The organism is Actinocorallia populi (assembly GCF_002995495.1).
GTDB lineage: Bacteria > Actinomycetota > Actinomycetes > Streptosporangiales > Streptosporangiaceae > Actinocorallia > Actinocorallia populi.
This window is the reverse complement of record NZ_PVZV01000010.1, coordinates 111,229-166,998: the sequence shown is the minus strand read 5'-3', so window position 1 is coordinate 166,998 and position 55,770 is coordinate 111,229. Positions and strand designations below refer to the sequence as shown.

The following is a 55,770-nucleotide window of genomic DNA, read 5'->3' as shown; positions in this document are numbered from 1 at the left end:
GGGCGCGGGCCTGGACGACCTCATCTACCTGCACGGCGACGTCGGCATCGGCGGCGGCGTCATCGTCGGCGGCAGGCTGCTGGGTGGCGAGGGCGGCTACGGCGGCGAGGTCGGCCACATGGTCGTCAACCCCGGAGGGCGGCTCTGCGGCTGCGGCTCCCGCGGCTGCCTGGAGGCCGAGGCGGGGGAGCTGGCGCTGCTGGACGCGGCGGGCCGCCGGGGTCCGGGCGGCCGCGAGGCCGTCGCCGCCATCGTGGACGCCGCCGACCGCGGCGACGTGGCGGCCCGGGACGCGCTGCACCGGGTCGGCGACTGGCTCGGCCACGGCGTGGCCAACCTGGTGAACATCTTCAACCCCGCCATGGTGGTCTTCGGCGGGGTGCTGCGGGACATCTACCTGGGCGCCGCCGCCCAGGTCCGCAGCCGGCTCGCCCTGGCCGGGCTGGGCGCGGCCCGGGAGCGGGTCCGGCTGCGCACCTCGGAGCTGGGCGAGGAGGCCACCCTCATGGGCGCCGCCGAACTCGCCTTCTCCGACGTCCTCGCCGACCCCCTGGAGACCCTCGTCCGCGGCAAAAACCCGTTGCCGTGAACCCCCGGTGATCGGCACCCTTCCCTCAGGGCCCCGCGACGGGGTCCCGAGGGAAGGGGGTGTACACGATGGCGCGCGTCCTGGTGCTCAACGCCTCGTACGAGCCTTTACAGCGCGTGGATCTGAGGCACGCGATCCGGATGCTGGTGCGCGGCGTCGCGGTCATCGAGGAGGCCGTGGACGGCCGGAGCTTCGGGGTGTTCCCGGAGCCGAAGGTCCTGCGGCTGGTGCGGTACGTGACGATGAGGTGGCGGCACTCGCGGCGGCCCGGCTGGAGCAAGGCCGGGGTCTACAAGCGGGACCGGGGCCGGTGCGGCTACTGCGGGCGGTCCGGGAACTCCATCGACCACGTCGTCCCGGTGTCCCGGGGCGGGGAGTCGAGCTGGGAGAACACCGTCCTGGCCTGCACCCGCTGCAACCACCGCAAGGCCGACTCGCTGCTGCAGGAGTGCGGGATGCGCCTGGCCGTCACCCCGTACGTCCCCACCTGGGACCAGCTCATGGCCTGACGACGCGAGGTCCCGGCCCCTCCCGGGGCCGGGACCCGGCCGGCGCCGCTCGCGGAAGACCCGCCCGGCGTCGGCGTGAGCCGGGGACTCCCGCCTTCAGGCGGGGAGGGGTCACTCGAAGAGGTCGGGCTGCTCCCGGATGACCTGGTCGGCGATGGGCTGGTAGTTCACCCAGGCCACCAGGTCGTTGCCGAGCTGGCCGCGGGTGACCACGGCGTTGTCGTGCTCGATCGGCACCGGGGTGCCGGCGGCCTGGGCCAGCAGCTGGACCTGGCACGAGCGCTCCATGGTGACGAACCACCAGGCGGCCGCGTCCACGCTGTCGCCGACGGTCAGCAGCCCGTGGTTGCGCAGGATGACGGCCTTGGACCCGCCGAGGGCCGCGGCGATGCGCTTGCCCTCCTCCAGGTCGGTGACGACGCCGGTGTAGTCGTCGAACAGGCCGTGGTCCTCGTAGAACGCGCAGGCGTCCTGGGTGATGGGTGCCAGCTTCTGGCCGAGCGCGGACAGCGCGCGCCCGTAGGTGGAGTGGCTGTGCGCGGCGGCCACCACGTCGGGGCGGGCCTGGTGGAGCTGGGAGTGGATCGCGAAGGCCGCCTCGTTGACCGGGTGGCGGCCCTGGACGACCTGTCCGGCGTGGTTGACCAGGATGAGGTCGCTGACCCTGATGTGCTTGAAGGACATCCCGAACGGGTTCACCCAGAAGTGGTCGGTGTGCTCGGGGTCGCGGGCGGTGATGTGCCCGGCCACGCCCTCCTCGAACCCGAACTTCCCGAACACCCGCAGGGCGACGGCCAGGCGTTCCTTGCGGTGCCGCCGCTCGTCCTCGACGTCGTCGAAGTTCGGCGGGAACCGGTAGATCAGGTCCGTCGCCAGCTTGTTCAGGAACTCCTCTTCCTGCGACATCTCCTGGGCTCCTTTGTCCGAGGGCGTCAATCTATGCTTCTACTGAAGCCGATTCCGTCCCGCCTGCCTAGGGTACGGGCGCCCAATCAGGGACGGGCCGGTTGTCCACAGGGGACAAGAGGAGCGCGATGGAACGTTTCCTGGGGCTGCTGGGCGAGGACGGGCCGGACCCGGAGGTGGTCGAGACGGCCGTCCGGGCGGCCAGGGCGCGCTCGCCGCTGGTAGCCGCGCTGCCCGAGGACGAGGTCCGGCGGCACGTGCGGGCGCTCGTCGAGGCGGCGCTCGCGGCCCTGGCGGCGGGGGACCCGGGCCTGACGGACCTGCGGGCCGCCGAGGCGCTGGGCGCCGCCAGGGCGCGCCAGGGCGTGCCGGTGGCGGCGCTGCTCGACGGCTTCCAGGCGGGCCGCTCCCTGCTGGTGCGGACGGTCGTGGACCGCGGGCGGGCGCGGGGGATCCCGGCGGACGAGCTGCTGGAGGCCGTCACCCGGATCGACGCCATCGCCACCGGCCTGGAGCACCGGATGGTGCACGCCCACCGGATCGCCGAACTGGAGCTGGCCGGGACCGCCCGCGACATCCAGGTCCAGCGGCTGCGCGGTCTGCTGCACGGCGAGCTGGCCGAGGGCGGGCCCCGGCGCGTGGTGGTCACCGGCGTCAGCGACCCGGCGGCGGCCCGCCGCCTGGAGCCGGTGCTGGCCGGGCCGTCCGGCCTGGCCGGCATGGTCGACGGGCGGCTGGCGGCGCTGGTCGCCGCCCCTCCCGCCGTGCCCGGCCTGAGCGGGGTGGTCTCGCCGCTGGTGCCACCCGAGCGCATACCGGCGATGTACCGGCTGTGCGCCAGGGCCCTGCGGCCGGACGAACCGGCCCTGCGCCCGCTGGCGGAGCTCGCCCTGCCCACCGCCCTGGCCGCGGAGCCGGAACTGGGCGAGCTCCTGGCCGGGGAACTGCTGGCGGGCCTGGACCCGGCCGACCCCTTCCACCGCGCGCTGGCGGGCACGGCGCTGGCCTACCTCGACCACGCCTGCCGGATCGACCCGGCCGCCGCCGCCCTGCACGTCCATCCCAACACGGTGAAGTACCGGCTGCGCCGCCTCCAGCAGCTCACCGGCCGGAGCCTGGACCGCCTGCCCGTGCCGCAGGCCGCGCACTGCTGGTGGGCCCTGCGGACCTTCCTGTCCCGCTGAGGAGCCTTCAGGCGCCCCGGAACATTTCCGCGTCGTCGGGCGGTGAATTCCCCGATCGGGAAGACGCCCCTGCCGTTCCGGCCTCATTGATTCGCGATGGCCTACCGGAATCACGTGGGGAGCAGCGGGCCGACTTTTCGGCGCGGAATTGCGGTGCGAGGAATGCCGGGGTGTGAATCTCATTCTTCTTCCGGCGTGCCGGGGCCGGGCGCGGCCGGTGAGGCGCGCCGCTGGACGGCGGCCGCGACGGCGGCGATCCCCAGCGAGAGCGCGAGTCCGAGGGCGACGGCGTACGCGGGATCATCGCTGACCGCGCCGCCGAAGTAGCCCACGCCCACCGAGTAGGCGGCCCAGATCGCCTCCGCGATCGCCGCGCCGACGGCGAACCGCCGCACGGAGAGCCCGGCGGCGCCGGCCGCGACCGAGCCGACCAGCCGCCCGCTGGGCAGGAACCGCACGCCGATGACGAACGGGATGCCGCGCCTGCGGACTCCCCGCGAGGCCCATTCGAACAGTTCGCCGCGCCGCCCGCGCGCCGAACGGCGCACCCTGCCGCCCGCCGAACGGCCGAACCGGTGCATCAGCAGGTCGCCGAGGAGCGCGCTGCCGGCCACCGACAGCAGGACGAGGGTCAGGGACATCTCGCCGCGCGAGGCCAGCATGCCGCCGGTGACGAGCAGCAGGGTGTTCGGGAGCAGGGGCGGCAGCGTGGTGAGCGCCAGGATCGCGTAGGCCCAGCAGGCCAGCTCTCCGAGCAGGGGGGCCAGGCCCGCTGTGGGGTCGATCCAGGACAGGAGCGACGAGAGATCCACCATTCCCCCCGTTCGGTCGGTCGGCCCCGCGGGGCCGCACGCACCGGTAGGTTAACTATCGATACTTCTACTATCGATAGTACTGGAGGCGGTCATGGCCGCGATGGCGTTGTTCTTCCGGGAGTTCGTCCGGACCCGCCGGGACACCGGGGCGATCGCGCCCAGCGGTCCCTCGCTCGCGAGCGCCCTGACCCGCTACGTCGTCCCCGGCTCGGGCCGTCCGCGCGCGGTGCTCGAGGTGGGCCCGGGCACCGGCGCGGTGACCCGCCGCGTACGGGCGTCGATGGGCTCCCTGGACACGCTCGACCTGGCCGAGGCGAACCCCCGCTTCGCCGCGCTGCTGCAGCGGACGCACGGGCGCGACGCACGGGTGCGGCTGCTGGAGGGGCCGGTGCAGGAGCACGAACTCGGCGCGTACGACACCATCGTGTGCGGGCTGCCGTTCGCGAACTTCGACGAGGGGACCGTGGAGGACCTTTTCGGCAGGCTGCTCGGCGCGCTGAGGCCGGGAGGAACCCTGTCCTTCTTCGCGTACGCGGGACTGCCCGTGCTGCGCCGGACGTTCGCCGGGGACGAGGAGCGCCGACGCGCCCGGCGCACCCAGGCGGTCATCGCGCGGACGCTCCAGCGCCACCGCTTCCGCGCCGAGACCGTGCTGGGCAACCTGCCGCCGGCCCGCGTCCACCACCTGGCGGCGGTGGCGCCCGCGCCCGCCTACTCCGGGTGACCCGCGGATCCCGCGAGCCTTGACGAGACGGACTCCTGGGCGACGCGGCGCAGCGCCGACATCGCCGCGTCCCCCAGGACCGTGCCCAGGACCACGGCCTCGACCTTGCCGTCCACGGTCGGCACCCGCGCGACGATGGCCAGTTCCGCCTCGGCGAGCCGGCCGGCCGCCGCGGCGTACTCGTCGAGCAGCACCAGCAGGTCGTCCCGGTCCAGATCGCGGTAGGCGACGATGAGCTGGACGAGCGCGGCCCAGCCGGGGTTCTCCGGTTTGACCGCCCAGCCGTGCCGGCGCGCCAGCGCGGCCGCGTCCTGCTCGGCCCGCTCCCGCTCCTCCTCGGTGCCGCGCTCGGCGGCGGTCCTGCTGACGGCGGCCTGGGCGACGCCGAGCATTCCGTGGACCGTCCTGCTCGGGGAGTCGACCTGCGCGAGCACGTCCCGGACCGCGGAGACGGACATGCCGCCGACCTCCAGCATCGCCCGGATCAGCTTGAGCCTGCGGGCGTGCGACTCGGCGTAGCGCACCTGGTTGGGGCAGGTGCGCTTACCGGGCGGGAGCAGGCCCTCGCGCGTGTAGTACTTGATCGTGGGAACCGGGACTCCCGTACGCCGCGCCAGCTCTCCGATACGCATTCCCCGAGGATACTGCGCTCCCTCTGCGGCAGAAATCGACCATCCGGAAGCCCGGACCGCTGCGACCGGATTCACATTCGCGCCGCGTTTCATCGCATGGGAATGACGGCGCATTCGTGAATTCGCGGCTGTTCGCCGGAGCCGTTCGGCACTGTCGATTCCTCCGGCGGCCCGAGGCGGATCCTCCTGGCAGGATGAGTCCATGAACGTGGGCGTGGTGATGTGGCCGATCTCCCCCTGGCCGCAGATGGGGGAACTGTGGAAGCGGGCGGAGGCATGGGGCTTCCATACCGGCTGGCTGTACGACCATCTGGCCTGGAGGGGGCACACCCCCTGGGACGACGCCTACACCTCCCTGGCGGCGGCCGCGGCCGTGACGTCGACGATGCGGCTGGGCACCCTGGTGACGTCGCCGAACTTCCGCCATCCCGTCCCCACCGCGCAGGCGGTCAAGACGATCGACCGGATCAGCGGGGGGCGGCTCACCCTGGGGATCGGCGCGGGCGGCTCGTCCCACGGCTCCGACGGCGACGTGCTCGGCGCCGAGTGGACGCCGCGGCGGCGCGCCGACCGCTTCGCCGAGTGGACGGCCCAGCTCGACGCCCTGCTCACCGGCACGGACGTCTCCGCGGAGGGGGAGTACTGGTCGGCCCGCGGGGTCACCGTCTCCCCGGGCCTGGTGCAGCGGCCGCGGCCGCCGTTCCTCATCGCGGCGGAGGGCCCCCGCGGCATGCGCCTGGCCGCCCGCCTCGGCCAGGGCTGGATCGCGAACCCGCAGAGCCCCGACGCCCCCGCCCTGCCGCTCCTGAAGTCGCGGCTCGCCCGCTTCGAGGAGATCTGCCTGCAGGAGGGACGCGACCCGGCGTCCGTCCCCAAGCTCCTGCTCACCGGCTTCACCCCCGACCCCTGGCTCGCCTCCCCGGCGGCCTTCGAGGACCTGCACGGCCGCTACGCCGAGGCGGGCGTCACCGACCTCGCCCTGCACTGGCCCCGCCCGGACTCCCCCTGGGACGCCGACATGTCCGTCTTCGAAGCCGTCGCCGCCCTCTGCCGCGGCCTCCGCTGAGGCCGTCGGGAGGGGACGGCCCGGACGGCGGCCGCGGGGCGGCCGCCGCGGTCAGGAGGGCTGGGCGTAGGGGTCGTAGGAGGTGAACGTCCAGCGGTGGCCCGCCGGGTCCAGGGCGCTGTAGTCGCGCGAGCCGTGCCGGGTCTCGTGGAGCTCGTCGACGATGCGGGCGCCGGCCCGCACGGCCCGGGCGTGGTGGGCGTCGAGGTCGTCGACGTGGACGCACAACCACATCGCGGCAGGGTCGTTCCCGCGCGTCGGCATGATGATGCCGCCGTCGCCGAGGGCGAGCTCGACGTGCTCGATGGCGCCGCCGGAGTCCTCGATCAGGAGGTGGGTGGTGAACCCGAAGGCGTCGCACAGGAAGGTCAGGGCGCCGCGCAGGTCCCGATAGGGCACTATCGGGTAGATCGCGGGTCTGCTCATGGACCGGCCTCCTTTCGTTCATCCGCGAGGGTAGGGGACGCCGGTCTGTTCGTCCTGGATTACTCGAAAATCTGTCCGCACACGATCAGCCGGCTCAGCTCGAGCCAGCTGATCTCGGTCAGGTCGCGGACGGGCGAGTGGTCCGGCGAGCCGGGGCGCGGCAACCGCGCCCCGTCGTCGCGGTGCCAGCCGCCGAAGGCGCCCGCGACCGCGCACTCGCAGTAGGAGGCGGGGTCGAAGTTGCGCCACACGGCGGGGGTGGGGCGGGCGCCCGACCCGGGCGGGCGCGGCGCCTGGACGCCGGTCCCGGCCGCGGACTGCGGGTGGGTGACGAAGTCCTCCAGGTCGGCGATCTGGGCGAGCAGCACCCGCTCCCAGTCCGCGTAGCCAGCCGGGTCGCCGGTCAGGTCGAGGTCCTTGCCGCTCCAGGCCGGGTCGAAGGGCGGCGGGGGAGTGCTGCCGGCCGCCGAGAACAGCGCGCCGACCTCGTCGGGGGTCGGCGCGGAACTCCCGCGAAGCCCTGCGCTGACCTTCCACAACGAGCGGAGGAAGGCCGAGAGCGACCAGGACGCCGCGCGGGCGTCCCGGCCGGTCCTCAGAACGTGCAGGTACAGGTCGCGGTTGGTGGTGAGCTCCGGCTCCCCGGGCCCTTCGACCAGGTAGTGCTGCTGCGCGGAGGCACTCTGCAGCGTCAGCATCTGGGCGAGTGCGGAGATCCGCGTCGGATGGCCGGCGACCTTCACGCGGCCACCGTCATCCTGCAACATAACGTCCCACATAGGGACAGAACTTACCCCTTGGCCTGGTGCCGCACCTGCACCTCGGTGAAGCCCTCCACCCCCCAGTGCCCGTTCTCGGTGCCCACGCCGCTCCACTTGAAGCCGCCGAAGGGCTGGCCGGGGCCCAGCGCCAGGTGGGTGTTGACCCAGACGGAGCCGCACTCCAGCTCGTCGGCCACCGCGGCGGCGCGCTCGGCGTCGCCGCCCCAGACCGAGCCGCCCAGGCCGAAGAGGGTGCCGTTGGCCCGCTCGACGGCCTCCTCCACCGTGCGGTACTTCACGATCGGCAGGGCGGGGCCGAACTGCTCCTCGTCCACGATGCGGAAGCCGTCCTCGACGCCGGCCAGGATGGTCGGCTCGTGGAAGTAGCCGGGGCCGTCGACGGCCTTGCCGCCGGAGACCGCCCGCGCGCCGCGGGAGAGGGCGTCGGAGACCAGCTCCGAGACCCGCTCCAGCTGCGGCCTGTTGTTGAGCGGGCCGAGCTGCACGCCCTCCTCCAGGCCGTTGCCGACCTTGGCCGAGCGGGCGATCTCGGCGATGGCCTCGACGAGGTCGTCGTGCAGCGACTCGGGCACGTAGACGCGCTTGATGGCCGAGCAGATCTGACCGTTGTTCTGGAACGCCGACCCGTACAGCTTCGGCGCGACCGCGGCGACGTCGGCGTCGTCCAGGACGATCGCCGGGTCGTTGCCGCCCAGCTCCAGGGTGACGCGCTTGAGGTCGTCGGCCGCCGCGGCGGCGACCCGCTTGCCGGTGGCCACGCTGCCGGTGAAGCTGATCTTGCGGGGGACGGGGTGGGAGGTCATGTGCGCGCCCAGCGGGTCGCGGCCGCTGACCACGTTCAGCACGCCGGCGGGCAGCACCTCCTGCAGCAGCCGCCCGGCCGCCAGCGTGGTGACGGGGGTGTAGGGGGAGGGCTTGAGCACCATCGTGTTGCCCGCCAGCAGCGCGGGGGCGATCTTCCAGCAGGCCAGGAGCCACGGGAAGTTCCACGGGGTGATGGCGGCGACCACGCCCATCGGGCGGCGCACCACCTCGACGAAGGCCCTGTCGTCGTCCTGGAGCACCTCGCGCGGCATCTCCAGGTCGGCGAAGTGCTTCAGCCACATGCCGGAGCCGATGATCTCGAACATGGCCTCCTGCAGCGGCTTGCCCTGCTCGGAGGTGAGCACCGGGGCCAGCTCGCCGGCCTTGGCCATGAGCAGGTCCCCGGCGGCGTGCAGCGCCTGGCGGCGGGCCGCCTCGTCGCGCCTCCACGACCTGTAGGCCTGCTGGGCGGCGTCGAAGGCGGCGTCGAGCTGCTCGACGGAGGCGTCCGGCGCCTGGGCGTAGACCTCACCGGTGGCGGGGTTGACAACGTCGAACGTGTCCTTGGCGTCGACGCTCTCGCCGCCGATCGTCATACCGTACTGGCTCATGCGCGCCCTTCTCTCGGATTACCGAATGGGATTCTAGTCTCCTCGGTTTCCCGATCGAAGGGAAGGCGGCGGGACCGGGTTTACCCGACGGAATCGTCCGGATCGCCGCCACCGGCCGGCTCGGGCGGGAAGGCGGGCGGGTAGTCGTCCCGGAAGTCCGGGTGGTCCTCGCCGAGCCAGCACACGTCCCTGGCGAACTCCCCGGTCTCGAACTCCGGGTCCGGTGTCCTCGGTGTCACGGGTACGCTCCTTCCGTCCGGTTCCCGACCACGTTAACCGCGGTGGAACGCCCGCGGTGAGCTGGGCGGAAAGTATTTGCCCGCGGGGTGGTGGATCCGGCAAGGTGTCACGGAATGGAGGGAACCGGATTTCTCGTCCGCGACTCGAAGCCTGAGAGGGGGAGATCGACATGACCGCACAGGAACGCCAGGACGCGCCGCGTCCCGTGCCCGCCGACACCCCGCCCCCGCCGTCCCGTCCGGCCCCGTGGGTGCTGCTCACCCCGCGACGGCCCGAGGACGCCCACCACGACCGCACCGGAGCCGACGGCTGAGCCGTCCGCGACATTCCGCGCCGCTGTCTCCTTGGATCTGGCATTCCGGATGTTCCGGGCCTGGAAGGATACCGGGATCGCAGGACGCCGCTCAGCGGGAGCGGCGCGCGAGCACGGGCTCCGCGAGGCGGGGCCCGTCCGGTGTCTGGAGGATGGCGTGGAAGGGTTCAAGAAGTTCCTCTTCAGAGGGAACCTCGTGCAGCTGGCGGTCGCCGTGGTGATCGGCGCCCAGTTCAGCGCGCTGGTGAACCAGTTCGTGAAGTCGTTCGTCGACCCGCTGCTGGCCCTGGTGGGCGGCAACCAGAACCTGAGCCACCTCAAGGGCACGATCGGGGACACCGTCTTCCCCTACGGCGACTTCATCTCGGCGTCCCTGACCTTCCTGATCTCGGCGGTCGTCGTCTACTTCGTGCTGGTCGCCCCGATGGCGAAGGTCATCTCCTACCTCGACCGGGACCAGGCCGCCACCGAGAAGGACTGCCCGCACTGCCTGAGCCAGATCCCGCTCAAGGCGAGCCGCTGCGCCCACTGCACCCAGCCGGTGCCGGTGACCGCCTGAATATGCACTTTAAGTAATGTTTTAGGTGCCCGGCGTAGCCTGGATCCATGGAGAAATGGAAGCGTCACTACCTGATGGCGATGGGGGCGAGCCTGGTGCTCTTCCTGGTCGCCCTGCTGGTGGTCCGCCCCTGGTCCGGCCTGCTGATGTTCATCATGCTCGTGGTGGCGGCGGCCCTTCCCCTGGTGGCCGTGATCATGGCCAACAAGCCGGGGGAGGAGTACAACGCCGAGCTGGACGCCGAGGAGGAGGAACAGGCGCGCCGGCGCCAGCGGAATGTCTGAAATATCGGGGAAACCATGGCCTTAAGGTGATCGACCTGTTATGAAGTTGCGGCGGTGCAGTCGCACCTCGGACAGGGACGGTGGTTCTCCTTGCGGCACGCCTTCGGGTTTCTGCTCGGCATCCTGCTCACGCCGGCGCTCGCCTACGGAATGGCCTGGGGCTTCGCCCGCTCCCGGGCGTCGGTCAACGCGATGGACCTGACGGTCACCGACGAGACCCAGTTCTACGGCGCGTACGCGGCGATGGGCGCCGTGGGGCTGGTCATCGGCATCCTCGTGGTGGCCCGCTGGATCTCGCCGTGCGTCTCCATGATCCCGGCGCTGGGCCTGCTGGGATGGAGCGGCTGGTACCTCGCCGAGCCCGCGCGCGCCGCGGGGCTGGCCGCCGACCTCCCGCCCTCCGGCGAGCTCGATACCGCCCTGCAGATGCTGCTCTCGACCGGCCTGCTGGCGCTCGTGGGGTTCATCCTGTTCGTCACGGCCTGGGCGCCCTACCGCTGGCCCCACCCCCACGACGGCCTCGAGGACGACTACGACTACCGCCCCCCGCCCCGCACCCGCCGCTGATCCTCACGCCGGCGCGGGCGAACCCCGGTACAGCCGGGTGACGACGTCCTCGATGTCCGGCTCGCGCAGCGCGATGTCGGCGACGTCGCACGCCCGCGCCACGTCCGCGACGACCGAGGCGGCGCTGACGTCCGGGGGGACGGCCAGCCACGACCGGGGGCCCTCCCGCCGCACCAGCCGCACCCCGTCCGGCAGCCCGGCGAGCACGCCGTCCCCGGCGAGGTCGACGATGAGGGTGCGGTCGGCGGGGGCCGTCGCGCGCAGTTCGTCCAGGGTGCCGTCGAACGCCACGCGCCCGTGGTCGATGACCATGACCCGGCGGCACAGCCGTTCGATGTCCCCCAGGTCGTGGGTGGTGAGCAGGACCGTGGTGCCCTCCTCGGCGTTGATCCGGGCCAGGAACTCGCGCACGGTCGCCTTGCTCACCACGTCCAGGCCGATCGTCGGCTCGTCCAGGACGAGCAGGGCGGGGGAGTGCAGCAGCGCGGCGGTGAGGTCGCCGCGCATGCGCTGGCCCAGGCTGAGCTGCCGCACGGGCGTGCCGAGGAACGGGCCGAGGTCCAGCAGCTCGGTGAGCTCGGCGAGCCGCGCCGCGAACCGCCTCTGGTCTACTTTGTAAAGGTGCCGGATCAGTGCGAAGCTGTCGCGCAGCGGCAGGTCCCACCACAGAGTGGTGCGCTGCCCGAACACCACGCCGAGGCGCAGCGCCAGCTCGGTGCGCCTGCGCGAGGGGTCCAGGCCCGCCACCCGCACCCGCCCCGAGGACGGCGAGAGGATGCCGGTCAGCATCTTGATCGTGGTGGACTTCCCGGCGCCGTTGGGGCCCAGGTAGCCGACGAACTCGCCGGGGGAGACCTCGAAGCCGATCTTGTCGACGGCCGTGACCAGGGTCCGGCCGCGGCGCAGCCGCCCGGTCTTCTGCCGGACCGGGAAGGTCTTGCTCACCTCGGACAGCTGGATCACGGTCAACTCCCCGTCGAACGGTAGTGGCGAAGGCCCGTACGCCAGGCGGCGGCCGCGACCAGGCACAGCAGCGCGGTCGCCACGGGCCCGAGGAACCTGACGAACCCGGGCAGCCCGAGCGGGTCGGGGACGCCCAGGACGTACAGGGACGGCTGCCAGTTCACGAACGCCAGCGGCACCACGAACGTCACGGCGTAGAGGAACTCCCTGGCGTACAGCGACATCGGGTACTGGACGGTGAACTCGCCGCCCCAGGTGATCACATGGGTGGCCTGGGCGGCGTCGAGCAGGACGAACTGGGCGGCGGCGGCCAGCACCCACAACGCGCAGAACAGCACGGTCCCGTTCACGATCATGAGGGCGGTCAGCAGCAGGTCGCCGGGGGAGAGGTCCAGGCGGGAGATCCCCCAGCCCAGCACGAGGCACGAGGGCACCAGCCGGGCGACCTTGCGCGGGCTGAAGTCCTCGGTCGCGAGCTGGACGAGCGGGTGCACCGGGCGGATGAGCATCGTGTCGAAGTTGCCGGTCCTGATGTGCTCGCCGAGCCGGTCGGCCGAGCCGATCAGCACGTTGCTGAGCGCGAACGCGATGTGCGCGCCGCCGTAGAGGTACATCACCCCGGCGGGCTCGAAGCCGCCGAAGCGCGGCACGTGCAGGAAGACGATGACGATGGTGAGCAGGTCGAGCGACGTGCTGATCACCACGCCGGCCGACAGCATCGCCAGCGTGGCGGGGTACTGGAGCGCCGCGCGCGTCCACGTCCGCGCCAGCAGGAGCCAGGTGCTAACCACCCTGGATCACCAGCCTCCGGTGGGCCGCCCGGGTGAGCGCCCGGCCCAGCAGGAGCAGCGCCAGCGCCCAGCCGGCCTGGAAGGCGTACGCCGCCAGGAGGTCCCAGCCCTGGCGCTTGCCGAGGTAGACGTCCGCGGGCACCTGGATGAGGGCCGCCCACGGCAGGGCCTGGACGACGGCGCCGACCGCGCCGGGGAAGGCCACCAGCGGCATGAGCATGCCGGAGAGGAACAGGGCGCAGGACCTGATAATGGCCTCCACGCCGCGCGCGTCGTGGATCCAGAACACCGCGAGGGCCACCAGGTAGCGCATCCCGAAGCCGACCAGGACGGCGAGCAGCAGGGAGAGCAGGAACGCCGCCCCCTGCGCGGGGCCCGGCAGGACGATCCCGAACACCAGCCATCCGGCGGCCAGGGGGGCGAACCCCCGGGAGAGGAACGCGTGCGCGGCGCGTCCGAGGTCGTCGGCGAGCCACCACGCCTGGAGGTCGGCGGGCCGGTGCAGGTCGATGGCGACGTCGCCGGTGCGCACGCGCTGCGCCAGGTCGAGCCCGCCGAAGATCTGGACGGGGCCGATGAGCGCCTGGGTCAGGAAGGAGAACGTGATCGCGTCGAGGACGTCGTAGCCGCCGAGGTCCGGCTTGTACTTCCAGACGGCGATGAGGATGTAGGCGCGCAGGAACCCGAAGAACGTGTTGCTGACGGTCGCGCCGATCGAGGCCGCCAGGTAGGCGGAGTGGCGTCGGAACGACAACCATCCGACCAGCGCGTAGACCATGGACCTCCGCCCGCGAGACGGCAAGATCACTCAGCGTAGGCGAAAGACCCTCCCCGCCGCAGTGGCCGGGAGGGTCTTTCAAGGGGACCGCGCGGTATGAGGGGAGTCACCGCGCCGATCAGGTCCGGCACGCCGTCAGACGGGTGCCTTCGGTGGTTCGTTCAGCACGCCGCCAGGCGGGCGTCTTCTAGTGGAACTGCTCGTCCTCGGTGGAGCCCTTGTAGGCGGTGGTCGAGGAGTTCGGGTTGATGGCGGTGGAGACGGCGTCGAAGTAGCCGGTGCCGACCTCGCGCTGGTGCTTGGTGGCGGTGTAGCCGCGGGACTCGCTGGCGAACTCGCGCTCCTGCAGGTCGACGTAGGCGGTCATGCCCTCGCGGGCGTAGCCGTGGGCCAGGTCGAACATGGAGTAGTTGAGCGCGTGGAAACCGGCCAGGGTGATGAACTGGAACTTGAAGCCCATGTGGCCGAGCTCGCGCTGGAACTTGGCGATGGTCGCGTCGTCCAGGTGCTTCTTCCAGTTGAAGGAAGGCGAGCAGTTGTAGGCCAGCATCTGGTCCGGGTACTCGGCCTTGACGGCCTCGGCGAACTTGCGGGCCAGCTCGAGGTCCGGGGTGCCGGTCTCCATCCAGATGAGGTCGGAGTACGGCGCGTAGGCCAGGGCGCGGGCGATGCAGGGCTCGACGCCGTTGCGGACCCGGTAGAAGCCCTCGGCGGTGCGCTCGCCGGTGATGAACGGGCGGTCGCGCTCGTCCACGTCGGTGGTGATGAGGGTCGCGGCCTCGGCGTCGGTCCGCGCGATCACCAGGGTCGGCACGTTGGAGACGTCGGCGGCCAGGCGCGCGGCGTTGAGGGTCTTGATGTGCTGGCCGGTCGGGATGAGGACCTTGCCGCCCAGGTGGCCGCACTTCTTCTCGGAGGCCAGCTGGTCCTCCCAGTGCACGCCCGCGGCGCCGGCCTCGATCATGCCCTTCATCAGCTCGTAGGCGTTGAGCACGCCGCCGAAGCCGGCCTCGGCGTCCGCGACGATCGGCGCGAACCAGTGCGGGGCGTCCTCCTGGCCCTCGGACCAGGTGATCTGGTCGGCGCGGGTCAGCGCGTTGTTGATGCGCTTGACGACGGCCGGCACGGAGTTGGCCGGGTAGATCGACTGGTCGGGGTAGGTCTGGCCCGCGAGGTTGGCGTCGCCGGCGACCTGCCAGCCCGACAGGTAGATGGCCTTGAGGCCGGCCTTGATCTGCTGGACGGCCTGGTTGCCGGTCAGGGCGCCGAGGGCGTGGACGTAGTCCTCGGTGTGCAGCAGGTTCCACAGGCGCTCGGCGCCCTGGCGGGCCAGGGTGTGCTCCACCTGGACCGAGCCGCGCAGCTTGACGACGTCCTCGGCGGTGTAGGTCCGCTCGATGCCCTTCCAGCGCGGGTCGGTGTTCCACTGGTTCTGCAGCGCTTCGGCTGCGCCCTTGAGGCGACCGTCAGTCATTGTCTTGCTCCCTCGTTATGTCGTCCCCTGGGTGCTTGTCTCTGAGTCTGCATATCTTGACGTCAAGGTTCTACCACCCAGTAACAGAAACTTCTGCCGTTTTTGCGCTACTATCAACCCGTGGCGACCTTGCGAAGTGAAGAAACGCTGAACTTGTCGAGTGGTGTAGACCTTTCCGTCTTCGGCCAGCGCCTGCGACACCTCCGCCGTCAACGTGGTCTTACCCTCTCTGAGCTGGGAGAACGTGTCGGCCGAGCGCCCTCCCAGCTGTCCCTGCTGGAGAACGGCAAACGCGAGCCGAAGCTGTCACTGCTGCAATCGCTGGCGAACGCCCTCGGCGTGCCGGTCGAGGAACTTCTGCAGCGGGAGGCGCCCTCGCGGCGCGCGCAGCTGGAGATCGCCCTGGAGGAGGCCCAGCGCGACCCCATCTACAAGAGCCTCGGGCTGCCCTACCTGAAGGCCTCCAAGCGGCTGCCCAACGACGTCCTGGAGCACCTGCTCGGGCTGTACGACGAGCTCAAGCGCTCGCGGACCAAGCCCACGGCCTCGCCGGAGGAGGCACGGCTCGCCAACGCCGAGCTGCGGCGCAAGATGCACGACCGCGGCAACTACTTCGGCGAGATCGAGCAGGTGGCGCGCAAGACGCTCGACAACGTCGGCTACCGCTCGGGCGCGCTGTCACAGGGCATGCTCATGGCGCTGGTCAACCACTTCGGCTACACCCTGCGCTACGTCCAGGACCTGCCGCGCTCCGTCCGGTCGATCACCGACCAGCGCAACCGGCGCATCTATCTCGAGCGCGAGCAGCTGGGCATGCACACGCCCCGCACGATCCTGCTGCAGACCCTCGGCCACATCGCGCTGGGCCACTCGGTGCCCCGCGACTTCGCCGACTTCCTGCGCCAGCGGGTGGAGGCCAACTACTTCGCGGCGGCGACGCTGATCCCCGAGGCCGCGGTCGTGCCCTACCTGCGCGACGCCAAGGCCGACCGGGAGCTGTCGGTGGAGGACCTCGCGGACGTCTTCTCGGTCTCCTACGAGATGGCCGCGCACCGCTTCACCAACATCGCGACCCACCACCTGGATCTGCGCTGCCACTTCACCAAGAACGACGAGAGCGGCACGATCTACAAGGCGTACGCCAACGACGGGCTGCTCTTCCCCGCGGACGAGGACGGCGCGATCGAGGGCCAGCGCATGTGCCGGCAGTGGGCCGGGCGCCGGGTGTTCCACAGCAACGACCGCTTCTCGGTCTTCTACCAGTACACCGACACGCCCAAGGGCACGTACTGGTGCCTGTCGCACATCGACCCCAGCCACGAGCGGGACTTCGCGATCACGCTGGGCGTGCGGTTCGAGGACTCCCGCTGGTTCCGCGGCCGGGAGACCGCCAACCGGGTCAGGTCCGCCTGCCCCGAGGGCGAGTGCTGCCAGCTGCCGCCGGCCGACCTCGCCGCCCGCTGGGAGGGCCAGTCCTGGCCGTCGGCCCGCGCCCATTCGCACGTGCTGTCGGTGCTGCCCCCCGGCGCGTTCCCCGGCGTGGACGAGGCCGACGTCTACACCTTCCTGGACAAGCACAGCGTCGAACCGGCGTGAGGGCCTGCGGGCCCTTTGGTCCCGGGTGCGATGAGCGGTGCGGTCTGCGCACCGCTCATCGGCGTTTCACGGCTCAGTCGCCGGACTTCCGGAGGAAGTACCAGTAGGTGAGCGCGATCACCACGACCGCGACGGCGGCCAGGACAAAGATGATCATCAGTGGTCCTCGGGCGGGGGATTTCCGGTACCGGGATCCTCTCAAAGAAGCGTCGTCGTTCGCAGGGTTTCGCCGCCGTTCCACTGGTTCTGAGAGTCTCAAACAGAAAAATCATTCGTCCGGGCCCCGGCGGGTAGAGGGTTCGGTGCGATATGTCTTCTGTGGTGTGGTTTGCGAGGATGAACTGGGCAGGTGAACGGGGTGTTACGGCTGGTTAAGTTCCTGGGTCGGTCTGCCGCTCTCCGGATAGGTGGGTGAATGATCGGGGATGCCCGCGATGTTCCTTTCTAGGAGAGGAGGGTGCTGTGCTCGCTGAAGCCGCGGACTGGCTCCGCCGCCGGTCCAGCTCGGCCGCGGACTGGCCGGCCGAGCCGCTGCTGGGTCTGAAGGGTTCCACCCGGGTGAGCGTCGTGCTGCCCGCGCGGGACGAGCAGGACACCGTCGGGGGCATCGTCGCGGCGATCAGGCGGGACCTGGTCGAACGCACGCCGCTGGTGGACGAGATCGTCGTGATCGACTCGAGGTCGGTGGACGAGACCGCCGCCGTCGCCGCCGCGGCGGGGGCCAAGGTCTTCGGGCAGGACACGATCCTGCCGCGCCTGCCGTGCCTTTCGGGCAAGGGGGAGGCGTTGTGGAAGTCCCTGGCGGTGACGTCGGGGGACATCGTGGTGTTCGTGGACGCCGACCTGGTGAACTTCTCCCCGTCCTTCGTGACGGGGCTGCTGGGCCCGCTGCTGTCGTGTCCGGACGTGTCGTACGTGAAGGCCTGTTACGACCGGCCCTACAACGGCCCCGAGGCTTCCTTCGCCGGGGGAGGGCGGGTCACCGAGCTGGTGGCGCGGCCGCTGCTGAACCTCCACTGGCCGCTGCTCGCCGGGATCGTCCAGCCGCTGGGCGGCGAGTACGCCGGGCGGCGCTCGCTGCTGGAGCGCCTGCCGTTCATGACCGGCTACGGCGTCGAGCTGGGCCTGCTCCTGGACGCGCTGGAGGCCGTGGGGCTCGACGGGCTGGCCCAGGTCGACCTGGGGGCGCGCGAGCACTCCCACCAGTCCACCGAGGCCCTGGCCGTCATGGCCGCCCAGATCCTGCAGACCGCCTGGTCCCGGCTGGACCGGCACGGCCTGGTGATGCCGCTGTCCTCGCCGTCCCCGGTGCTCACCCAGTTCCACCGCGGGGCGTCCGGGCACGAGCCGGCCGACCGCGACGCCAGGGTGGACGAGCGGCCGCCCATGATCGAGGTCCCCGAGTACGCGCTGACCGCGGGAGCGCGGGGGCGGCGGGCGGGCCGGAGCCACTCACGCGACTGAGTACTTTGCCCGGGGCTCTGTGGCCGGGGAGAGTAGACCCGTCCCGCCTGTGAGCTGTGATACTCCCCACGGGCCTCTGGATCATTCCAACGAGGGCTACTCCGCGGTAACCCCCTGGTGCTACCGTGGGTAACACGTTATTCGCCGGTATTTCCGTAAGGGGTCTACACACCATGTCCGACGCAGCCAAGAGCTTCTCCCTGGAGCTCACGGAGGATCTTCGGGAAGCCCAGGCCTGGACCCGCGAGTTCGCCCGGGACGTGATCCGGCCTGCGGCCGAGGAGTGGGACGAACGGGAGGAGACCCCCTGGCCGATCATCCAGGAGGCGGCCAAGATCGGCCTGTACTCGCTGGACTTCTTCGCCACCCAGTCGTTCGAGGAGACCGGCCTCGGCATCCCGGTCACCTTCGAGGAGCTGTACTGGGGCGACGCCGGCATCGCGCTGGCCATCACCGGCACCGGCCTGGCCGCCGCCTCGCTGGCCGCCACCGGCACCCCCGAGCAGATCGCCGAGTGGGCCCCGCAGATGTTCGGCACCCCCGACGACGTCAAGCTCGGCGCGTTCTGCGCCTCCGAGCCGGGCGCCGGCTCGGACGTCGGCTCGATCCGCTGCCGCGCCGTCTACGACGAGGCCAAGGACGAGTGGGTGCTCAACGGCACCAAGACCTGGGCGACCAACGGCGGCATCGCCCACGTGCACATCGTCGTCGCCTCGGTGTACCCCGAGCTCGGCTCGCGCGGCCAGGCGTCGTTCATCATCCCGCCGAACACCCCGGGCTTCTCCCAGGGCCAGAAGTTCAAGAAGCACGGCATCCGCGCCAGCCACACCGCCGAGGTCATCCTCGACAACGTGCGCATCCCCGGCCGCCTCCTCATCGGCGGCAAGGAGAAGTTCGACGCCCGCATCGCCCGCGTCCGCGAGGGCAAGCGCGCCGCCGGCCAGGCCGCGATGAAGACCTTCGAGACCACCCGCCCCACCGTGGGCGCGATGGCCCTCGGCGTCGCCCGCGCCGCCTACGACTACGCCCTCGAGTACTCCCGCGAGCGCGAGCAGTTCGGCCAGAAGATCGGCAACTTCCAGGCCATCGCCTTCAAGCTCGCCGACATGAAGATGCGCGTCGACGCCAGCCGCCTCCTCATCTGGCGCGCCTCCTGGATGGCCCGCCAGGGCAAGCCCTTCGAGAACGCCGAAGGCTCCATGGCCAAACTCCACGCCTCCGAGACCGCCGTCCGCGTGACGGAGGAGGCCATCCAGATCCTCGGCGGCAACGGCTACACCCGCGAATACCCCGTGGAACGCATGCACCGCGACTCCAAGATCTTCACCATCTTCGAAGGCACCTCCGAAATCCAGCGCCTGGTCATCGGCCGAGCCGTCACGGGCCTCCCCGTCCGCTAGCCCGACCGGCAAGAACGTGCCCCTGCCACTCCCCCCATGGCAGGGGCACTCTTTTTCCTCCGGACGCCGGCGTCACCCGAAGGAGCTACGACGAGCAAGACGAGCCCATACGGGTGCTCATGACGGTGCCGCCGAGTGAGGAGCACGTCATCATCTACGACTTGACGCGGCCGGAGCCGTAGACGCCGGAAAACAAGCGACACTGCTTCTCATGATCGAATCAGAGCTTTCAGAGCTCGACTACTTGCGGGAGATCGAGAGACTCGCCAAGGCGGTCACCTCCGCAGCGGCTGGCGAGGACTGGTACGCCGACGACGATGTTGCCGAAGGGCCGCTTCAACGCAGCGTCAACGCCCTGGGGCGTGCCTTGCTCCAGTACCACTTCCCGCTGGACGGGTGCGTGGAAGAGGAGGACCTCCCGCTGGTCGAACTCGCGGGCGTGTCCATCATCCGCCCCGAAGCCATGCCGATGGGGATGACCGGTACCTACGAACAAGCCTGCGCACGGCTCGGAGTGGAAGCACGGCCAGAGGGCTGGTCTTTGTGGAACACCTGGGGCGAGGGCAACCTGAGGGTCACGATGGTCGTGTCGGCCGTCGACACCACCGAGGGCCTGCTCATGAACTGGGCCAAGGGCAGGAAGCTGCTTCCAGTGATGCCGCTGCCCTCCCAAATCGCTCAAGTCCACGAAGGCTGGAGCGGCTCTCCCACCTTCTCGCCTCACGGCAAGAAGAAGCTGGGCCTCGACGGGCACGCCCTCTAGAAGAGGGACGGCAGAGAGCCCTGTTCCAGCGCTGACCTCCAGGCGCTCGCCGAGGAAATCCCGCACCGTCACAGCGTTTTACCGTTCGCCCGGACGAGCACACCGGAGCGGGTTGAGCGCTGTTTTTCCGGTCTTGGAAATCGGGGCGGCGGCTGACAGGAGGGCGAAAAATATGATCCAAGACACAGTGCGCGGCTCTGCCTGGGGAAATGGAACTTTATAAGGATGGGTTGGGTGCGCCGAAAGTTGAGTATTGCGAATGAAACGGTTCAATGGAAATTTTTCTCATTTTGGCTCCTTGTAGAGAAGGCGGGAAGAGTCGTCGCCTGAATGCCTGGCGGCTATGAGGCGACGGCCATGATTCGCGTGGAGCCAGCTTGAGGGTATCGTCATCTGATCTACTCCTGGCAACGACGGCTGCATTCGGCCTGGTCATGATGCTCGTCGCGCTGGGAATTCCCACCGATGTGCACCAGGCCATCGGGGATTTCGGCGTGATCACAATGCTGTACCTCTTGCATGTGAACGGCCGCTTGCCGGCTGCATGAGGCCTATCGACCATCGGTATGGTGGTTCGGGGCCAATCTTGAAGGGCCGGCTGGGGCCATGGCATGCGCGGGTCTCAACATGGTGTGGTTGTGCGGACGATGCGGCACCGTTGAGAACGGTTCTGATCCATGAGGTCCGGAAAGGCGTTGGAAAGCGGCTGCGGATAAGAAAATCTCTTCCCGCAGATCAGAGGGCCGATACGAGGTTCTTATGCAGGCTGCGTTCCATCCAGGAGAAGGCCTACGTCATTTTCGAGGTGCTGGCGGGATCTGGTGCTCGGTTATCGGCCGTGCCGCCACGAACCGCCCCGTCCGGTAGTTATGACCGGCACGAACGTGCCCCTGATGCACCCCTGCGGCAGGGGCGCTCCTGGTCGTCGGAACGTTCGAAGCCGGGGATCCGGCTCCGTTTCGTGGTCATTCCGGATACTCCGTCCGGAATCCGCATCAGAACGGTTTGCCTGCAGAGGGCGCCGAATATTGTTTCCAGGTTTTCTGGCTTTTCTGTTTCAGGTTCGCCATCCCTTGGATCATGGACGATGTGTCGCAGTGGGACAGCGATCTTGATCGGGTCCGGGGCGAGAGGGAGGCACGGGAAGCCTCGTTCCGCCAATCGGTCTGCCTTCCGGAGGGATAACGTCCGGCAGGCGGTAGGAAGACTTACCCCCGTTTGCAGGCGGCGGTGACTTTCTGGCGGAGGATGATAATTCCCTGGGAGCCGTCACGAGGTGATCGTCGGTGACGAGGAGTGGAAGGCCGAAACCGGAGGCAAACGGCTCAAGGTCAAGGTCGCCTTCCGCCCCGTTCGCCTCGTGCTGTTCATCGCCGTCTTCCTCGTCCTTGACCCTTTCTCCTCCTAAGGCGCTCGATGCCAAGAGGTCGGTGACCCTAGGCGGTGAACGCGCGCAGGATGGCCGGGCCATATGCGGACCGTATGCGGTGCCGGGGATATTGGGCGGATGTTGCGGGTCGCGGGGTGGCACGGCTGGGTCGGGACGTTCACCGGCGTGGTGCTCATCACGGTGGCCGTGCTGCCGCTGGTGGTGTGGGTGCTGGCGCGCCGTCGGAGTGCCGGGGGCGTCGCGTCGGCGTGGCGGAGGTCGGTGGCCGAGGTCGACATCGTCTATGGGACGGTGCCGTGGGTGTGGATGATCCTGTTGCCGGGCGGTGGTGACGTTCCTCGTCCCGTTGCGGTTCGAGGTGTCGGCGTCGGTGCCGCGGATTCTGGTGCTCGCGGCGGGATGTTCGGTTCTGGTCGAGGTCGCGCAGTACATCCTGGGAATGGGCCGGGTGTCCTCTGTGGACGACGTGCTGCTCAACGCCGCCGGTGCCGGGCTGGCCGCGCCGGCGTCGCACCGCTGGTGGCGTGCTAAGGCCCGAACGTCAGACCGGCCTCGACCGGCCCCGGCACCGGGACACTGAGCCGCCGGAACCGACAGCAGGCTCGGCCATGTGGTCGGGAGGGCGCTTGACAGGGCTTGGTGTTTCCAGGGTTTGATCTCAGGGGCCCGTCGACGCGGGTCGGAGGGAGACCACGATGGTGCAGGTGAGGTGTGCGCGCTGCGGTGCGGCCGCCGCGCGGGTCGAGGTCTACGGGCCCGGTGAGACTCCGAGAGGAGGGGAAGCCGCGCTGGGCGCCGGGAAGTGGTGGCTGATCTTCGAGGGCATCGTCGGTTACAACGGCAACGGCGACGCGATCGATGAAGTGAGAGCGCGGCGGATTTTGCGGGCGTTCGAACCTCCGCTCTCCTACCGGAAGGTTCACGAGGCCGGTTTCTATGATGACGCCGGCTTCTGCGCCGGGTGCGACGCCGCCTATTGCCACGGCTGCTGGAATCCGAGCAGCAGCGGCTACGGGCGCTGCCCGAACGGCCACGGCAAAAGCCTCGATCCGCATGGGTGGCGGGACTGAGTCCGTCCGCCTCGTCGCCGGGCGGGAGCGCGGTCGGGCACGGGTGCGGAACGCGCATTCTAACCTTGCGGCTCTGGGCCTGGATCGGGGTGATCCTTCGGCAACACCATGGGGGCCCTGCTCGTCCCGGTGTGTTCGAGTTCACACCTGCCGAGGAAGCCATGATCACCCCATTGCCCAGTGCGAGGAGGCCCGCTGTGTCGAGGTCGAGAACGAAGCGGAAGAGAACGGGGGCGGCGGCCGTCGCGGTGGTCGCCGCGCTGGCGCTCGCCGGCTGTTCCGGAGGTTCGGACTCCGGCTCCTCGGGGAGCGCGTCGGACACGCTCGCCGTGAACTGGGGCGGCTTCCCCGAGAGCTGGGCGCCCGGTGCCGAGATGGAGGCCGGGTACATGCGCGTCCCGTACGAGAACTTGGTCGCGCTGGACCGGAAGGGCGAGATCCAGCCCGTGCTCGCCACCGAGTGGGAGCAGGACGGCACCGAGCTCACCCTCAAGCTGCGCCAGAACGTCACCTTCCACGACGGGACGGCGTTCGACGCCGCGGCGGTCAAGGCCAACATCGAGGCGATCCAGCAGAGCACCGGGCCCTACGCCGGACCGATGAAGGTCATCAAGGAGGTCGAGGCCGTCGACGCGCACACCGTCCGCTTCACCCTCACGGAGCCGAGCCCGTCGCTGCTGACGATGCTCTCGACCCGCGCCGCGCCGATGGCCAGCCCGAAGGCGATCGCCGCCGGGACCGTCGCCCGGCACCCCGTCGGCACCGGCCCGTGGGCCTACGACCCGGCCTCCTCCACGCAGGGCACGCGCATGGCGTTCAAGTCCTACCCGCGGTACTGGGGCGGCGCGGACGGCGTCGGCTTCAAGAACATCGAGCTCTACGCCATCCCCGACGACAACGCGGCGGCGGGCGCCCTCCTGAGCGGCGAGATCGACGTCACCGACACCGAGGTCCCCATGCTCGACCAGTTCAAGGGCACCCCCGTCAAGACGTTCACCTACCCGGCGATCCGCAACAACCCGATGTTCTTCGACCGCAAGCCGGGCGGCGCGTTCGCGGACGTCAACGTGCGCCGCGCCGCCTGCTACGCGATCAACACCCAGGAGCTCGCCCAGGTCGAGCCCGACTGGAAGCCGCGCACGCAGCACTTCGCCGAGGGGGAGAGCGGCTACAACGCCTCGATCCCGGGCTACCCGCACGACCTCGCCAAGGCCAAGGAGCTGATGGCCCAGGCCGGGAACCCGTCCGTCAGCGTCGAGGTGGTGGCCGCGCCGTTCAACCAGCGGCAGCTGCAGATCTACGGCGCCCAGCTCGAGAAGATCGGCATCAAGGTGAAGGTTCAGGTCGCCCCGCCGCCGCAGTACTTCTCGACGTGGAACAGCGGGAGGTTCCCGCTCGGCCTGGGCGGCAACGACGAGCTGACCGCCTACGACTGGTACCACGCGTGGTTCGCCGCCGACGCGCCCGGCAACCCCTCCGGCGTGGAGAGCGCGGAGCTCAAGGCCGCCGCGGACGAGGCGATCGAGGCGGGCACCTCCGACGAGGCCGGCGAGCTGTGGGGCGAGGTCACCCGCATCGTCTCCGACGAGGCGCTGACCTGCGGCCACGTCGCGGGGGAGGAGATCGTGGCCTGGCACTCCGACCGGGTGGACGGCGCCGCGGCGCCGACACAGCCCTGGGAGACCAACCTGATCGACTACAAGTCCCTGAAGCCCAGGGGAGCGTAGCCGGTGGCGATCGCACGTCGAGCGGCGATCGCCCCGCGGCGGGCGGCGAGGCGGGTGGCGCGATGAAGAAGCTCATCGCCTACCGCCTCGTCCTCGCCCTGCCGCAGCTGGCGCTCGTCTCACTCCTGGTCTTCTCCCTCACCTACCTCATCCCGGGCAGCCCCGCGGCGGCCATCCTCGGCGTCAGGGCGACGCCGGAGGCCATCGCGCAGGTCGAGGAGCGGCTCGGCCTCGACCAGCCGGCCCTCCAGCGGCTGGGCGAGTGGTTCGCGAACGCGCTCGGGGGCGACCTGGGCGTCTCCTTCGCGTCGTCCCTGCCGGTCACCGACGTGATCCTGGACCGGATGCCCGCGACGTTGTCGCTGGTCCTCGGCGGGATCGTCGTCGCCCTGGTCTTCGGTGTCGCGATGGGCGTCCTGGCCGCGACGCGGCCGGGCGCGACGGACCGCGCCATCGCGGGCGCGACCTCCGTCGGCCTGGCCGTCCCCGAGTTCTGGTTCGGCCTGGTCCTGTCGCTGCTGTTCGCCGTGCAGCTGGGCTGGGCGCCCATCGTCGCCTACACGCCGTTCACCGAGGACCCCGCGGGCTGGCTGCAGGGCATGATCCTGCCGTCGCTCTCGCTGGGCATCGGGGCGGGCGCGCTGATCGCCCGCCAGACGCGCGCGGCGATGACGGAGGCGCTCGCCGCCCCCTACATCGACACGCTGACGGCGGCCGGTGTGCCGCACCGGCGGATCGTCCTGCGCTACGCCCTCAAGAACGCGATGGTGCCGGTCCTGGCGTCGACGGGACTCACCCTGCGCATCCTGATCGGCAGCAGCTTCGTCGTGGAGCAGATCTTCGCCTTCCCCGGCCTGGGGCACCTGCTGCTGACGAGCGTGATCGGCAAGGACTTCCCGGTCATCCAGGGCGGTGTTCTCCTGATCGCCTGCCTGGTCATCGCGATGAACCTCCTCATCGACGTGAGCTATGGCCTGCTCAACCCCAAGGTGCGTCCGCAATGAGCGAAACCGTCAGCAAGACCCGGAAGGCCGCGGTGCCCGCGGCCGAGAGGCCCGCCGGCGGCTCCGGCGCGGCGCGCGCGTTCGGGCGGGTCAGGCGCCGGCCCGTGGCCCTGGCCGCCGTGGTGTTCCTGCTGCTGCTGTTGGCCGCGGCGGTCTTCGCGCCGCTGCTCGCCCCCTACGACCCCCGGGAGCAGAACTACTCCTCGGTCCTGTCCGGCCCGTCGGCCGAGCACCTGCTGGGCACCGACGAGCTCGGCAGGGACACGCTCAGCCGGCTGGTCCACGGCATCCGGATCGCCCTCCTCGTGGCGTTCGGCTCGGTCGGCGTCGCGATGGTGATCGGCGTGCCGATCGGGTTGCTGCTGGGGTACCGGGGCGGCTGGTGGGACCGCCTCGGGTCGCGCGCGCTGGACATCTCCGACGCGCTGCCCGGACTGCTCGTGGGCTTCGCCGTCATCGCCATCCTGGGGCGCGGCCTGCTCGAGCTGATGCTGGCGATCGGCTTCATCTTCTGCATGAGCTTCGCCCGCATGACGCGCGCCGTGGCGCTCGCCGAACGCGAGAAGGTCTACCTCGACGCCGCGAAGGTCGCCGGCCTGCGCACCCCCGAGATCCTCTTCAGGCAGGTGCTGCCCAACCTCACCGGCCCGCTCGTGGTGCAGGCCGCGGTGTTCATGGGCTCGGCGATCGGGGTGGAGGCGGCGCTGAGCTTCCTCGGCCTCGGCCTGGACGCCGAGGAGCCGACCTGGGGCGGGATGCTCAGCGTCGCCGCCGACGAGCAGGCGCGCCAGCCGTTCCTGGCGTTCCCGCCCGGCCTGGCGATCATCCTGAGCGTGCTGGCGTTCAACCTCGTCAGCGACGGGATCAGCGACGCGCTGGGCGGCGCCCGCCGCAAGCCCGCCAAGCGGCGCGCCCGCCTCGGTGCGAAGAGGACGGCCGAGGCCGCGGTCGTTCCGGCCGAGCCGGACGCCCTCCTGGAGGTCCGCGGCGTGACCGTCGAGCTGGAGCCGCCCGGCGGCGGCCGCGTCCCCCTGGTGCAGGACGTCTCCCTCACGATCGGCCGCGGCGAGGTGGTCGGGCTGCTGGGCGAGTCCGGCTCGGGCAAGTCCATGCTGGCCCGCGCCGTGCTCGGCCTGCTGCCGCCCGCCACGCGGCTCGCGTCCGGCACCGTCCTGCTCGACGGCCGGGAGATCACCGGCCTGTCCGAGCGGGAGCTGCGCGCGGTCCGCGGTCGCGGGATCTCCGTCGTCTTCCAGGACCCGATGACCGCCCTGTCGCCCGTGCACACGATCGGGCGGCAGTTGTCGGAGCCGCTGCGCGCGCACTTCGGGATGTCCAAGGCCGCCGCGCGCAAGCGCGCCGCCGAGCTCCTGCGCCGCGTCGGCGTGGAGAACCCCGAAAGCCGCCTCGACGACTACCCGCACCAGTTCTCCGGCGGCATGGCCCAGCGGGTGGCGATCGCGCTGGCGCTGGCGGCCGAGCCGCGCCTGCTCATCGCCGACGAGGCGACGTCGGCGCTCGACGTCACGACCCAGAGCCAGGTGCTGGACCTGCTGCTGGAGCTGCGCGACGAGTTCGACATGGCCGTGCTCCTGATCACCCACGACCTCGGCGTGGTGGCCGAGACCTGCGACCGGACCGCGGTGATGTACGCGGGCCAGATCGTGGAGGTGAGCGACGTCCGCGCGCTGTTCGACCGGCCGCGGCACCCCTACACCGCCGCGCTGCTGGCCGCGGACCCGTCCGGCGAGGTCACGGACGGCCGCCTGCCGACGATCCCCGGCGGCGTCCCGCTCGCGGGCGAGTGGCCGTCCGGCTGCCATTTCGCCAACCGCTGCGCGTTCTCCCAGGAGGGCTGCGTGGCACATCCGATTCCCCTCGCCGACCAGGTGCGCTGCCTGCGTTCGGCGGATCTCACCCTGGGGGTGGTGAAGTGAGCGTCTCGCAGGAGCGGCTCCTGAGCGTCCGCGATCTGACGGTGACCTACGAGTCAGGCCGGGCGATGCAGTGGCGCCGGAGCCCGGTCAAGGCGATCGACGGCGTCAGCTTCGACGTCCGGCCGGGCGAGACGCTGGGCCTGGTCGGCGAGTCCGGTTCGGGCAAGAGCACCATCGGGCGCTCCATCCTGCGGCTCGCCGACGTCTCCGGCGGCACGATCGACTTCGACGGCCTCGACGTGACGGCGCTGGGCCGCCGGACGCCGCTGTCCTACCGGCGCGCGGTCCAGGCGGTGTTCCAGGACCCGGCGTCGTCCCTCAACCCGCGCCATGTCGTCTCCACGGCGGTGACGACCCCGCTGCGCCGCCACGGCGTGGGTGACGCGGCGGCACGCGAGGAGGCGGCAGCCGCCGCCTTCGAGCGCGTCGGCCTGTCCCGCGCCCATCTGAGCCGCCTCCCCTCGGAGCTGTCCGGCGGGCAGCGGCAGCGGGTCGCCATCGCCCGCGCGCTGGCCCTGGAGCCCCGGCTGATCGTGTGCGACGAGGCGGTGAGCGCGCTCGACGTGTCGACGCAGAGCCAGATCATCAACCTGCTCGCCGACCTGCAGGAGTCGACGGGCATGAGCTACCTGTTCGTCACCCACGACCTGCGCATCGTCCGCCACATCTCCCACCGCGTCGCCGTCATGCACGCCGGACGGCTCGTCGAGCTCGCCCCCGTGGAGCAGCTGTTCGACTCCCCGAGGCACCCGTACACGCGCTCCCTGCTGGCGGCCAGCCCCGCCACCCACCCCACCGGCAGGGAGCGCCGCCGCTCGCACCGGGCGAACTACCGGCCGAACCACCACGGCCCGGAGATCGTCCGGGGCGAGGAGGGCTGCCCCTTCCGCAACCGCTGCGCCAGCGTGATGGAGGTCTGCCGCACCAAGACGCCCCCGCTCCGCGAACTCGCCGACGGCGGCCGCGTGGCCTGCCACCTGTACGGGGAGGAGGGGCGCACCGTCGAGGGAGGCCCGCACCGCGGCAAGGGGCGGGGCAAGGGCGGTGGCCGCGGGAGTACCGGCGAGGGTTAACGCGCTTCGGCCTCCAGGACCTCCAGGTGGGTGCGGCAGCGGACGAGGAGCATGGCGGTGTCGTCCTGGAGGGGGCCGCTGAGGTGGTCGAGGAGGTCGCGGCGGAGGTTCTCCAGGGCCTGTTCGGGGTCGTCGGCCTTGAGGAGTGAGACGCGCTCGTCCAGGGGGTAGAAGCCGCCGGACGGGTCGCGGGCCTCGATGACGCCGTCGGTGTAGAGCAGGAGCTGGTCGCCGGGGGTGAAGGGGAGGCTGTAGGGCAGGGGCGGGTCCGGTTCCAGGTCGGCCAGGCCCAGCGGGGGAGCGGCCGCCTCGGGGAGGGCGAAGAGGGAGCTGCCGTCCGCCCGCAGGACGAGCGGTGCGGGGTGGCCGTAGTTGAGGAGGACCACCTCGTCGGCGCGGATCTCCACGAGGATCGCGGTCACGAAGTCCTCGCCGGTCAGGCGGCGGTTCAGCGCGCGTTCCAGCCGCGCACCGACCGCCCTGATGTCGCACTCGTCCGGTGCGGCCTCGCGGAAGGCGCCGAGCACCACCGCGGCGGTCTCCACCGCCTCGAGCCCCTTGCCCTGCACGTCCCCGACGATGACGCGCACCCCGCCGGGGAACGCCACCACCTCGTAGAGGTCGCCGCCGATCAGCGCCTCGGCCACCGCGGAGGTGTAGGAGACCGCGATCCGCAGGTGCCCGGCCTGCCGGGGCACCGGTTTCAGCAGGACGCGCTGCGCCGCCTGGGCGATCGAGCGGACGTTGGCCAGCTCCCGCTCCCGGCGCTGCCGCACGACACTCGCCAGGATGCTCGCCCCGGTCACGCCGATGAGCGTCCCCCACGTCACGTAGTTCTGGCGCGTCCACAACACGTCGTTGTAGACGGCCAGGCCCGCGCACAGCACCACCGCGAGCACACCGATCGACAACGCCCGCCGCATCCCGCCGCTCAGGCTGGCGAACGCAGGCCCCAGCGACAGCAGGGGCAGGAATCCGTACTCGGGCCCGGTCACCGCGTCCGCCACCGCGACGAGCCCCATCATCGCGTAGGGCAGCAGCCCCAGCAGCACCCTGTTCCGGTTGGAGACCGGCCGCACGCCCACCCCCGCCTGCTTCTGGCCGTTTCGCGTCACGCTAGCGTCACCGACCGTTCCCGGCCACCTGTTTCACCAGGTATGTCACATGGCGGGAATCCCCGAGCACCCTGCCCGGCGGAGCGGGGCCGGCGTCTCCCGGACGGGTCGCGGGGGCCGCGGCCCGCAGGTCTGATCGACGCTTGCAAACACACCGATGTGATGGCGCTCCCGCCGTGCGCGTCACCACCGCCGACGGCCCGGAGAACCCCAGGTGGGCATTGCGTTCGACGCATTCTTGCGAAATGATGCGATAGATACTGACCTATCGAATAATTCGTGACCGGGTGCCACACCGGGCGGGTTCGGAGCGGCTGATGAGACTTGCACTGCACATCAACGACTACGCGAGCTTCGGCGAGCCCCGCCGGACGGCGCAGGCGCTGGGCCGTGTGGCGCGCACCGCCGAGGATACGGGCTTCACGCGGCTGAGCCTGACCGACCACGTATGGCAGATCAGCCTCATCGGCGAGGAGGACGCGCCGATGCTCGAGGCCTACACCGCCCTGGGGTACCTGGCCGGGCTGACCCGCACGATCGAGCTGCAGACCCTCGTCACCGCCGCGACCTACCGGGCACCCGGCCTGCTCGCCAAGATCGTGACGACGCTGGACGTGCTCTCCGAGGGCCGCGCCTGGCTCGGGATCGGCGCGGGCTGGAACGACGAGGAGGCCCAGGGGCTCGGCCTCCCCTTCGCCGCGCAGCGCGAGCGCTTCGCCCGGCTGGAGGAGACCCTGCGCATCTGCCTGCAGATGTGGAGCGGCAGCAGGGAGCCCTTCGCCGGCGAGCACTACCGGCTCGCGAGCACGCTCAACTCCCCGCGGCCCGTCGCCGAGCCGCGTCCGCGCATCCTCGTCGGCGGCGGCGGAGAGCGCACGACGCTGCGCATCGCGGCGAAGTACGCCGACGCCTTCAACGTCTTCGGCGGCGCGGACGCCGGGCAGAAGATCGTGCGCCTGCGCGAGCACTGCGAGCGGATCGGCCGCGATGCCGACGAGATCGAGAAGACCGCCGTCCTCCCGGCGGCGGTGCAGGAGCCCGGCGGTACGGACTCCCTGCTGGAGGAGCTGCGCAGGCTGCACGGGCTGGGCTTCACCACCGTCTACTGCACGGTCCCCGACGTGGCCTCCCTCACCCCGCTGGAGACGCTCGGCACGAAGGTCGTCCCCGAGATCTCCCGGTGGTGACGGCGGCCGGAGCGCGGCACGCCCCCACGACATCACGACCCGAAACGAGAGAGGAACCCCGTTGAACACCGAAGACATGATCCTGGTCAGCATCGACGACCACGTCGTCGAACCGCGCGACATGTTCGACGCCCACGTGCCGGAGAGGTACAGGGACCAGGCGCCCAAGTCCATCATGGACGAGAACGGCTACGAGAAGTGGTGGTTCCAGGGCGTCGCCAGCGCCTCCAGCAGCCTCAACTGCGTGGTGGGCTGGCCGAACGAGGAGTGGGGCATGAACCCCTCCACCTTCTCGGAGATGCGGCCCGGCAGCTACGACATCCACGAGCGGGTGCGGGACATGAACCGCAACGGGATCCTCTCGTCCATGTGCTTCCCGTCGTTCGCCGGGTTCAGCGCCCGCTTCTTCCAGGAGGCGGCGGACAAGGACCTCTCGCTCATCATGCTCAAGGCCTACAACGACTGGCACGTCGACGAGTGGGCCGCGGCCTACCCGGGCCGGTTCATCCCGATCGGGCTCGTGCCCGTCTGGCACCCCGAGGAGCTGGCCAAGGAGGTGCGGCGCCTGGCGGCCAAGGGCGTCAAGGCGGTCACCATGCCCGAGCTGCCCCACCTCCAGGGCCTGCCGAGCTACCACGACCTGGAGTACTGGGACCCGTTCTTCCGCGCGGTCTGCGAGACCGGCGTGGTGATGTGCCTGCACATCGGCATGGGCTTCGCCGCGATCAGCATGGCGCCGGACTCCCCGGTCGACAACAAGATCATCCTGGCCACCCAGGTGTCCACGTTCGCCGCCCAGGACCTGCTGTGGGGCGGCGCGATGACGAAGTACCCCGACCTGAAGATCGCCTGGTCGGAGGCGGGCATCGGCTGGATCCCGTTCTACCTGGACCGCTGCGACCGGCACTACACCAACCAGCGCTGGCTCGGCCACGACCTCGGCGGCAGGCTGCCCAGCGAGATCTTCCGCGAGCACTCCCTGGCCTGCTACGTCACCGACCCGACCGCGCTCAAGGTCCGGCACGACATCGGCATCGACATCATCGCCTGGGAGTGCGACTACCCGCACTCCGACTCCATCTGGCCGGACGCCCCCGAGTTCGTCCTGGCCGAGATGAACGGCGCGGGCGTGCCCGACGACGAGATCAACAAGATCACCTGGCAGAACACCTGCCGGTTCTTCGACATCGACCCGTTCCAGCACATCCCGCAGGAGCAGGCCACCGTCGGCGCGCTGCGGGCCCTGTCGCCCGACGTCGACACCAGCGTGCGCTCCAAGCACGAGTGGCGCCGGATGTACGAGGCCCGGCACGCGGGCGCCGGAGCCTGACCGCGACGGCGCGCGGCCACCGGGCCGCGCGCCGGTTCGCACGGATCCCGCGGGGATCGCGCCCCTTTCAATGCGAAATTTCTATATCTATCCATCTGTACAGTACGATCGACCCGATCTACTGGATCCACCCCCGTGGGCGCCGGGGTGGAAAGGCGAAGGGAACCAGGGCACATGAGCGGACTCGGCCTCATCCGGCCGGACATGCTGGAGATCGTCGGCAGGCCCTACCGGCAGGCGACCTCCTACCCGATCGGCGCGTCCGACATCCGGCGCTGGGCGGCCGCGGTCCACTTCCCGGCCCCGCCCCCGGCCCGCTACCTCGACCGGGACGCGGCCGAGGACGGCAGCCTGGCCGCCCCGCTGGACTTCAACCCCTTCGCCTGGGGGGCCGCCGAGACCAGGGGCACCGGCGTGGAGATCGACCTCGACCCCGCCTACCGCAGTTCCGGCGCGATGGAGCACAACCTCGGAGTCATCCCGCCGGAGTTGAAGCGGGCCCTCAACGGCGGGGTCGCGGCCACCTACACGGGCGTGCCCATGCGCGTCGGCGACGTCATCACCACGGCCTCCTCGGTCGCCGGGTACTCCGAGCGCGAGGGACGCCTCGGCGCGATGTTGATGACCGACGTCGTCACCGTCTGGACCAACCAGGACGGCGACGAGGTCAAGAGCCACCGCATGACCCTCATCCGCTACTGAGCCGCTGGAGCAACCGATGACCGAAACCGCGACCCGGCCCGCCGACGCCGACCTCGCCGTGGGCGCTTCCGTCCCGGCCTACGTGCGCCCCGCCGGCCTGGAGGCGTGGAACCGCTACGCCGCCGTCAACGACGAGTACGTCGGCATCCACATGGACGACGAGGCCGGCAAGGCCGCCGGATACCCCGGCGCCATCGGCATGGGCAACCTCATCTGGGGCTGGCTGCACTGCGCGGTCGACGGCTGGATCGGCGACCGGGGCCGTCTGGAGCACCTGGAATGCCGCTTCCGCGCACCCGCCCTCAAGGGTGACGAGATCACCTGCGGCGGGGTCGTCACCGCCCGCGAGACCGCCGCAGACGGCGCCGCGGTCCTGCTCCTCGACCTGTGGGCAGACCGCCAGAACGGCGACCGGCTGGTGACCGCGCAGGCCCGCGTCCTCCTGGCCGGCTGAGCCCGGAACCCGCCGCGAAGGCCCCCGGAACGGAGAGGAGACTCCGTTCCGGGGGCCTTCGCCCGTCCCGGGACCGGACCGGGAACGTGCGAAGGGGCGGGCCGACCCCGCAGTCGGCCCGCCCCTTCACGGAGGGCGGGGGAGCGGCTCAGGACACGACGTCGAGATCCTCGCTGCTGAAGTACAGCGGAGCCCCGTAGGAGTCCTCGACGTCGGTGACGAGGATCTCCTCGCGCAGCCGGGTGGTGCGCACACCGTTCTTGTTCAGCCACGCCTCGGCCGCGTCCACGTCGGTGACCTTGAACCGCAGGCTGTAGATCATGTTCCCCCACCGGGCGACGTGCCGGCCGAGGTCGGAGTCCTCGTCCGCCGGCTCGACGAGCTGGAGCAGGCAGTCGCCCAGGCGCAGGATCTCCGACCTGGCCTTCAGGTCGTCGTCCACGCCCGAGCTGACCGGCACGGCCTGCATGGTGTCGGCGTAGATCTTGACGGCCGACTCCAGGTCCTTCACCCCGAGGGTGACGCACGAGAAGCGCTCGAGGGTCAGGGGGTGGAAGCCCCACATCTTCTCCAGCGACGACCACGTGTCGAGGTTGCGCGGGTCGTTGCGCATCTCCTTGCGGCACAGCTCGACCATCAGGCCCGCGGTGTCGCGCGGGCTGGGGAAGACGTAGGCGGTCTCGGGGTCGAACTCCTCGACCCGCCCGCCGCCGGGCTTGCCGATGTACACGCCCGACTCCAGCAGGCGGTTGGCCAGGCCCACGAGGTCGTCGACCTTGTAGCCGACCGAGTGCAGGTGCCGCCCGTACTTCGTGTAGAACTTGCCGACGGGCAACTTCGGATTGACCGGCTTGTTCGGCGCCATCGTCTCGATGCACAGGTCGCCCACGAGGAGCAGGCACGCGTGCCGGTCCTCCCAGGGCAGGTAGTTCGGCTCCTCGACACCGAAGTAGACGAACCCGCCGAAGACCCGCTCGTAGAACTCGCGGAGCTCCTGGGCGTCGTCGGACATGTGCACGATGTGCACCATCTGACCGATGCCGTAGTCACCGGTCTGCTTCGGCTGCTGCTTCATGTTTCTTCCTCAGCTCTCGGACTCGGCGACGGCCCACTGGATGACCGGCGGACGCCCGGCGAGGTCCATCGCCGGGGAGGTCTCCATGCGGCCCGACCTCAACGCGTCGGTGAGCTGGGCGGACGCGGTCTCCACGTCGCCGTCCGGCAGCTCGTAGACGGTCAGGAAGCGCGGGCTCTCCGCCGTTCCGGGGTTCTCCGCGATCCGGTACCGCACGACCCGGTCGATCGCCGGGATCGCGGCACGGACATCAGGGATGTGCACCTCGTCGTACCACTCCACCAGTTCGTCGGTCCGGCCCTCGACCGGGCTGCTGAACGCCAGCAACGCGACTCTGCCCACGGCGGGCTCCTCCTTGTCGTTCGATGATGGTCAAGACGTCACCGCGGCCGCGGTGACCGCGTCGGGCCGCCCGTCCCGGGTGCCGGGGCGGACGCGGGCGAGCGACTCGGCGACCGCGGCGCGGACCGCCGCGACGTCCTCCGGCAGGACGGCGTCGACCACGCCGAGACGCAGTAGTTCGTGCGGGGTCATCCGCAGGTCGCGGGTCAGTTCGGGGGCGCGGCCCGCGTCCCGGTACAGCACCGCGGCACCGGCCTCGGGGCCGATCACGGAGAACACCGAGCCGTCCAGGGCCAGCAGCCGGTCGGCGTGCGCCAGAGCCATCGCCCCGCCGCTGCCGCCCTCGCCGACCACGACGCACACGCTGGGAGACGACAGTTCCGACAGGGCGAGCAGGGTGCGGGCGATCTCCCGCGCGACGCCGTCCGCCTCGGACTCCGGGCAGGGGTCCGCGCCGGGGGTGTCGACGAGGGTGAGCACCGGCAGGCCCAGCCGGTCGGCGAGGCGCACCGCGCGCCGGGCGAGGCGGAACGCCCCGGGTCCGGGGGCGCCGGGGCGCGTCCGGCCGGCGAACCGGTCCATCGCCACGACGACCAGGCGCCGTCCCGCGAGCGAGGCGAGCCCCGCCCGGACGGCCGGGTCGCCGCCGCCGATCTCCACCCAGGAGTCGGTCAGCCACGCCGCCCACTCCAGGCCGGAGGGGCGTGCGGCTCCGCGGGCGCGCAGCAGGTGCGCGTAGGGGTCCTCGGGCCTGGGGGTGGCGTCCGGGGCGCCGGGCCGCCCCGCGGGCGGCACGAGCGGCCCCGCGTCGGCGGCGCCGACGGCGGCGGCCAGCCAGGCCCAGCATTCGTCCGGTGCGACGATCGCGTCGATCAGGCCGTGCCGCAGCGCCGACTCGGCGGTGTGCGACGTCGGCGGCGGGTAGGCGCCGGTCACCTCCGCGACGACACGGGGGCCGCCGAAGCCGATCGTCGCGTCCGGCTGGGCCGCGCGCAGGTCCGCCAGGGACGCGAACGAGGCGAAGACGCCTCCGGTCGTGGGGGAGCGCAGGTAGGCGGCCGACCTCAGCCCGGCGGCCCGGTGCCGGGCGGCGGCGGACACGGTGCGCGGCATCTGCAGGAGGGAGATCATCCCTTCCTGGAGGCGCGCGCCGCCCGTGGAGACGGTCTGCACCACCGGCAGTCCGGCCTCCGTCGCGCGGTCGAAGGCCCGGACTATCCGGATGCCCGCCACCGCGCCCATCGTGCCGCCGTGCCGCCGGAAGTCGCAGTCGATCCAGACGGCCCGGGTGCCGCGCAGGTCGATCAGCGCGGTGCCGACCGACTCCTCGGTCGGCGGCGGGGCGGTGTAGCCGGGGAACTCCAGCACGTCGGCGGAGCGGAGGCCGTCGTCCCAGGGCTCCAGGACCTCCACGCCGCCCGGCCGGAGGAGGGGGTCAATCGTCATAGGTGTAGAAGCCCCGCCCGGTCTTGCGGCCCAGCCAGCCGAGCCGCACGTACTGCTTGAGCAGCGGCGGCGGGAAGTAGCGCTGGTCGCGGTACTCCTCGTACATCGAGGCGGCCATGTCGTGCACGATGTCCAGGCCGATGAGGTCGCAGAGCCGGAACGGTCCCATCTTGTGGTTGAAGCCGAGGGAGATCACCGCGTCGATCGACTCCATGTCGGCCACGCCCCGCTCGTAGGCGCGGATCGCGTCGAGCAGGTAGGGCACGATCAGGAGGTTGCCCACGAAGCCGGGCACGTCGTTGACCAGGACGGGCGACTTGCCGAGGGCGGCGGCGAACCCGGTCACGCTGTCGATGCAGTGCCGCTCGGTCACCGGGGTCCTGATCACCTCGACCAGGCGCATCGCGGGCACCGGGTTGAAGAAGTGCATGCCGACGACCTGCTCCGGCCGCGACGTCGCGCCGGCGAGGATCACCAGCGGGATCGTCGAGGTGTTGGAGGCGATGAGGGTGCCGGGGCCGACGAGGCGGTCGATCTCGCCGAGCAGGCGCTTCTTCAGCTCGACGTCCTCATAGACCGCCTCGACGACGAGGTCGGCCTCGGTGATCTCGCCGAGGTCGGTGGTGAGGGTGAAGGCCGAGCGGGCGCGCTCGGCCTGCTCCGCGGTGATCTTGCCGCGTGCGGCGGTCGACTCCAGGCCGGAGAGGATGCGGGCGCGGGCGCCGTCGAGCGCGGGCTCGGACGCCTCGACGCCGACGACCTCCAGGCCGTTCTGCGCGGCGAGCTGGATGATGCCGCCGCCCATCGTGCCGCAGCCGACGACTGCGATTCTGCTGATGTCCATGGGGGTCCTCGTCGAGAGAGCGGGCAGGGAGGGGGGCCGCCCGTGCTCGCCGGGCGGCTCGTGGATCAGTGGACCTCGACGACGACGGCGCCGCCCTGGCCGCCGCCCGCGCACATCGTCGCCAGGCCGAGGCCGCCTCCCCGGCGGCGCAGCTCGTGGACGAGCGTGGTGACCATGCGGGCGCCGGACGCGGCGATCGGGTGGCCGAGGCTGCACCCGCTGCCGTGGACGTTCACCTTCGCCTCGTCGAGGCCGAGCACCTTGCACGCGGCGACGGGGACGGAGGCGAACGCCTCGTTGATCTCCCACAGGTCGATGTCGGCGGCGGTGAGACCCGCCTTGCCGAGCACCCTGGTCGCGGCGTCGATCGCGCCGACCCCGGTGTACTTCGGGTCGACGCCGACCGAGGCCCAGGCGCGGACGGTGGCCAGGGCGGTGATGCCCTCTTCGCGGGCGAGGTCGTCGGCCAGGACGGCCAGGGCGGCCGCGGCGTCGTTGCTGCCGCAGGCGTTGCCCGCGGTGATGGAGTAGCCCTCGATCTCGGGGCGCAGCGGCTTCAGGGCCGCCATCTTCTCGATCGTGGTGGTCGCGCGCGGGTGTTCGTCGGCGGCGAACTCCACGACGGAGCCGTCGGCGCGGGTCACCCTGATCGGGGCGATCTCGTCGTCGAACAGGCCGACGGCGGTCGCGGTCACCGCGCGCTGGTGCGAGCGCAGCGCCCAGGCGTCCATCTCCGCACGGGTGAGGCCGTACTTCTGCGCCACGTTCCAGCCGACGGTGAGGTCGGTGAAGTCGTTGGCGTCCTCGGTGTGCGGGAAGGTGGGGGGCGAGCGGCGCTCGGGCGGATGCGGCGGAGCCCAGGAGAGCGACGGGGACAACGAGGAGGAGTTGGCACCGCCCGCCACGACGGCGCGCTCGGAGCCCGCGCGGATGCCCGCGGCGGCCATGCCGAGGGCGGTGAGGCTGCTCGCGCAGTGCCGGTTCACCGCCACTCCCGGCACGTGCGTCATCCCCGCGGCGACCGCGGCGTGGCGGGCGAGGTCGCCCCCGCCGTAGAGGGTCTCGCCGAAGACGACGTCGTCGAACCGCTCGGGGGCCAGCCCCGAGCGGCGGACCGCCTCACGCAGGACGTGGACGGCCAGGTCCTCGGCGGGCGTCGCGGCGAGCGTGCCCTTCCTCGCGGTTCCGATGGGGGTGCGGACCGCACTGACGATCACGGCTTCGGGCACGGGGCCACCTCACTGGTGCTTGCGGGGGCAGAAGTCCGTCGCCGGGCGCGGCGCCGCCCGACGACGATTCGCACGATAACCTATATTTCTAAATCCGTAAATCTATCAAGGTCGAGACGGCCGCCGACCCGCGCCGCGGATGCGCGGGGAAAACGGGGTCTGTCGTACGGTGGAGGACACGGTTTCGGTCGCCGGCCGTGCGGGCGCCGCGCCGTTTCGAGGTCAACGGGAGACGATGTGTCCAGGCAGTCGACGGATGAGGAGCCCGCGGTTTCCCCGCGGCTGCGCCCGGCCACCAGCGTCGACGTCGCCCGGCTCGCCGGCGTCTCCCGCGCCACGGTCAGCCATGTGCTGAACAACCAGGTGGAGCGCTTCAGCGCCGAGACCGTCGCCCGCGTCCGCGACGCCGCGGACGCGCTCGGCTACGTCCGCTCGGCCGCGGGCCGCACCCTGGTGAAGGGCCGCAGCGACTTCGTCGTGCTGGTCGTGCCGCACACGACCCTCACCAACATCCAGGACGTCATCGAGACCCTCTCGGCCGAGATCGAGCGGCTCGGGCTCAACCCCGTCGTGCACTTCAGCGTGCCGCAGGCCATGAACGCCACCTCCAGACGGCTCCAGCACCTGGTGGAGACGCTGCGCCCGGCGGGCGTCATCGACCTGGGCGGCCTGTCCGCGCGTGACGTCGAGTTCCTCACCGAGAACGGGGTCTCCTCGCTCACCGAGCGGGAGCCGCCGCGCTTCAACGCCGTGATCGGCGATCTCCAGGCCGCGCACCTGCACGCCCGCGGCTACGACACGCTCGCCTACGCGTTCCTGTCCGACGCCCGTGACGACCCCTACGGCCGGATGCGCGCCGACGCCGTCACGGCCTACTGCGCGCGCCTGGGTCTGGCGGCCCCGCCGTACATGCGGGTCCCGATCGAGCGGGACGGCGCCCAGCGCGCCGTGGAGGAGCTGCTCGCGCGCACCGGCCGCCCGGTCGGCGTGGCCTGCTACAACGACCTCGTCGCGATCGCGCTCGTGCAGGCCGCCGGAGGGCTCGGTGTCGCGGTGCCCGGCGAGCTGGCGGCCATCGGGGTGGAACGCGCCCCCGTCGGCCAGGTGATGTCGCCGCGGCTGACCACCGTCGTCGCGGACGTCCCCGTGTCGCTCTCCCACATCCTGAACGCGCTCGCCGAGGACTTCGGGGGGGAGAGCCGCCGCCGGCCGACACCGGACGAGGCCTTCTCCATCGTCCAGGGCGAGACGACCTGATCCTTGGCGGTCCGTCGCCGCCGCGCCCCACCGGCCGCATCCGCCCGGACCTCCTCGTTGTGACCATTGACACGTGTCACCCGGGTTCATAAGGTGACACGTGTCAACGAACGAGCGGCACGCGGGAGCCCCCCACCTGCGAGCCGGTGCTGGCGAGGAGGCTGGCCGATGGCGCTGGACGATCGAGTGGATGTGGTGGTCGTCGGGTTCGGCATGGCGGGCGCCGCCGCGGCTCTGGCCGCGGCCGGCTCCGGAGCGAGCGTGCTCGTGCTCGACCAGAGCCCGCTGTCCTGGGGCGGCGCCGGATTCACCCGGGCCGCGCGGCACCGGGCGCTGCTCAGGGCGGGCCTGCGCGCCGCCGCCCGCGAGGCGGGGGCGAAGGTCGTTGCGCAGTGCCGCGCGCACGAGCTGATGACCGTCGGCGGACGGGTCTGCGGCGTCGGCTACGCCGAGCTGCCGCGGCGCGGGGCCGCCGCGGCGGGGGACCGGTGGCTGCGCCGGCTCGGGCGCCTGCTCCCCGCGCGGCCGGCCGCGGTCGTCGACCGGGTCGGCGAGGCGGTGTGGGATTCGGGTTTTCGCGTCGGCGAGGTGGAGGCCTCGGCCGTCATCCTGGCGATGGACTCCCGGCACTGGGAGTTCGTCGGCCCCGCGGCGTGGACGGCGGCACGGGAGCACCGCGCCCAGCCCGGGTCCGCGCGGCCCCGCTGGCCCGAGCGGCTGCCGGACGGGCCAACGCCGGAGCTGGCGGTCCGCGAGTGGTGCGCCTCCCGGGAGGCCGGTGAACCGGTCGCCTACCAGGCGGAGCTGCGGGTGGACGAAGGGACCGGCGCCGTGCTCGTCGGCGGGGCGGGGCCCGTCCCCGGGCTTTACGCGGCGCCGGGCCGCGCGCACGCCGGCGGCGTGCGCAGGTCGATGATGGCGGGGCTGCGCGCGGGAGACGCCGTGGTGAGCGCGCTCGCGGAGAGCCGCCAGGGGCGGCTGCGTGCCGTGGTCTGAGGTCTCAGCGGCCCTGGAAGCGGGGCGCCCGGTTCTCCCGGAAGGCGGCGATGCCCTCGTGCAGGTCGGAGGTGGTCATCGTGACGGGCTGGGCGAGCGCCTCCCACTGCAGTGCCGCCTCCAGACCCGCCGCGGACTGCTCCAGGCCCTGCTTGGTCAGCCGCAGCGCGATGGGCGCGGCCTCGGCGACGCGGGCGGCGACCTCCAGGGAGTGCGCGAGCGCGTCGTCGGCGACGCCGGTCACCAGGCCCCAGTCCAGCGCCTGGTCGGGGCCGACCTCGCGGCCGGTGTAGAGCATGTCGCGGGCCCGGGTGACGCCGATCGCCTCGGGCAGCAGCCAGGCGGAGGCCATGCCGCCGTGGGTGCCGCGGTAGACGAAGGGGGTGCTGAACCGCGCGGTGCGGCCGGCGAAGCGCAGGTCGCAGGCGAGGCTCAGGCAGACGCCCGCGCCGACGGTCGGCCCGTTCACCGCGGCGATCACCGGGAACGGCAGGGAGCGGGGGCGCAGCCAGCTCCGGTAGAAGGGCAGCATGCGGTCGCGCAGGCGGTCGATGGTGACGTCCTCGGCCGAGCCCTGGTCCAGCCAGGAGAGGTCGGCGCCCGAGCAGAAGGAGCTGCCGGCTCCGGTGACCACCAGGACCCGGGTCTCCCGGTCGGCGGAGACCGCGTCGACGGCCTGGTCCCAGGCCCGGGTCATCTCCTCGGTCATGGCGTTGCGCACGCCGGGCCGGTTCAGCGTCACCAGCCGCACGCCCGGACCGGGCTCGCTGAGCACGACCGCGTCGGTGGAGGTGGCCGCCATGAACAGATCCCTTCTGTCGTCAGGCCGCAAACGCTACAGCAGACCTGGAGGACGTCCGGGGACTACCAGGTGAGCAGGCCGGCCTGGGGGTCGGAGTCGCCCGAGGCGGCCGCGAGCCGGGGCCGCTGTTCGGCGCGCTCGGCGCGGCGGGTCTCGGCGGGGCTCTCGACCAGACGGGGGCCGGGGGAGAGCTGCCACAGCTCGTCGATCACCGTGCGCAGCACCTCGCGGCGCAGCGAGTAGAAGTAGTTGCGGCCCCGCTTGTGCACCTCGATCAGACCGGCCTGGGTCAGGATCTTGGTGTGGTAGGAGATCGTGGTCTTGGAGACGGGCAGCGTGTCCTCGAGGACGCTGCACGCGAACTCCTCCTCCTGCGCGATCTGCTGGACGATGCTCCACCGGATCGGGTCGCTCAGCGCCTTGAGCACCTCGGTCGTGGCGACGGCTTCACGCGGCATGACGGCCCTCCTTCCTGGCCATGGTTCGAGCGTTCGGCGAATATGAACCTATCTCAACGGAGAGCGTAGGACCTCTCCCCTGAGCGTGACTCCCCCCACAGAGATGATCTCCGCGTGGAAACGCTCACGTCCTGACAGATTCCGGGCCGGCGCGGCCGCCGTCAAGGGTGCCGCCTCCACGCCGGGCAAATACTTCGATACATTGACAAGTGTTGTCCTCTCGTGTTCAGTAAGGGACGTCCCAGCGGGTGCCCGGCCGCGCACGGCACCGCGCGGCCGGCCCGCCTCCCCGAACCCAGGAGAGGAGTCCTGATGGAGCTGGAGCTCTCGTCGGACCAGAAGCTCTTCCAGACCTCGGCCAGGAGGCTCCTCGAGAAGGAGTACCCCCTCGACCGCGTCCGCGGCATGAAGGACGACGAGCCCCGCTGGAGCCGCGCGTGGTGGCGGCAGGGAGCCGAGCTCGGCTGGGCGGCCGCGATCGTGCCCGAGGATCTCGGCGGCGGAAGCGTGTCCGGCGAGGGGGTGCGCGACCTCGCCCTCCTCGCCGAGGAGCTGGGCGCGGGCGTGGGTCCCGGCCCGCTCCTGCCGGTGAACGTCGTGCTGGCCGGGCTGGTCGAGTCGCACGGCACCGGGCCGGACCACGGGGCGGCGGTCGAGGCGCTCGCCGCGGGCGAGAGCGTCGCGACCTGGGCGGTGTACGAGCCGGGCGCCGGATGGGCGCCGCTGGCCCCCGCGCTCACCGCGACCCCCGACGGCGGGGGATGGGTCCTGGACGGGGTGAAGGACCGGGTCCAGGAGGCCGACCAGGCCGACCTCCTTCTGGTCACCGCCGCGACACCCGAGGGCGTGGCCCAGTTCCTCGTCCCCGCCGCGGCCGACGGCCTGACGATCTCCCCCCAGTGGTCCCTCGACCTGTCCCGCTCCTTCTCCGAGGCCCGCTTCGACGGCGTCCGGGTCGGCGCGGACGCGCTGGTGGGAGAGCCCGGCGCGGCCGGGGCCATCGAGCGGCAGGCGCAGATCGCCGCCGTCATCCAGTGCGCCGAGGTGTGCGCCGTGCTCGACCGCGCCTTCGACAGGACGGTCCAGTGGGGGTTCGACCGCTACTCCTTCGGCCGCCCGCTCGCCTCCTACCAGGCGCTCAAGCACCGGTTCGCCGACATGCGCACCTGGCTCGAGGCCTGCCACGCCACCACCCAGGCCGCGGCCGCGGCCGTCCAGGACCGCTCGCCCGACGCCCCGGAGCTGGTGAGCGTCGCCAAGACGTTCGTGGGGGAGAGATCTCTGGCGATCCTCCAGGACTGCGTCCAGATCCACGGCGGCATCGGCGTCACCTGGGAGCACGACCTCCACCTGTACCTGCGGCGCGCGACGCTCGACCAGGCCCTCTACGGGACCCCGGAGGACCACGCCCTCCACCTCGCCGACCTCGCCGCCTCCGACCTGTCGAAGGGCTGATCCGGATGACCGAGACCACGATGGAGGACGTCGAGTCCTTCCGCCTGCGCGCGCGGGCCTGGCTCGCCGACAACATGCCGCTCCTGGCGGACGCCGCCCCGCTGACCCCGGGCGAGGACGACGACCACGAGTGGGAGCGGGCCCGGGAGCTGCAGAAGCTCCTGTACGACGGGGGCTTCGCGGGGATCTGCTTCCCGCGCGAGTACGGCGGCCTCGGGCTGACCCTCGCCCACCAGAAGGCGTTCACCCAGGAGAGCCTCGACTACGAGATGCCGCTGCTGCTCAACAAGCCGACCTTCGCGATCTGCGCGCCGACCATCCTGGACGCGGGCAGCGAGGAGCAGAAGCGCGAGTACATCGGCGGCGCCATCCGCGGCGAGCGCGTCATCTGCCAGTTCCTGTCCGAGCCCAGCGGCGGATCCGACCTCGCCGGCCTCATCACCCGGGCGGACCGTGACGGCGACAACTGGGTGCTGAACGGCGCCAAGACGTGGAGCACCTCGGCCTACGCCGCCGACTACGGGCTGTGCCTCGCCCGGACCGACTGGGACGTGCCCAAGCACAAGGGCCTCACCATGTTCCTCGTGCCCACCAAGGCGCCCGGCATCACGATGAACCGCGTCCGCATGGTCAACGGTTCGATGGAGTTCTGCGAGGAGTTCTTCGACGACGTCGTTCTGCCCGCCTCCGCGGTCGTGGGCGAGGTGGGCGACGGCTGGACGGTGGCGTCCCGGCAGCTCTTCCACGAGCGCAACGCCATGGGCGGGGGCTCGCCCTACATCAGCGGCAGGAGCATCAGCCGGGGCATGGGCCACATCTCCCCGCTGGAGGCGGCGCTGGCGACCGGCCGGATGGACGACCCGAGGGCACGCGAGCTGGTGGGCCGCGGCCTCGCCTTCGGCAGGGTCCAGCAGCAGACGGCGGTGCGGGTGACCCGCGCGATCGCCTCCGGGGCCCTTCCGCCGATCGCGTCGTCGCTGCTGCGGCTGCTGCACGCGGAGTACGCGCAGACCGACCGCGACCTCACCCTGCGGATCGCGGGCGCGAGCGCCGGGTTCGGAACCGGCGCGGCCCAGGGCGCGACCGGCCGGGTCGGCGTCGACTACCTCATGCGCCAGAGCGGCAGCCTCGGCGGCGGCAGCACCGAGATGGCGCGCAACGTCATCAGCGAGCGGCTGCTCGGCATGCCCCGCGAGGCCGCGCTGGACCGCGACGTCCCGTTCAGCCAGGTCAAGCGCGGCCGCTGACCCCCCACTCTGGAGCACCGATGAATCTCGCCATCATCCTGGACATGGTCGCCGACGGCATGGGCGACCGCGTCCTCGTCGGCGACCCCGACACCGGCCTGACCGGCCGCGGCCTGCGTGAACGTGCGCGGGCCGGGGCGCAGCGGATCGCGGCCTCCGGCGCGCGCCGCCTGGTCTACCTGGGCCCGAACGGCCCGGCCTTCCCCGCGGCGCTGTTCGCCGCGGCGCTCGCGGGCGTGCCTTTCCTGCCGGTCAACTACCGGCTCGGCGCCGAGCAGCTCGCCGACGTGATGGGCCGCCAGGAGTCACCGCTGGTCGTCACCGACACGCCCGAGCGGGTGCCGGGCGCCGAGACGGTCGGCGTCGCGGAGTTCCTCGCGCTGCCCGCCGCGACGTCCGTGTTCGACGCGGCCCTGATGACCGACCCCGTGTCGGTGGCGGTGCTGCTCATGACCAGCGGCACCACCGCCGCGCCCAAGAGCGCGGTGCTGCGGCACGAGAACCTCACCGCCTACCTCTTCGGCTCGGTGGAGTTCGCCTCGGTGCCCGAGGGCGACGCGACGCTCGTCAGCGTGCCGCCCTACCACATCGCCGCCGTCGCGAACGTGCTGTCGAACCTCTACAGCGGGCGCCGCATCGTCTACCTCGAGCGGTTCACCCCAGCCGGCTGGCTGGAGACCGTCGAGGGCCAGAGGGTCACCCACGCCATGGTCGTGCCGACGATGCTGGCCCGCATCGTCGCCGAGCTGCGCTCCCGCGACGCCCGGGGCCCGGCGTGCCTGCGCTCCCTGTCCTACGGCGGTGCGAAGATCGCCGCGGAGGTGGTGGAGGAGGCGCTGGCGCGCTTCCCCGGGACCGGGTTCGTCAACGCCTACGGGCTCACCGAGACCGCGTCGTCGATCGCGGTCCTGGGGCCCGACGACCACCGCGCCGCCGTCTGCGCGGACGACCCGGAGGTGCGGGCCCGGCTCGGGTCGGTCGGCCGCGCGCTGCCGTCGGTCGAGATCGAGGTGCAGGACGACGACGGCGCTCCGTGCGCGCCGGGCGTCGTCGGCGACATCGTGGTGCGCGGCCCGCAGGTGGCCGGGGAGTACCTGGAGGCCGGCAGCAAGGTCCGCCCGGACGGCTGGTTCCCCACCCGCGACCGCGGCTACCTCGACGCCGAGGGCTACCTGTTCGTCCGGGGCCGCGCCGACGACACCATCATCCGGGGCGGCGAGAACATCGCGCCCGCCGAGATCGAGGACGTGCTGTGCGGCCACCCGGCCGTGCAGGAAGCCGTGGTCGCGGGCGTTCCGGACCTGGAGTGGGGCCAGCAGATCGGCGCGTTCGTCATCGTACGGCCCGGCGCGTCGGTGGAGGCCGACGAGCTGCGCGCCTGGGTGCGCGAGCGACTGCGCGGCTCCAAGACACCGCGGTACGTGGAGTTCGTCGAGGAGTTCCCGGTGAACCCGACGGGCAAGGTGCTGCGCCGCGACCTCGTGGCCCTGGTGCGCGCGGACGCACCGGGAGACGCGGTCTCCGCGTGATCCGCAACGGAACCGGGGCCGCCGCGCCCCGGCCGTTCTCCGGTGTCCCCACGGGACGCCGCCATCTCCCGGGCACGTCCCGTGGTCTTAGGAGGATGCGATGAATCTGGAAGGCGCGTCGGCGCTGGTCGTCGGCGGAGCCGGCGGTTTCGGCGAGGCGACGGTGCGGCGGCTGGTCCAGGCGGGTGCGGCGGTTCTCGTCGCCGACCTGTCCGAGGACAAGGGCAGGGCGCTGGAGGCCGAGCTGGGAGACGGGGTGCGCTTCCTGGCGACCGACGTCACCAGCGAGGAGTCGGTGGCCGCCGCCGTCGCCGCGGCGCAGGAGCTCGGCACGCTGCGGGTCGCCGTCGTCGTGCACGGCGGTCCGGCGGCCGGGCGGCGGATGGTGAACCGGAACGGGGAGTTCTACCCGCTGGAGACGTTCAAGCGCACCACCGACATCTTCCTCGGCGGCACCTACAACGTGCTCGCCCAGGCGGCCGCGGCGATGACGAGGAACGAGCCGCTGGAGTCGGGGCAGCGGGGCGTGGTCATCATGACCGCCTCGATCGCGGGCTTCGAGTCCCAGGTCGGGCAGACCGACTACGCGGCGGCCAAGGGCGGCGTGATCAGCCTGACCCTCGCGGCGGCCCGCGACCTCGCGCCGACCGGCGTGCGCGTGATGACGATCGCGCCCGGCACCTTCTTCACCCCGGCGTTCCGCATGAAGGAGGAGGACGCCCAGGCCAAGTGGGGGCCCGGCGTCCCCAACCCCAAGCGCATGGGCCATGTCGACGAGTACGCGCGGCTCGCCCTGCACATCGTCGACAACGACTACCTGAACGGCGAGGTGATCCGCGTCGACGGCGCGGTCCGCTTCAACGTGTAGGCCGGCGGTCCGCAGGCCGCCCGCCGGGGTCGCGACACCCGCTCGGGGCATCCGCACGGATGCCCCGAGCGGGTGTCCGTGCTTTCGGGGCGCCAACAGTTCGACTCCCTTCGAAACATTCTTCAAACTTGCCGGGATGAGGCCTTGCTCACTAAATAGTTCGATGGATATGGTTCTATCGAACCGATGGAGGGGTTCGAGCGGCCCGCCGACGGGCCCCGCCCTCCCGCAGTCGCCGTCCGGCCTCCCGCCGGACGTGAGCAGAACCGAGGTCTCCTTCCAGTGTTCCTACCGATGCAGGGCGTCCGGGTCGTCGAGGTCGCCCAGTTCACCTTCGTACCGTCCGCGGGGGCGGTCCTGGCGGACTGGGGCGCCGACGTCATCAAGATCGAGCACGCCGAGAGGGGAGACGCGCAGCGCGGCCTGATCAAGGTGTACGGCCGTGCGACCGCGTCGGACGACACGACCTTCGCCCCGATCATGGACGGCCCCAACCGCGGCAAGCGCAGCCTGGGCCTGTCCCTGGAGAAGCCCGAGGCCGTCCCGATCCTGCACGAGCTGATCCGCGGCGCCGACGTCTTCCTGACCAACTTCCTGCCGGGCGCCCGCAAACGGCTCGGCATCGACCTGGACGACGTGCGCGCGATCAACCCCGAGATCATCTACGCCTCCGGCACGAGCTTCGCGCACAGCGGCCCCGAGGCCGACAGCGGCGGCTACGACGGCACCGCCTTCTGGGCGCGCGGCGGCAGCGCCGACAGCATCACGCCCCCCGGCGAGGACCACATCATCCAGCAGCCGGTCGGCGCGTTCGGCGACAACATCGGCGGCATGACGATCGCCGGAGGCATCGCCGCCGCGCTGCTCGCCCGCTCCCGCGGCCTGGGCGCCCCGTCCGTGGACATCTCCCTGCTGGGCGTCGCCGCCTGGGCCAACCAGCTCAACGTCAACATGGCGCTCATGGCCGGCGGCCCGCTGCCCAAGCACGACCCGCGCGCCGGCACCCGCACCAACCCGCTGTCGAACATGTACCGCACCTCCGACGACCGCTGGCTGTCCCTCGTCATGCTCCAGCCGGGCCGCTACTGGCCGGAGTTCACCGAGCGCATCGGCCGCCCCGAGCTGGCCGCCGACCCGCGCTTCGACTCCGCCGCGAACCTCATGGCCAACGCGGCCGAGGCGATCGCGATCCTCCAGGAGGAGATCGGGCGGCGCACCAAGGACGAGTGGGTCAAGGCCTTCGACGGCATGGAAGGCCAGTGGGCCGTCGCCCAGACCACCTACGAGGTCGGCCACGACCCGGCGCTGCGCGCCATCGGCCAGATCGCCGAGGTCACCGACGCCGAGGGCAACGCCCGCAGGCTCGTCGCCAACCCCGTGCAGTTCGACCGCACCCCGGCCGAGCTGAGGCGCGGGCCGCTGTTCGCCGAGCACACCGACGACATCCTTCGCGAACTGGGCCTGTCCGACGAGGAGCTGCTCAACCTCAAGATCGCGGGTGCGATCACATGAGCGCGGTGACGAAGGTCGGCTTCATCGGACTGGGCAGCCAGGGCGCCCCCATGGCCCGCCGGATCATCGAGGCGGGCATCCCCACCACCCTGTGGGCGCGCCGCGCCGAGACCCTGGAGTCCTTCGCGGGCACCGGCGCCCGCTTCGCGGCCTCGCCCGCCGAGGTCGGCGCGGCCAGCGACCTGGCCTGCGTCTGCGTGGTGGACGACGCGGGCGTCGAGGAGGTGGTGTCCGGCCCGAACGGCCTGCTGGAGGGCATGCGCCTGGGCTCGGTCATCGCGGTGCACAGCACCGTGCACCCCGACACCTGCGCCAGGCTCGCCGAGCGCGCCGCCGAGCGCGGCGTCGGCCTGGTGGACGCGCCGGTCAGCGGAGGCGGACCCGCGGCCGAAGCGGGCACCCTCCTGGTGATGGCCGGCGGATCCCCGGAGGACGTGGAGCGCTGCGCCCCGGTCTTCCGGACCTACGGCGACCCCGTCGTGCACCTCGGTCCGCTCGGCGCGGGCCAGCGGGCCAAACTCATCAACAACCTGCTGCTGGCGGCCAACCTCGGCGTCGCCGAAGGCGCGTTCGCGCTCGCCCGCGCGTTCGGCGTCGACCCGGAGCAGCTCTCGGTCGTCCTGGAACGCGGCTCCGGATCGAGCTTCGCCACCGGGATGATGGGCCGCTCCGCGCGCTTCACGCTCGAGCCCATGGGAGCGAAGGCCGGGCCGCTGCTCCAGAAGGACGCGCGGATCGCCGGCGAGCTCGCCGACTCCCTGGGCGTCAAGGTCTCCTCGGTCTTCGAGGCCGCCGACGCCGCCCTGGAGTCGATGGGGTGCGCCCGATGAGCGCGCCGCTGCGGCTCGGTTTCGTCGGCGCGGGCCGGATGGGCGGCCAGATGGTCCGCCGCCTGCTCGCCGCCGGGCACGAGGTGACCGTCCTGGAGGCCTCCGAGGCCGCCCGGAGGGAGTTCGCCGAGGCCGGCGCGCGCACCACCGCCGAGGTCGCCGACCTCGCCGACGCGCAGATCGTCGGAGTGTGCGTGCACACCGACGCCCAGGTGCAGGCGGTCTGCTTCGACGGCGGCCTCCTGGACACCATGGCCGAAGGGTCGGCGCTGGTCGTGCACACCACGTGCAGTCCGCGGACCGTGGAGATGCTGGGCGACCACGCCGCCGGGCGCGGCGTCGCGGTGGTCGACGCCGCGATCAGCGGCGGGCCGCACGACATCGCCGCGGGTCGGCTCACGCTCTTCGCGGGGGGCGAGGCCGCGCACGTCGAGCAGGTCAGGCCCTTCCTCGCCGCGTACGGCGACCCGATCCTGCACCTGGGCGGCCGCGGCGACGGGCAGCGGATCAAGCTGCTCAACAACGCGGTCTTCGCCGCCAACATCGGTGTCGTCGGGCAGGCCGTCGCGGTGGCCGCACGGCTCGGAGTGTCCGAGACGGCCCTGCTCCAGGCGCTGGAGAACGGCAGCGGAGCCAGCCGCGCCCTCACCGGAATCGCCTCGCGCGGCTCCGTCGCGGCCTTCGCCACCAGCGTCGCGGAGTTCCTCGGCAAGGACCTCACGGTCGTCCGCGAGACGACCGCCGACCTCGGCGCGGACCTCGGCGCGCTCACCGCGGCCCACGACGTCCTCGCCGGCCTGCTCTGGCCGGAGTCCGAAGCCGCGGTGACCGACGCCTGACCCGGCCCCTCCGAGCCGCCGCACCCCGCGGCGCCCCACCCACCCCGACACGATCGGAGACCGCAGTGACAACCCTCGGCGAGCGCATGCTCATCGACGGCGAACTGGTCGCCGCCGGCAGCGGCCGGACCTTCGACAACATCAACCCCGCGACCGAAGAAGTGATCGGCGCGGCCCCGGAGGCCGGCGCCGCCGACGTCGAACGCGCCATCGGGGCGGCACGCCGCGCCTTCGACTCCACCGACTGGTCCACGAACACCGAGCTGCGCCGGCACTGCCTCGTCCAGCTCCGCGACGCCCTGCGCGAGAACGTCGAGGCGCTGCGGGCCGGGCTCATCGCCGAGACCGGCACCCCGGTCCGGCTGACCGCCGGGGTCGCGCTGGAAGCGGCGATCGGCTACCTCGACCACTACATCGGCCTGCTGGAGACCTACTCCTTCGAACGCCGCCTGCCGGTCAAGGAGATCGGCGGCGCGCCCGTCGAGCGCGTCATCCGGCGCGAGGCCGCCGGGGTCATCGCCGCGATCACCCCGTGGAACTACCCCTTCTACCTGAACATCGCCAAGGTCGGCGCGGCCCTGGCCGCCGGATGCACCGTCGTCCTGAAACCCGCCCCGGACTCCCCGTGGAGCGCCCTGGCCCTCGGCGAGATCGCCGCGGAGCACACCGACCTGCCCGCGGGCGTGCTCAACGTCGTCACCACCGGCGACAACGGGGTCGCCGCGCTGCTCACCTCCCACCCAGACGTCGACGGGGTCACCCTCACCGGCTCCACCCTCACCGGCCGCAAGGTGATGGGCGCCGCCTCCGAGACCCTCAAGCGCGTCACGCTGGAGCTGGGCGGCAAGTCCGCCGCGGTGCTGCTGGACGACTGCGACTTCATGGCCACCATCCCCATGCTGGCCGGGGCCGTCTGCGCCCACGCCGGCCAGGGCTGCACCCAGCTCACCCGGATGCTCGTCCCCCGCGCCCGCCTGGAGGAGGCGCTCGCCTACGCCAAGGGCACCATGGAGCGCATCCCCTGGGGCGACCCGACCGACCCGGACACCCTCATGGGCCCGGTCATCAACGCCCGCCAGCGCGACAACATCCTGCGCCACTACGAGACCGCCGCCCGAGACGGCAGGATCGTCCTCGGCGGCAGGCCCACCGACCGGTTCGAGCGCGGCTACTTCGTCGAGCCCACGCTCGTCACCGACGTGGACCCCCGGGCCGCGATCGCCCAGGAGGAGATCTTCGGACCCGCCCTCGTCGTCCTGCCCTACGACGACGACGAGGACGCCGTCCGGATCGCGGACGGCACCCCCTACGGCCTCTCGGCGGGCGTCTACGGCGCCGACGTGGAGCGGGCCATGGCGATGGCGCGGCGCTTTCGGACCGGGACCGTGAGCGTCGCCGGAGCCGCCTGGTTCGACGTGGAGTCCCCCTTCGGCGGCTACAAGCAGAGCGGCCTCGGCCGCGAATGGGGCACCGAGGGCCTGGAGGACTTCCTCGAGGTCAAGACCATCGCCTTCCCCGCCGGCGCCGTCTGACGCCGGTCTCCCACCCCCACCGAAAGAAAGAAGGACCATCATGGGCCGAGTAGAGGGCAAGGTCGCCTTCATCACCGGCGCCGCGCGCGGCCAGGGCCGCAGCCACGCGGTGCGGCTGGCCGAAGAGGGCGCCGACATCATCGCGGTCGACATCTGCCGCGACGTGCCGACCAACGGCTACCCCCTGGCCACCTCCGAGGACCTGAAGGAGACCGTCCGCCTCGTCGAGCGGCACGGCCGGCGCATCGTGGCGGTCGAGGCCGACGTGCGCGAGCGGGCGCAGCTGTCGGCCGCGCTGGCCGAGGGCGTCGCCACGCTCGGCGGCCTCGACGTCGTCGTCGCCCAGGCCGGCATCATGCCGTCGCGGGGCGAGCCGCCGATGCAGGCCTGGACCGACGTCGTCGACACCAACCTGATCGGCGTCATCAACGCCGTCCACGCCTCGATCCCGCACCTCACCGAGGGCGGTTCGATCATCGCGACCGGCTCGGCCGCGGCGTTCATGGTCGGCATGCAGGTCGCCCAGCCCGGCGCCAACCCGGGCGGCGCCGGCTACACCTACGCCAAGCGGGCCCTGTCGGAGTTCGTCCACGAGCTGGCGCGCAACCTCGCGCCCCGGATGATCCGCGCCAACGCCGTGCACCCGACGAACTGCAACACCGACATGCTCAACAACGAGTCGATGTACAAGTCGTTCCGGCCCGACCTGGAGAACCCCACCCGCGAGGACGCCCTCCCGGCCTTCCCGGCGCAGCAGGCCATGCCCATCCCGTTCATCGAGCCGGAGGACATGAGCAACGCGGTCCTCTACCTCGCCTCCGACGAGGCGCGGTACGTCACCGGCGTCCAGCTGAGGATCGACGCCGGCTCCTACCTGAAGTTCCACGACTTCCACCTCTGATCCCGAGCAGGAGGCTCACCGTGAAGGTTCGCGTCGACTCCGAGCTGTGCCAGGGCCACACCCTGTGCGCCATGAACGCCCCCGACCTCTTCGCCCTGCGCGACGAGGACGGCCACGCCTACGCCCTTTTGGAAGAGGTCCCCGCGGACAAGGAGGGCCAGGCCAGGGAGGCCGCACGGTCCTGCCCCGAACAGGCCATCGTCCTGTTCTGAGACCCACCGATCGACCTCGGGGTTGGAGAAGCAGTGAGCACTGAGGAAACGACGTCCGCGGACGCGGAGCGCAAGAAGCACACCATCAGCCTGGACCGGCACACGTCGCGGTACCGGATCGAGTTCGAGGAGCTCGCCAAGGAGTTCCACGGCAAGTGTCCGGTCGCCTGGAACGACACCCACGGCGGCTACTGGTTCGCCAGCGGCAACAAGGAGCTGTTCGACATCGCACGCCGCGCGGACGTGCTGTCGAACGACCACGACGTCAAAGGCATCAGGAAGGGCTACCAAGGGATCAGCATCCCCTCCGTCGTGGTGCCGGGAGTGCCTCGGAGGCGGGGCGGCTTCCTGGAGATGGACCCGCCGGAGCAGCGGTACTACCGCCAGGCCCTCAACCCGTACCTGTCCCCGGCGGCGGTCGCGCGGTGGAGGCCGGTCCTGGAGGAGGTCACCCGCGCGTGCATCGACGAGGTGATCGAGAGCGGCCGGATCGACTTCGTCGACGACCTGGCCAACATCGTGCCGGCGGTCTTCACCCTGGCGATGCTCGGCCTGCCGATCAAGGACTGGACCGTCTACTGCGAGCCGACGCACGCCGCCGTCTACACCTCGCCGGACGACCCGGGATACGCCCGCATGCGCGAGCTCCAGGCCGTCATGGGGCAGCACCTGATGGGGAACGTGTTCGCCGTGCGGGAGAATCCGCGGCCCGGCCTCATCAACGAGCTGCTCAACCTGGAGATCAACGGAGAGCGGCCCGACGACGGGGAGATCTTCGGCGTCATCGGGCTGATCATCGGCGGCGGCTTCGACACCAGCACCGCCCTGACCGCGCACTCACTGGAATGGCTGTCGGAGCACCCCGGCGAGCGCGACCGGCTGAGCCGGGAGCGCGAGACGCTGCTCGACAGCGCCACCGAGGAGTTCCTCCGGTACTTCACCCCGGCGCAGGGCGACGGCCGCACGATCTCCCAGGACTGCGTGATCAACGGCACGGAGTTCAAGGAGGGCGAGCGGCTCTGGTTGTCGTGGGCGATGGCCAACCGGGACGAGAAGGTCTTCGAGGACCCGCACAACGTCCACCTCGACCGCAAGGGCAACCGGCATGCCAGCTTCGGTCTCGGCATCCACCGGTGCATCGGGTCGAACGTGGCGCGCGCGGTCTTCAAGATCATGCTCACTGCGGTGCTGGACCGGATGCCGGACTTCGTGTGCGACCCGGAGGGAGCGGAGCACTACGACACCACCGGTGTCATCAACGGCATGAAGCACCTGCCGGCGACCTTCACCCCCGGCAGGCGCCTCGGCCCCGGGCTGGAGGAGACGCTCGAGCGGATGCAGCGCCTCTGCGACGAGCAGGGTCTCGCCGAGCCGGTCACGGTGCGCGCCACCGCGGCGAAGCTCGACGGCTGAACCGCGAACGTGCGGTCTTTGTAGTTCCTTAGACGAAGGGGAGTGTGCGGTGGCCTACGTGGTGGCCGAGCCTTGTGTGGACGTCCTCGACAGATCGTGCGTGGACGCCTGTCCGGTCGACTGCATCTACCCGGGCACGCGGATGGCCTACATCCAGCCCGACGAATGCGTCGACTGCGGTGCGTGCGAGCAGGTGTGCCCCGTGGGGGCCATCTACTACGAGGAGGACGTCCCCGAGGAGTGGGACGGCTTCACGCGGATCAACGCGGACGTCTTCACCGAGGTGGGGGCGCCCGGCGGCGCGTCGGGCCTGGACGGCGGCGTGCTGCCGGACCACGAGCACGTCGTGCGGCTGCCCGTGCGGGAGGCCGGCCGATGAGCGCGCAGGGACGGCCGCTCCCCTTCGTCACCCCCTGGACCGAGTTCTACTGGCGCTCCGGAGCCGACGGCCGGCTCCGCCTGCAGGAGTGCCGGGAGTGCTCGGCCCTCATCCACCCGCCGAAGCCGGTGTGCCCGTCCTGCCGGGGCTCCGAGACGGGTATCCGGGAGGTCTCGGGCCGCGGGATCCTCTTCGGGTTCACCGTCAGCCACCGGTTCCAGCTCCCGGGGGTCCCCTCGCCGGTGATCGTCGCCCAGGTCGCGGTCGAAGAGGATCCCCGGGTCAAACTCACCACGCGCCTGGTGGACTGCGCCGAGGAGGACCTCGACCTCGGCATGCGGATGGAGGTGGTCTTCGAGCAGGTCGAGGACGTCTGGCTGCCGCTGTTCCGCCCGGCGGGCGAGCAGCCCGAACGGCCGGACCCGCTGCCGGAGGACGAGGTGCCCGCCGAGCGGGTGCGCGACCTGGTGCGTCCGCCGGTCCGGGTCGGCCGGAGGTTCGAGGACGACGCCGTCCTGTCCGGCATCGGGCGGTCGGCGATCGGGCGGCGGCTCATGGCGGACCCCCTCGCCCTGGCCGTCGAGGCGTGCCGGGCCGCGGTGGCCGACGCGGGCCTGGAGCTGGACGACATCGACGGACTGTCCACCTACCCGGGGGGCGGTCTCGAACACGGCATGGGGGAGGGCGGCGTCACGGCGCTGGAGGCCGCGCTGCGCATCCGCCCGACCTGGTACAACGGCGGAGGCGAGACGTTCGGGCCCGGAGGCTCGGTGATCGCCGCGATGCAGGCGGTCTCCGCGGGCCTGGCCCGGCACGTGCTGTGCTTCCGGACCGTGTGGCAGTCGACCTTCGACACCCTGCGGCAGCAGGGAGCCCTCAAGTCGGGCGGCGGGCGCGTCGTCACCGGGGGCATGGGCTGGGGCGCGCCCTTCGGGGCGACCTCCGCCGCGCACACCCTGGCCCAGTCGGCGCAGCGCCACTTCCGCCGTTACGGCACCACCCGCGAGACGCTCGGCTGGATCGCGCTGAACCAGCGGGCGAACGCGGCGCTGAACCCGTCCGCGATCTACCGCGACCCGATGACGATGGACGACTACCTGGGCGCCCGCCCGATCACCACGCCGTTCGGCCTCTACGACTGCGACGTGCCCTGCGACGGCTCCATCGCGGTCGTGGTCTCCGCCGCGGACACGGCCGGCGACCTGCGGGTGCGCCCGGTCCGGGTCGAGGCGGTCGGCACCCAGATCATCGAGCGGCTGGAGTGGGACCAGAGCACCTCGACGCACGAGCCCCAGGTCCTGGGCTCGGCGGCGCACCTGTGGACCCGGACGGACCTGCGTCCCGCCGACGTGGACGTGGCCGAACTGTACGACGG

Annotated in this window: 59 protein-coding genes (2 of these 59 cut by a window edge); 39 read left to right on the top strand and 20 right to left on the bottom strand. The window is 71.6% G+C overall.

Going from position 1 to position 55,770, the window contains the following annotated elements; genetic code table 11:
* On the top strand, window positions 1-589 hold the end of the coding sequence (locus C2865_RS33670) for an ROK family transcriptional regulator (protein ID WP_106402682.1). 620 nt of this gene lie to the left of the window's left edge; the window shows 589 of its 1,209 coding nt (coding positions 621-1,209); the start codon falls outside the window, past its left edge; the stop codon is at window positions 587-589.
* A 68-nt stretch (window positions 590-657) separates the two neighbouring features.
* A complete protein-coding gene (locus C2865_RS33665) occupies window positions 658-1,098 on the top strand; it encodes an HNH endonuclease (protein WP_106402806.1) in 441 nt (146 codons plus the stop codon).
* Between the two features lie 111 nt (window positions 1,099-1,209).
* Here the strand turns inward: C2865_RS33665 and C2865_RS33660 are convergent, their stop codons facing one another.
* Window positions 1,210-2,004, bottom strand: a complete 795-nt coding sequence (locus tag C2865_RS33660) for a class II aldolase/adducin family protein (RefSeq protein WP_106402681.1) — start codon at window positions 2,002-2,004, stop codon at window positions 1,210-1,212.
* A 128-nt stretch (window positions 2,005-2,132) separates the two neighbouring features.
* On the opposite strand from C2865_RS33660, the gene C2865_RS33655 reads away from it, so the two are divergent.
* On the top strand, window positions 2,133-3,188 hold the full coding sequence (locus C2865_RS33655) for a helix-turn-helix domain-containing protein (protein WP_106402680.1): 1,056 nt from the start codon (window positions 2,133-2,135) through the stop codon (window positions 3,186-3,188).
* Window positions 3,189-3,367: 179 nt separating this feature from the next.
* Here C2865_RS33655 and C2865_RS33650 read toward each other — a convergent pair whose 3' ends face one another.
* On the bottom strand, window positions 3,368-4,000 hold the full coding sequence (locus C2865_RS33650; protein WP_157964013.1) for a DedA family protein: 633 nt from the start codon (window positions 3,998-4,000) through the stop codon (window positions 3,368-3,370).
* A gap of 94 nt (window positions 4,001-4,094) precedes the next feature.
* Here C2865_RS33650 and C2865_RS33645 point away from each other — a divergent pair, with 94 nt between their 5' ends.
* Window positions 4,095-4,727 carry a class I SAM-dependent methyltransferase gene (locus tag C2865_RS33645; RefSeq protein WP_198653791.1) on the top strand — a complete coding sequence of 211 codons (633 nt, stop codon included), beginning with the start codon at window positions 4,095-4,097 and terminating at the stop codon, window positions 4,725-4,727.
* Here the strand turns inward: C2865_RS33645 and C2865_RS33640 are convergent.
* Entirely contained in the window at window positions 4,715-5,359 is a 645-nt protein-coding gene (locus C2865_RS33640; protein ID WP_106402678.1) for a MerR family transcriptional regulator, read from the bottom strand. The genes C2865_RS33645 and C2865_RS33640 overlap by 13 nt on opposite strands.
* A 202-nt stretch (window positions 5,360-5,561) precedes the next feature.
* On the opposite strand from C2865_RS33640, the gene C2865_RS33635 reads away from it, so the two are divergent.
* On the top strand, window positions 5,562-6,425 hold the full coding sequence (locus C2865_RS33635; protein ID WP_106402677.1) for an LLM class flavin-dependent oxidoreductase: 864 nt from the start codon (window positions 5,562-5,564) through the stop codon (window positions 6,423-6,425).
* Window positions 6,426-6,476: 51 nt separating this feature from the next.
* On the opposite strand, the gene C2865_RS33630 is transcribed toward C2865_RS33635, so the two are convergent.
* The 4 genes from C2865_RS33630 to C2865_RS39715 form a co-directional block, all read right to left on the bottom strand.
* Complete coding sequence (locus tag C2865_RS33630; RefSeq protein WP_106402676.1) at window positions 6,477-6,851, bottom strand: VOC family protein; 375 nt, start codon at window positions 6,849-6,851, stop codon at window positions 6,477-6,479.
* 59 nt (window positions 6,852-6,910) lie between these two features.
* Complete coding sequence (locus tag C2865_RS33625; protein WP_232835941.1) at window positions 6,911-7,594, bottom strand: hypothetical protein; 684 nt, start codon at window positions 7,592-7,594, stop codon at window positions 6,911-6,913.
* Window positions 7,595-7,641: 47 nt separating this feature from the next.
* Window positions 7,642-9,048: an aldehyde dehydrogenase family protein gene (locus C2865_RS33620; RefSeq protein WP_106402674.1), complete on the bottom strand. Its 1,407-nt coding sequence runs from the start codon at window positions 9,046-9,048 to the stop codon at window positions 7,642-7,644.
* An 80-nt stretch (window positions 9,049-9,128) separates the two neighbouring features.
* Window positions 9,129-9,287 (bottom strand): hypothetical protein, encoded by a 159-nt coding sequence (locus C2865_RS39715; protein WP_157964012.1) that lies wholly within the window; start codon window positions 9,285-9,287, stop codon window positions 9,129-9,131.
* A 170-nt stretch (window positions 9,288-9,457) separates the two neighbouring features.
* Between C2865_RS39715 and C2865_RS39710 the strand changes: the two genes are divergently transcribed.
* From C2865_RS39710 to C2865_RS33605, 4 genes are all read left to right on the top strand, one after another.
* Entirely contained in the window at window positions 9,458-9,601 is a 144-nt protein-coding gene (locus C2865_RS39710) for a hypothetical protein (RefSeq protein WP_157964011.1), read from the top strand.
* A 157-nt stretch (window positions 9,602-9,758) separates the two neighbouring features.
* Window positions 9,759-10,160, top strand: coding sequence for a large conductance mechanosensitive channel protein MscL (gene mscL / locus C2865_RS33615; RefSeq protein ID WP_106402673.1), 402 nt, complete (start codon window positions 9,759-9,761; stop codon window positions 10,158-10,160).
* Between the two features lie 47 nt (window positions 10,161-10,207).
* On the top strand, window positions 10,208-10,444 hold the full coding sequence (locus C2865_RS33610) for a DUF3099 domain-containing protein (protein WP_198653790.1): 237 nt from the start codon (window positions 10,208-10,210) through the stop codon (window positions 10,442-10,444).
* Between the two features lie 90 nt (window positions 10,445-10,534).
* On the top strand, window positions 10,535-11,011 hold the full coding sequence (locus tag C2865_RS33605; protein WP_198653789.1) for a hypothetical protein: 477 nt from the start codon (window positions 10,535-10,537) through the stop codon (window positions 11,009-11,011).
* A gap of 3 nt (window positions 11,012-11,014) precedes the next feature.
* Here C2865_RS33605 and C2865_RS33600 read toward each other — a convergent pair whose 3' ends face one another.
* The 4 genes from C2865_RS33600 to aceA all read right to left on the bottom strand — a co-directional run bounded on the left by C2865_RS33600 (window position 11,015) and on the right by aceA (window position 15,017).
* Window positions 11,015-11,974 (bottom strand): ABC transporter ATP-binding protein, encoded by a 960-nt coding sequence (locus C2865_RS33600; RefSeq protein WP_106402672.1) that lies wholly within the window; start codon window positions 11,972-11,974, stop codon window positions 11,015-11,017.
* Window positions 11,975-11,976: 2 nt separating this feature from the next.
* Window positions 11,977-12,765, bottom strand: a complete 789-nt coding sequence (locus C2865_RS33595; protein ID WP_232835940.1) for an ABC transporter permease — start codon at window positions 12,763-12,765, stop codon at window positions 11,977-11,979.
* Window positions 12,758-13,543 (bottom strand): ABC transporter permease, encoded by a 786-nt coding sequence (locus tag C2865_RS33590; protein ID WP_106402671.1) that lies wholly within the window; start codon window positions 13,541-13,543, stop codon window positions 12,758-12,760. The genes C2865_RS33595 and C2865_RS33590 overlap by 8 nt, the downstream gene beginning before the upstream one ends.
* 187 nt (window positions 13,544-13,730) lie before the next feature.
* A complete protein-coding gene (gene aceA, locus C2865_RS33585; protein WP_106402670.1) occupies window positions 13,731-15,017 on the bottom strand; it encodes an isocitrate lyase in 1,287 nt (428 codons plus the stop codon).
* Window positions 15,018-15,170: 153 nt separating this feature from the next.
* On the opposite strand from aceA, the gene C2865_RS33580 reads away from it, so the two are divergent.
* Entirely contained in the window at window positions 15,171-16,613 is a 1,443-nt protein-coding gene (locus tag C2865_RS33580; RefSeq protein ID WP_106402669.1) for an XRE family transcriptional regulator, read from the top strand.
* A 73-nt stretch (window positions 16,614-16,686) separates the two neighbouring features.
* Here the strand turns inward: C2865_RS33580 and C2865_RS41640 are convergent, their stop codons facing one another.
* Window positions 16,687-16,815, bottom strand: a complete 129-nt coding sequence (locus tag C2865_RS41640) for a hypothetical protein (RefSeq protein WP_269802764.1) — start codon at window positions 16,813-16,815, stop codon at window positions 16,687-16,689.
* A gap of 260 nt (window positions 16,816-17,075) precedes the next feature.
* Between C2865_RS41640 and C2865_RS33575 the strand changes: the two genes are divergently transcribed.
* From C2865_RS33575 to C2865_RS33535, 10 genes are all read left to right on the top strand, one after another.
* Window positions 17,076-18,077 (top strand): glucosyl-3-phosphoglycerate synthase, encoded by a 1,002-nt coding sequence (locus tag C2865_RS33575; protein ID WP_106402668.1) that lies wholly within the window; start codon window positions 17,076-17,078, stop codon window positions 18,075-18,077.
* A gap of 173 nt (window positions 18,078-18,250) precedes the next feature.
* The gene (locus C2865_RS33570; RefSeq protein WP_106402667.1) at window positions 18,251-19,477 is read left to right on the top strand and encodes an acyl-CoA dehydrogenase family protein; all 1,227 of its coding nucleotides are present in this window, start codon (window positions 18,251-18,253) and stop codon (window positions 19,475-19,477) included.
* Between the two features lie 211 nt (window positions 19,478-19,688).
* Window positions 19,689-20,240 (top strand): hypothetical protein, encoded by a 552-nt coding sequence (locus C2865_RS33565; protein ID WP_106402666.1) that lies wholly within the window; start codon window positions 19,689-19,691, stop codon window positions 20,238-20,240.
* 1,276 nt (window positions 20,241-21,516) lie between these two features.
* Window positions 21,517-21,648 carry a hypothetical protein gene (locus C2865_RS41635; RefSeq protein WP_269802763.1) on the top strand — a complete coding sequence of 44 codons (132 nt, stop codon included), beginning with the start codon at window positions 21,517-21,519 and terminating at the stop codon, window positions 21,646-21,648.
* Window positions 21,649-21,955: 307 nt separating this feature from the next.
* Window positions 21,956-22,210 (top strand): VanZ family protein, encoded by a 255-nt coding sequence (locus C2865_RS40330; RefSeq protein WP_198653788.1) that lies wholly within the window; start codon window positions 21,956-21,958, stop codon window positions 22,208-22,210.
* Window positions 22,211-22,325: 115 nt separating this feature from the next.
* The gene (locus C2865_RS33555) at window positions 22,326-22,700 is read left to right on the top strand and encodes a hypothetical protein (protein WP_106402665.1); all 375 of its coding nucleotides are present in this window, start codon (window positions 22,326-22,328) and stop codon (window positions 22,698-22,700) included.
* A gap of 197 nt (window positions 22,701-22,897) precedes the next feature.
* On the top strand, window positions 22,898-24,427 hold the full coding sequence (locus C2865_RS33550) for an ABC transporter substrate-binding protein (protein WP_198653787.1): 1,530 nt from the start codon (window positions 22,898-22,900) through the stop codon (window positions 24,425-24,427).
* A gap of 62 nt (window positions 24,428-24,489) precedes the next feature.
* Window positions 24,490-25,431, top strand: coding sequence for an ABC transporter permease (locus C2865_RS33545; RefSeq protein WP_106402663.1), 942 nt, complete (start codon window positions 24,490-24,492; stop codon window positions 25,429-25,431).
* Window positions 25,428-27,368 (top strand): dipeptide/oligopeptide/nickel ABC transporter permease/ATP-binding protein, encoded by a 1,941-nt coding sequence (locus tag C2865_RS33540; RefSeq protein ID WP_106402662.1) that lies wholly within the window; start codon window positions 25,428-25,430, stop codon window positions 27,366-27,368. The genes C2865_RS33545 and C2865_RS33540 overlap by 4 nt, the downstream gene beginning before the upstream one ends.
* Window positions 27,365-28,441, top strand: coding sequence for an oligopeptide/dipeptide ABC transporter ATP-binding protein (locus tag C2865_RS33535; RefSeq protein WP_232835939.1), 1,077 nt, complete (start codon window positions 27,365-27,367; stop codon window positions 28,439-28,441). Before C2865_RS33540 ends, C2865_RS33535 begins: the two co-directional genes overlap by 4 nt.
* On the opposite strand, the gene C2865_RS33530 is transcribed toward C2865_RS33535, so the two are convergent.
* Entirely contained in the window at window positions 28,438-29,556 is a 1,119-nt protein-coding gene (locus tag C2865_RS33530) for a PP2C family protein-serine/threonine phosphatase (protein ID WP_198653786.1), read from the bottom strand. The genes C2865_RS33535 and C2865_RS33530 overlap by 4 nt on opposite strands.
* Before the next feature lie 317 nt (window positions 29,557-29,873).
* Between C2865_RS33530 and C2865_RS33525 the strand changes: the two genes are divergently transcribed.
* From C2865_RS33525 to C2865_RS33510, 4 genes are all read left to right on the top strand, one after another.
* Window positions 29,874-30,743 (top strand): LLM class F420-dependent oxidoreductase, encoded by an 870-nt coding sequence (locus C2865_RS33525; RefSeq protein WP_106402661.1) that lies wholly within the window; start codon window positions 29,874-29,876, stop codon window positions 30,741-30,743.
* Window positions 30,744-30,804: 61 nt separating this feature from the next.
* Window positions 30,805-32,073 (top strand): amidohydrolase family protein, encoded by a 1,269-nt coding sequence (locus C2865_RS33520; protein ID WP_106402660.1) that lies wholly within the window; start codon window positions 30,805-30,807, stop codon window positions 32,071-32,073.
* Window positions 32,074-32,247: 174 nt separating this feature from the next.
* Entirely contained in the window at window positions 32,248-32,775 is a 528-nt protein-coding gene (locus tag C2865_RS33515; RefSeq protein ID WP_198653785.1) for an FAS1-like dehydratase domain-containing protein, read from the top strand.
* A 16-nt stretch (window positions 32,776-32,791) separates the two neighbouring features.
* Window positions 32,792-33,229: a MaoC/PaaZ C-terminal domain-containing protein gene (locus tag C2865_RS33510; protein ID WP_106402659.1), complete on the top strand. Its 438-nt coding sequence runs from the start codon at window positions 32,792-32,794 to the stop codon at window positions 33,227-33,229.
* Between the two features lie 148 nt (window positions 33,230-33,377).
* Here C2865_RS33510 and C2865_RS33505 read toward each other — a convergent pair whose 3' ends face one another.
* From C2865_RS33505 to C2865_RS33485, 5 genes are all read right to left on the bottom strand, one after another.
* Complete coding sequence (locus tag C2865_RS33505) at window positions 33,378-34,304, bottom strand: VOC family protein (protein ID WP_106402658.1); 927 nt, start codon at window positions 34,302-34,304, stop codon at window positions 33,378-33,380.
* 9 nt (window positions 34,305-34,313) lie between these two features.
* The gene (locus C2865_RS33500; protein ID WP_157964010.1) at window positions 34,314-34,646 is read right to left on the bottom strand and encodes a hypothetical protein; all 333 of its coding nucleotides are present in this window, start codon (window positions 34,644-34,646) and stop codon (window positions 34,314-34,316) included.
* A gap of 30 nt (window positions 34,647-34,676) precedes the next feature.
* On the bottom strand, window positions 34,677-36,092 hold the full coding sequence (locus tag C2865_RS33495; RefSeq protein ID WP_106402656.1) for a carboxyl transferase domain-containing protein: 1,416 nt from the start codon (window positions 36,090-36,092) through the stop codon (window positions 34,677-34,679).
* Window positions 36,082-36,936 carry a 3-hydroxyacyl-CoA dehydrogenase family protein gene (locus C2865_RS33490; RefSeq protein WP_106402655.1) on the bottom strand — a complete coding sequence of 285 codons (855 nt, stop codon included), beginning with the start codon at window positions 36,934-36,936 and terminating at the stop codon, window positions 36,082-36,084. The genes C2865_RS33495 and C2865_RS33490 overlap by 11 nt, the downstream gene beginning before the upstream one ends.
* Window positions 36,937-37,001: 65 nt before the next feature.
* Window positions 37,002-38,165, bottom strand: a complete 1,164-nt coding sequence (locus tag C2865_RS33485; RefSeq protein ID WP_106402654.1) for a thiolase family protein — start codon at window positions 38,163-38,165, stop codon at window positions 37,002-37,004.
* Window positions 38,166-38,402: 237 nt separating this feature from the next.
* Between C2865_RS33485 and C2865_RS39705 the strand changes: the two genes are divergently transcribed.
* Window positions 38,403-39,422: a LacI family DNA-binding transcriptional regulator gene (locus C2865_RS39705; RefSeq protein WP_198653784.1), complete on the top strand. Its 1,020-nt coding sequence runs from the start codon at window positions 38,403-38,405 to the stop codon at window positions 39,420-39,422.
* 168 nt (window positions 39,423-39,590) lie between these two features.
* Entirely contained in the window at window positions 39,591-40,418 is an 828-nt protein-coding gene (locus C2865_RS33470) for an FAD-binding protein (protein WP_106402653.1), read from the top strand.
* Window positions 40,419-40,422: 4 nt separating this feature from the next.
* Here C2865_RS33470 and C2865_RS33465 read toward each other — a convergent pair whose 3' ends face one another.
* Complete coding sequence (locus C2865_RS33465) at window positions 40,423-41,220, bottom strand: enoyl-CoA hydratase/isomerase family protein (RefSeq protein ID WP_106402652.1); 798 nt, start codon at window positions 41,218-41,220, stop codon at window positions 40,423-40,425.
* 62 nt (window positions 41,221-41,282) lie between these two features.
* The gene (locus C2865_RS33460) at window positions 41,283-41,678 is read right to left on the bottom strand and encodes an ArsR/SmtB family transcription factor (protein WP_106402651.1); all 396 of its coding nucleotides are present in this window, start codon (window positions 41,676-41,678) and stop codon (window positions 41,283-41,285) included.
* 312 nt (window positions 41,679-41,990) lie between these two features.
* On the opposite strand from C2865_RS33460, the gene C2865_RS33455 reads away from it, so the two are divergent.
* The 13 genes from C2865_RS33455 to C2865_RS33395 all read left to right on the top strand — a co-directional run.
* Window positions 41,991-43,133, top strand: coding sequence for an acyl-CoA dehydrogenase family protein (locus C2865_RS33455; protein ID WP_106402650.1), 1,143 nt, complete (start codon window positions 41,991-41,993; stop codon window positions 43,131-43,133).
* Window positions 43,134-43,138: 5 nt separating this feature from the next.
* Window positions 43,139-44,380, top strand: a complete 1,242-nt coding sequence (locus tag C2865_RS33450; RefSeq protein ID WP_106402649.1) for an acyl-CoA dehydrogenase family protein — start codon at window positions 43,139-43,141, stop codon at window positions 44,378-44,380.
* Window positions 44,381-44,400: 20 nt separating this feature from the next.
* Window positions 44,401-45,909 (top strand): class I adenylate-forming enzyme family protein, encoded by a 1,509-nt coding sequence (locus tag C2865_RS33445; RefSeq protein ID WP_106402648.1) that lies wholly within the window; start codon window positions 44,401-44,403, stop codon window positions 45,907-45,909.
* A 100-nt stretch (window positions 45,910-46,009) separates the two neighbouring features.
* On the top strand, window positions 46,010-46,777 hold the full coding sequence (locus C2865_RS33440) for an SDR family NAD(P)-dependent oxidoreductase (protein WP_106402647.1): 768 nt from the start codon (window positions 46,010-46,012) through the stop codon (window positions 46,775-46,777).
* A 282-nt stretch (window positions 46,778-47,059) separates the two neighbouring features.
* Window positions 47,060-48,289 (top strand): CaiB/BaiF CoA transferase family protein, encoded by a 1,230-nt coding sequence (locus C2865_RS33435; protein ID WP_198653783.1) that lies wholly within the window; start codon window positions 47,060-47,062, stop codon window positions 48,287-48,289.
* Window positions 48,286-49,119, top strand: coding sequence for an NAD(P)-dependent oxidoreductase (locus C2865_RS33430; RefSeq protein WP_106402645.1), 834 nt, complete (start codon window positions 48,286-48,288; stop codon window positions 49,117-49,119). Before C2865_RS33435 ends, C2865_RS33430 begins: the two co-directional genes overlap by 4 nt.
* A complete protein-coding gene (locus C2865_RS33425; protein WP_198653782.1) occupies window positions 49,116-49,958 on the top strand; it encodes an NAD(P)-dependent oxidoreductase in 843 nt (280 codons plus the stop codon). The genes C2865_RS33430 and C2865_RS33425 overlap by 4 nt, the downstream gene beginning before the upstream one ends.
* Before the next feature lie 65 nt (window positions 49,959-50,023).
* Window positions 50,024-51,490 (top strand): aldehyde dehydrogenase family protein, encoded by a 1,467-nt coding sequence (locus tag C2865_RS33420; RefSeq protein ID WP_232835938.1) that lies wholly within the window; start codon window positions 50,024-50,026, stop codon window positions 51,488-51,490.
* 40 nt (window positions 51,491-51,530) lie between these two features.
* Window positions 51,531-52,391, top strand: coding sequence for a mycofactocin-coupled SDR family oxidoreductase (locus C2865_RS33415; protein WP_106402643.1), 861 nt, complete (start codon window positions 51,531-51,533; stop codon window positions 52,389-52,391).
* Window positions 52,392-52,411: 20 nt separating this feature from the next.
* Window positions 52,412-52,603 carry a ferredoxin gene (locus C2865_RS33410; RefSeq protein WP_106402642.1) on the top strand — a complete coding sequence of 64 codons (192 nt, stop codon included), beginning with the start codon at window positions 52,412-52,414 and terminating at the stop codon, window positions 52,601-52,603.
* 33 nt (window positions 52,604-52,636) lie between these two features.
* Window positions 52,637-54,016: a cytochrome P450 gene (locus tag C2865_RS33405; RefSeq protein WP_106402641.1), complete on the top strand. Its 1,380-nt coding sequence runs from the start codon at window positions 52,637-52,639 to the stop codon at window positions 54,014-54,016.
* 49 nt (window positions 54,017-54,065) lie between these two features.
* Window positions 54,066-54,395, top strand: coding sequence for a ferredoxin (gene fdxA, locus C2865_RS33400; RefSeq protein ID WP_106402640.1), 330 nt, complete (start codon window positions 54,066-54,068; stop codon window positions 54,393-54,395).
* Window positions 54,392-55,770, top strand: the 5' portion of a protein-coding gene (locus C2865_RS33395; RefSeq protein WP_106402639.1) for a thiolase C-terminal domain-containing protein. Its footprint extends 295 nt past the window's final position; the window shows 1,379 of its 1,674 coding nt (coding positions 1-1,379); it begins with the start codon at window positions 54,392-54,394; its stop codon lies off the right edge, out of view. Before fdxA ends, C2865_RS33395 begins: the two co-directional genes overlap by 4 nt.

What these genes read in the sequence shown, in the direction of transcription:
- C2865_RS33665 (WP_106402806.1), top strand. Translation starts at nt 658, where the DNA reads ATGGCGCGCGTCCTGGTGCTCAACGCCTCGTACGAGCCTTTACAGCGC.
- C2865_RS33660 (WP_106402681.1), bottom strand. Translation starts at nt 2,004, where the DNA reads ATGTCGCAGGAAGAGGAGTTCCTGAACAAGCTGGCGACGGACCTGATC.
- C2865_RS33655 (WP_106402680.1), top strand. Translation starts at nt 2,133, where the DNA reads ATGGAACGTTTCCTGGGGCTGCTGGGCGAGGACGGGCCGGACCCGGAG.
- C2865_RS33645 (WP_198653791.1), top strand. Translation starts at nt 4,095, where the DNA reads ATGGCCGCGATGGCGTTGTTCTTCCGGGAGTTCGTCCGGACCCGCCGG.
- C2865_RS33640 (WP_106402678.1), bottom strand. Translation starts at nt 5,359, where the DNA reads ATGCGTATCGGAGAGCTGGCGCGGCGTACGGGAGTCCCGGTTCCCACG.
- C2865_RS33635 (WP_106402677.1), top strand. Translation starts at nt 5,562, where the DNA reads ATGAACGTGGGCGTGGTGATGTGGCCGATCTCCCCCTGGCCGCAGATG.
- C2865_RS33630 (WP_106402676.1), bottom strand. Translation starts at nt 6,851, where the DNA reads ATGAGCAGACCCGCGATCTACCCGATAGTGCCCTATCGGGACCTGCGC.
- C2865_RS33620 (WP_106402674.1), bottom strand. Translation starts at nt 9,048, where the DNA reads ATGAGCCAGTACGGTATGACGATCGGCGGCGAGAGCGTCGACGCCAAG.
- C2865_RS39710 (WP_157964011.1), top strand. Translation starts at nt 9,458, where the DNA reads ATGACCGCACAGGAACGCCAGGACGCGCCGCGTCCCGTGCCCGCCGAC.
- C2865_RS33610 (WP_198653790.1), top strand. Translation starts at nt 10,208, where the DNA reads ATGGAGAAATGGAAGCGTCACTACCTGATGGCGATGGGGGCGAGCCTG.
- C2865_RS33590 (WP_106402671.1), bottom strand. Translation starts at nt 13,543, where the DNA reads ATGGTCTACGCGCTGGTCGGATGGTTGTCGTTCCGACGCCACTCCGCC.
- aceA (WP_106402670.1), bottom strand. Translation starts at nt 15,017, where the DNA reads ATGACTGACGGTCGCCTCAAGGGCGCAGCCGAAGCGCTGCAGAACCAG.
- C2865_RS33570 (WP_106402667.1), top strand. Translation starts at nt 18,251, where the DNA reads ATGTCCGACGCAGCCAAGAGCTTCTCCCTGGAGCTCACGGAGGATCTT.
- C2865_RS33565 (WP_106402666.1), top strand. Translation starts at nt 19,689, where the DNA reads ATGATCGAATCAGAGCTTTCAGAGCTCGACTACTTGCGGGAGATCGAG.
- C2865_RS33555 (WP_106402665.1), top strand. Translation starts at nt 22,326, where the DNA reads ATGGTGCAGGTGAGGTGTGCGCGCTGCGGTGCGGCCGCCGCGCGGGTC.
- C2865_RS33545 (WP_106402663.1), top strand. Translation starts at nt 24,490, where the DNA reads ATGAAGAAGCTCATCGCCTACCGCCTCGTCCTCGCCCTGCCGCAGCTG.
- C2865_RS33540 (WP_106402662.1), top strand. Translation starts at nt 25,428, where the DNA reads ATGAGCGAAACCGTCAGCAAGACCCGGAAGGCCGCGGTGCCCGCGGCC.
- C2865_RS33525 (WP_106402661.1), top strand. Translation starts at nt 29,874, where the DNA reads ATGAGACTTGCACTGCACATCAACGACTACGCGAGCTTCGGCGAGCCC.
- C2865_RS33515 (WP_198653785.1), top strand. Translation starts at nt 32,248, where the DNA reads ATGAGCGGACTCGGCCTCATCCGGCCGGACATGCTGGAGATCGTCGGC.
- C2865_RS33510 (WP_106402659.1), top strand. Translation starts at nt 32,792, where the DNA reads ATGACCGAAACCGCGACCCGGCCCGCCGACGCCGACCTCGCCGTGGGC.
- C2865_RS33505 (WP_106402658.1), bottom strand. Translation starts at nt 34,304, where the DNA reads ATGAAGCAGCAGCCGAAGCAGACCGGTGACTACGGCATCGGTCAGATG.
- C2865_RS33495 (WP_106402656.1), bottom strand. Translation starts at nt 36,092, where the DNA reads ATGACGATTGACCCCCTCCTCCGGCCGGGCGGCGTGGAGGTCCTGGAG.
- C2865_RS33490 (WP_106402655.1), bottom strand. Translation starts at nt 36,936, where the DNA reads ATGGACATCAGCAGAATCGCAGTCGTCGGCTGCGGCACGATGGGCGGC.
- C2865_RS33470 (WP_106402653.1), top strand. Translation starts at nt 39,591, where the DNA reads ATGGCGCTGGACGATCGAGTGGATGTGGTGGTCGTCGGGTTCGGCATG.
- C2865_RS33465 (WP_106402652.1), bottom strand. Translation starts at nt 41,220, where the DNA reads ATGGCGGCCACCTCCACCGACGCGGTCGTGCTCAGCGAGCCCGGTCCG.
- C2865_RS33460 (WP_106402651.1), bottom strand. Translation starts at nt 41,678, where the DNA reads ATGCCGCGTGAAGCCGTCGCCACGACCGAGGTGCTCAAGGCGCTGAGC.
- C2865_RS33455 (WP_106402650.1), top strand. Translation starts at nt 41,991, where the DNA reads ATGGAGCTGGAGCTCTCGTCGGACCAGAAGCTCTTCCAGACCTCGGCC.
- C2865_RS33450 (WP_106402649.1), top strand. Translation starts at nt 43,139, where the DNA reads ATGACCGAGACCACGATGGAGGACGTCGAGTCCTTCCGCCTGCGCGCG.
- C2865_RS33445 (WP_106402648.1), top strand. Translation starts at nt 44,401, where the DNA reads ATGAATCTCGCCATCATCCTGGACATGGTCGCCGACGGCATGGGCGAC.
- C2865_RS33440 (WP_106402647.1), top strand. Translation starts at nt 46,010, where the DNA reads ATGAATCTGGAAGGCGCGTCGGCGCTGGTCGTCGGCGGAGCCGGCGGT.
- C2865_RS33430 (WP_106402645.1), top strand. Translation starts at nt 48,286, where the DNA reads ATGAGCGCGGTGACGAAGGTCGGCTTCATCGGACTGGGCAGCCAGGGC.
- C2865_RS33425 (WP_198653782.1), top strand. Translation starts at nt 49,116, where the DNA reads ATGAGCGCGCCGCTGCGGCTCGGTTTCGTCGGCGCGGGCCGGATGGGC.
- C2865_RS33415 (WP_106402643.1), top strand. Translation starts at nt 51,531, where the DNA reads ATGGGCCGAGTAGAGGGCAAGGTCGCCTTCATCACCGGCGCCGCGCGC.